The 56,683-nt window shown below is 61.7% G+C and carries 55 protein-coding genes (2 of these 55 running past the window's edge); 33 read left to right on the plus strand and 22 right to left on the minus strand.

Annotated elements, in window-relative coordinates; translation table 11 throughout:
- The 12 genes from QWE_RS04280 to glnT form a co-directional block, all read left to right on the plus strand.
- Positions 1-943, plus strand: the 3' portion of a protein-coding gene (locus QWE_RS04280) for an LLM class flavin-dependent oxidoreductase (RefSeq protein ID WP_006724857.1). The gene continues 215 nt to the left of window position 1, outside the view; only the last 943 of its 1,158 coding nucleotides appear in the window; its start codon lies beyond the left edge, outside the window; it ends in the stop codon at positions 941-943.
- Positions 943-1,836, plus strand: a complete 894-nt coding sequence (locus tag QWE_RS04285; RefSeq protein ID WP_006724858.1) for an aldo/keto reductase — start codon at positions 943-945, stop codon at positions 1,834-1,836. The genes QWE_RS04280 and QWE_RS04285 overlap by 1 nt, the downstream gene beginning before the upstream one ends.
- Positions 1,836-2,354: an NADH-dependent FMN reductase SmoA gene (smoA, locus tag QWE_RS04290; RefSeq protein WP_006724859.1), complete on the plus strand. Its 519-nt coding sequence runs from the start codon at positions 1,836-1,838 to the stop codon at positions 2,352-2,354. The genes QWE_RS04285 and smoA overlap by 1 nt, the downstream gene beginning before the upstream one ends.
- A 193-nt stretch (positions 2,355-2,547) precedes the next feature.
- The gene (locus tag QWE_RS04295) at positions 2,548-3,138 is read left to right on the plus strand and encodes a TRAP transporter small permease (RefSeq protein ID WP_006724860.1); all 591 of its coding nucleotides are present in this window, start codon (positions 2,548-2,550) and stop codon (positions 3,136-3,138) included.
- The gene (locus QWE_RS04300; protein ID WP_006724861.1) at positions 3,138-4,427 is read left to right on the plus strand and encodes a TRAP transporter large permease; all 1,290 of its coding nucleotides are present in this window, start codon (positions 3,138-3,140) and stop codon (positions 4,425-4,427) included. The genes QWE_RS04295 and QWE_RS04300 overlap by 1 nt, the downstream gene beginning before the upstream one ends.
- A gap of 23 nt (positions 4,428-4,450) precedes the next feature.
- Positions 4,451-5,506 carry a TRAP transporter substrate-binding protein gene (locus QWE_RS04305; protein WP_006724862.1) on the plus strand — a complete coding sequence of 352 codons (1,056 nt, stop codon included), beginning with the start codon at positions 4,451-4,453 and terminating at the stop codon, positions 5,504-5,506.
- Positions 5,507-5,607: 101 nt separating this feature from the next.
- Positions 5,608-6,654 (plus strand): YeiH family protein, encoded by a 1,047-nt coding sequence (locus tag QWE_RS04310; RefSeq protein WP_006724863.1) that lies wholly within the window; start codon positions 5,608-5,610, stop codon positions 6,652-6,654.
- Positions 6,655-6,735: 81 nt separating this feature from the next.
- Positions 6,736-7,395 carry a helix-turn-helix domain-containing protein gene (locus QWE_RS04315; protein ID WP_006724864.1) on the plus strand — a complete coding sequence of 220 codons (660 nt, stop codon included), beginning with the start codon at positions 6,736-6,738 and terminating at the stop codon, positions 7,393-7,395.
- Positions 7,396-7,484: 89 nt separating this feature from the next.
- Positions 7,485-8,390 (plus strand): class II glutamine amidotransferase, encoded by a 906-nt coding sequence (locus tag QWE_RS04320; RefSeq protein WP_006724865.1) that lies wholly within the window; start codon positions 7,485-7,487, stop codon positions 8,388-8,390.
- A 27-nt stretch (positions 8,391-8,417) separates the two neighbouring features.
- Positions 8,418-9,104 carry a GltB/FmdC/FwdC-like GXGXG domain-containing protein gene (locus QWE_RS04325; RefSeq protein ID WP_006724866.1) on the plus strand — a complete coding sequence of 229 codons (687 nt, stop codon included), beginning with the start codon at positions 8,418-8,420 and terminating at the stop codon, positions 9,102-9,104.
- A 14-nt stretch (positions 9,105-9,118) separates the two neighbouring features.
- Positions 9,119-10,447 (plus strand): FMN-binding glutamate synthase family protein, encoded by a 1,329-nt coding sequence (locus tag QWE_RS04330; RefSeq protein WP_006724867.1) that lies wholly within the window; start codon positions 9,119-9,121, stop codon positions 10,445-10,447.
- 86 nt (positions 10,448-10,533) lie between these two features.
- Positions 10,534-11,841 (plus strand): type III glutamate--ammonia ligase, encoded by a 1,308-nt coding sequence (gene glnT, locus QWE_RS04335; protein WP_006724868.1) that lies wholly within the window; start codon positions 10,534-10,536, stop codon positions 11,839-11,841.
- A gap of 14 nt (positions 11,842-11,855) precedes the next feature.
- Here glnT and QWE_RS04340 read toward each other — a convergent pair whose 3' ends face one another.
- The 6 genes from QWE_RS04340 to QWE_RS04365 form a co-directional block, all read right to left on the minus strand.
- A complete protein-coding gene (locus QWE_RS04340) occupies positions 11,856-12,935 on the minus strand; it encodes an ABC transporter ATP-binding protein (RefSeq protein ID WP_006724869.1) in 1,080 nt (359 codons plus the stop codon).
- Positions 12,932-13,759 (minus strand): carbohydrate ABC transporter permease, encoded by an 828-nt coding sequence (locus QWE_RS04345; protein WP_006724870.1) that lies wholly within the window; start codon positions 13,757-13,759, stop codon positions 12,932-12,934. The genes QWE_RS04340 and QWE_RS04345 overlap by 4 nt, the downstream gene beginning before the upstream one ends.
- Positions 13,756-14,658: a carbohydrate ABC transporter permease gene (locus tag QWE_RS04350; RefSeq protein ID WP_006724871.1), complete on the minus strand. Its 903-nt coding sequence runs from the start codon at positions 14,656-14,658 to the stop codon at positions 13,756-13,758. The genes QWE_RS04345 and QWE_RS04350 overlap by 4 nt, the downstream gene beginning before the upstream one ends.
- 139 nt (positions 14,659-14,797) lie before the next feature.
- A complete protein-coding gene (locus QWE_RS04355) occupies positions 14,798-16,030 on the minus strand; it encodes an ABC transporter substrate-binding protein (protein ID WP_006724872.1) in 1,233 nt (410 codons plus the stop codon).
- 63 nt (positions 16,031-16,093) lie between these two features.
- Positions 16,094-16,996 (minus strand): sugar phosphate isomerase/epimerase family protein, encoded by a 903-nt coding sequence (locus QWE_RS04360; protein WP_006724873.1) that lies wholly within the window; start codon positions 16,994-16,996, stop codon positions 16,094-16,096.
- 4 nt (positions 16,997-17,000) lie between these two features.
- Positions 17,001-18,044, minus strand: coding sequence for a Gfo/Idh/MocA family protein (locus QWE_RS04365; protein WP_006724874.1), 1,044 nt, complete (start codon positions 18,042-18,044; stop codon positions 17,001-17,003).
- A gap of 133 nt (positions 18,045-18,177) precedes the next feature.
- Between QWE_RS04365 and QWE_RS04370 the strand changes: the two genes are divergently transcribed.
- Positions 18,178-19,194: a LacI family DNA-binding transcriptional regulator gene (locus tag QWE_RS04370; RefSeq protein ID WP_006724875.1), complete on the plus strand. Its 1,017-nt coding sequence runs from the start codon at positions 18,178-18,180 to the stop codon at positions 19,192-19,194.
- Between the two features lie 13 nt (positions 19,195-19,207).
- Here QWE_RS04370 and QWE_RS04375 read toward each other — a convergent pair whose 3' ends face one another.
- Genes QWE_RS04375 through QWE_RS04385 form a run of 3 tightly spaced genes read right to left on the minus strand, consistent with a single transcriptional unit; the run spans position 19,208 to position 22,035 of the window.
- Entirely contained in the window at positions 19,208-20,191 is a 984-nt protein-coding gene (locus QWE_RS04375) for a PDR/VanB family oxidoreductase (protein ID WP_006724876.1), read from the minus strand.
- Positions 20,192-20,225: 34 nt separating this feature from the next.
- Positions 20,226-20,969 (minus strand): GntR family transcriptional regulator, encoded by a 744-nt coding sequence (locus QWE_RS04380; protein ID WP_040299445.1) that lies wholly within the window; start codon positions 20,967-20,969, stop codon positions 20,226-20,228.
- Positions 20,970-20,973: 4 nt separating this feature from the next.
- Entirely contained in the window at positions 20,974-22,035 is a 1,062-nt protein-coding gene (locus tag QWE_RS04385; RefSeq protein ID WP_006724878.1) for an aromatic ring-hydroxylating dioxygenase subunit alpha, read from the minus strand.
- A 244-nt stretch (positions 22,036-22,279) separates the two neighbouring features.
- On the opposite strand from QWE_RS04385, the gene QWE_RS04390 reads away from it, so the two are divergent.
- The 6 genes from QWE_RS04390 to QWE_RS04415 all read left to right on the plus strand — a co-directional run bounded on the left by QWE_RS04390 (position 22,280) and on the right by QWE_RS04415 (position 29,065).
- Positions 22,280-23,200 carry an ArsR/SmtB family transcription factor gene (locus QWE_RS04390; RefSeq protein ID WP_006724879.1) on the plus strand — a complete coding sequence of 307 codons (921 nt, stop codon included), beginning with the start codon at positions 22,280-22,282 and terminating at the stop codon, positions 23,198-23,200.
- 113 nt (positions 23,201-23,313) lie between these two features.
- Positions 23,314-24,822: an arabinosylfuranosidase ArfA gene (gene arfA, locus QWE_RS04395; RefSeq protein WP_006724880.1), complete on the plus strand. Its 1,509-nt coding sequence runs from the start codon at positions 23,314-23,316 to the stop codon at positions 24,820-24,822.
- A 26-nt stretch (positions 24,823-24,848) separates the two neighbouring features.
- Positions 24,849-25,946, plus strand: coding sequence for an ABC transporter ATP-binding protein (locus tag QWE_RS04400; protein ID WP_006724881.1), 1,098 nt, complete (start codon positions 24,849-24,851; stop codon positions 25,944-25,946).
- A gap of 1 nt (position 25,947) precedes the next feature.
- Complete coding sequence (locus tag QWE_RS04405) at positions 25,948-26,829, plus strand: carbohydrate ABC transporter permease (RefSeq protein WP_006724882.1); 882 nt, start codon at positions 25,948-25,950, stop codon at positions 26,827-26,829.
- Entirely contained in the window at positions 26,826-27,677 is an 852-nt protein-coding gene (locus QWE_RS04410) for a carbohydrate ABC transporter permease (RefSeq protein ID WP_006724883.1), read from the plus strand. The genes QWE_RS04405 and QWE_RS04410 overlap by 4 nt, the downstream gene beginning before the upstream one ends.
- Before the next feature lie 77 nt (positions 27,678-27,754).
- A complete protein-coding gene (locus QWE_RS04415; RefSeq protein WP_006724884.1) occupies positions 27,755-29,065 on the plus strand; it encodes an extracellular solute-binding protein in 1,311 nt (436 codons plus the stop codon).
- Positions 29,066-29,169: 104 nt separating this feature from the next.
- On the opposite strand, the gene QWE_RS04420 is transcribed toward QWE_RS04415, so the two are convergent.
- The 6 genes from QWE_RS04420 to QWE_RS04445 form a co-directional block, all read right to left on the minus strand.
- Positions 29,170-30,282, minus strand: a complete 1,113-nt coding sequence (locus QWE_RS04420) for an FAD-dependent oxidoreductase (protein ID WP_006724885.1) — start codon at positions 30,280-30,282, stop codon at positions 29,170-29,172.
- On the minus strand, positions 30,275-30,949 hold the full coding sequence (locus QWE_RS04425) for an ATP-binding cassette domain-containing protein (protein ID WP_006724886.1): 675 nt from the start codon (positions 30,947-30,949) through the stop codon (positions 30,275-30,277). Before QWE_RS04425 ends, QWE_RS04420 begins: the two co-directional genes overlap by 8 nt.
- A complete protein-coding gene (locus QWE_RS04430) occupies positions 30,949-32,634 on the minus strand; it encodes an ABC transporter permease (protein WP_040299449.1) in 1,686 nt (561 codons plus the stop codon). Before QWE_RS04430 ends, QWE_RS04425 begins: the two co-directional genes overlap by 1 nt.
- 42 nt (positions 32,635-32,676) lie before the next feature.
- On the minus strand, positions 32,677-33,897 hold the full coding sequence (locus QWE_RS04435; RefSeq protein ID WP_040299529.1) for an ABC transporter substrate-binding protein: 1,221 nt from the start codon (positions 33,895-33,897) through the stop codon (positions 32,677-32,679).
- Positions 33,898-33,995: 98 nt separating this feature from the next.
- On the minus strand, positions 33,996-34,241 hold the full coding sequence (locus QWE_RS25870) for a zf-HC2 domain-containing protein (RefSeq protein WP_006724889.1): 246 nt from the start codon (positions 34,239-34,241) through the stop codon (positions 33,996-33,998).
- 35 nt (positions 34,242-34,276) lie between these two features.
- On the minus strand, positions 34,277-35,071 hold the full coding sequence (locus QWE_RS04445) for a TVP38/TMEM64 family protein (RefSeq protein WP_006724890.1): 795 nt from the start codon (positions 35,069-35,071) through the stop codon (positions 34,277-34,279).
- Positions 35,072-35,225: 154 nt separating this feature from the next.
- Between QWE_RS04445 and QWE_RS04450 the strand changes: the two genes are divergently transcribed.
- Positions 35,226-35,834 (plus strand): RNA polymerase sigma factor, encoded by a 609-nt coding sequence (locus QWE_RS04450; protein ID WP_006724891.1) that lies wholly within the window; start codon positions 35,226-35,228, stop codon positions 35,832-35,834.
- A gap of 17 nt (positions 35,835-35,851) precedes the next feature.
- Here the strand turns inward: QWE_RS04450 and QWE_RS04455 are convergent, their stop codons facing one another.
- The 3 genes from QWE_RS04455 to QWE_RS04465 all read right to left on the minus strand — a co-directional run bounded on the left by QWE_RS04455 (position 35,852) and on the right by QWE_RS04465 (position 39,042).
- Entirely contained in the window at positions 35,852-36,469 is a 618-nt protein-coding gene (locus QWE_RS04455) for a CDP-alcohol phosphatidyltransferase family protein (protein WP_006724892.1), read from the minus strand.
- Entirely contained in the window at positions 36,466-37,977 is a 1,512-nt protein-coding gene (locus QWE_RS04460) for a dihydrolipoyl dehydrogenase family protein (RefSeq protein WP_100220842.1), read from the minus strand. The genes QWE_RS04455 and QWE_RS04460 overlap by 4 nt, the downstream gene beginning before the upstream one ends.
- An 87-nt stretch (positions 37,978-38,064) precedes the next feature.
- Complete coding sequence (locus QWE_RS04465) at positions 38,065-39,042, minus strand: LysR family transcriptional regulator (protein ID WP_006724894.1); 978 nt, start codon at positions 39,040-39,042, stop codon at positions 38,065-38,067.
- Between the two features lie 186 nt (positions 39,043-39,228).
- Between QWE_RS04465 and QWE_RS04470 the strand changes: the two genes are divergently transcribed.
- The 3 genes from QWE_RS04470 to QWE_RS04480 are packed head-to-tail and all read left to right on the plus strand — an operon-like array spanning position 39,229 to position 42,166.
- Positions 39,229-40,185, plus strand: a complete 957-nt coding sequence (locus QWE_RS04470; RefSeq protein ID WP_006724895.1) for a VOC family protein — start codon at positions 39,229-39,231, stop codon at positions 40,183-40,185.
- A 13-nt stretch (positions 40,186-40,198) separates the two neighbouring features.
- Complete coding sequence (locus tag QWE_RS04475) at positions 40,199-40,861, plus strand: alpha/beta hydrolase (RefSeq protein ID WP_040299452.1); 663 nt, start codon at positions 40,199-40,201, stop codon at positions 40,859-40,861.
- A 30-nt stretch (positions 40,862-40,891) separates the two neighbouring features.
- Complete coding sequence (locus QWE_RS04480; protein ID WP_006724897.1) at positions 40,892-42,166, plus strand: ABC transporter substrate-binding protein; 1,275 nt, start codon at positions 40,892-40,894, stop codon at positions 42,164-42,166.
- 36 nt (positions 42,167-42,202) lie between these two features.
- Here QWE_RS04480 and QWE_RS04485 read toward each other — a convergent pair whose 3' ends face one another.
- A complete protein-coding gene (locus QWE_RS04485) occupies positions 42,203-43,153 on the minus strand; it encodes a LysR family transcriptional regulator (protein WP_006724898.1) in 951 nt (316 codons plus the stop codon).
- 98 nt (positions 43,154-43,251) lie between these two features.
- Here QWE_RS04485 and QWE_RS04490 point away from each other — a divergent pair, with 98 nt between their 5' ends.
- From QWE_RS04490 to QWE_RS04530, 9 genes are all read left to right on the plus strand, one after another.
- The gene (locus QWE_RS04490; RefSeq protein ID WP_006724899.1) at positions 43,252-44,124 is read left to right on the plus strand and encodes a dioxygenase family protein; all 873 of its coding nucleotides are present in this window, start codon (positions 43,252-43,254) and stop codon (positions 44,122-44,124) included.
- Positions 44,121-45,176 (plus strand): maleylacetate reductase, encoded by a 1,056-nt coding sequence (locus QWE_RS04495; protein ID WP_006724900.1) that lies wholly within the window; start codon positions 44,121-44,123, stop codon positions 45,174-45,176. Before QWE_RS04490 ends, QWE_RS04495 begins: the two co-directional genes overlap by 4 nt.
- 61 nt (positions 45,177-45,237) lie before the next feature.
- A complete protein-coding gene (locus QWE_RS04500; protein ID WP_006724901.1) occupies positions 45,238-46,518 on the plus strand; it encodes an ABC transporter substrate-binding protein in 1,281 nt (426 codons plus the stop codon).
- Between the two features lie 68 nt (positions 46,519-46,586).
- The gene (locus QWE_RS04505; protein WP_006724902.1) at positions 46,587-47,306 is read left to right on the plus strand and encodes an ABC transporter ATP-binding protein; all 720 of its coding nucleotides are present in this window, start codon (positions 46,587-46,589) and stop codon (positions 47,304-47,306) included.
- Positions 47,307-47,309: 3 nt separating this feature from the next.
- Entirely contained in the window at positions 47,310-48,029 is a 720-nt protein-coding gene (locus tag QWE_RS04510; protein ID WP_006724903.1) for an ABC transporter ATP-binding protein, read from the plus strand.
- Positions 48,016-48,879 (plus strand): branched-chain amino acid ABC transporter permease, encoded by an 864-nt coding sequence (locus tag QWE_RS04515; RefSeq protein ID WP_006724904.1) that lies wholly within the window; start codon positions 48,016-48,018, stop codon positions 48,877-48,879. The genes QWE_RS04510 and QWE_RS04515 overlap by 14 nt, the downstream gene beginning before the upstream one ends.
- Before the next feature lie 7 nt (positions 48,880-48,886).
- A complete protein-coding gene (locus QWE_RS04520; RefSeq protein ID WP_006724905.1) occupies positions 48,887-50,002 on the plus strand; it encodes a branched-chain amino acid ABC transporter permease in 1,116 nt (371 codons plus the stop codon).
- Entirely contained in the window at positions 49,995-51,749 is a 1,755-nt protein-coding gene (locus QWE_RS04525; RefSeq protein ID WP_006724906.1) for an FAD-dependent oxidoreductase, read from the plus strand. The genes QWE_RS04520 and QWE_RS04525 overlap by 8 nt, the downstream gene beginning before the upstream one ends.
- A 9-nt stretch (positions 51,750-51,758) precedes the next feature.
- Positions 51,759-52,646 (plus strand): intradiol ring-cleavage dioxygenase, encoded by an 888-nt coding sequence (locus QWE_RS04530; protein WP_006724907.1) that lies wholly within the window; start codon positions 51,759-51,761, stop codon positions 52,644-52,646.
- Between the two features lie 123 nt (positions 52,647-52,769).
- On the opposite strand, the gene QWE_RS04535 is transcribed toward QWE_RS04530, so the two are convergent.
- From QWE_RS04535 to QWE_RS04545, 3 genes are all read right to left on the minus strand, one after another.
- On the minus strand, positions 52,770-54,227 hold the full coding sequence (locus QWE_RS04535) for an amidohydrolase family protein (RefSeq protein WP_006724908.1): 1,458 nt from the start codon (positions 54,225-54,227) through the stop codon (positions 52,770-52,772).
- A gap of 85 nt (positions 54,228-54,312) precedes the next feature.
- Positions 54,313-55,116: an IclR family transcriptional regulator domain-containing protein gene (locus QWE_RS04540; RefSeq protein ID WP_006724909.1), complete on the minus strand. Its 804-nt coding sequence runs from the start codon at positions 55,114-55,116 to the stop codon at positions 54,313-54,315.
- A gap of 21 nt (positions 55,117-55,137) precedes the next feature.
- Positions 55,138-55,995, minus strand: coding sequence for a dioxygenase family protein (locus tag QWE_RS04545; RefSeq protein ID WP_006724910.1), 858 nt, complete (start codon positions 55,993-55,995; stop codon positions 55,138-55,140).
- A gap of 109 nt (positions 55,996-56,104) precedes the next feature.
- On the opposite strand from QWE_RS04545, the gene QWE_RS04550 reads away from it, so the two are divergent.
- A protein-coding gene (locus QWE_RS04550; RefSeq protein ID WP_006724911.1) for a citryl-CoA lyase crosses the window boundary here: on the plus strand, positions 56,105-56,683 show its 5' portion. Its footprint extends 198 nt past the window's final position; only the first 579 of its 777 coding nucleotides appear in the window; its start codon is at positions 56,105-56,107; its stop codon lies off the right edge, out of view.

Here is a 56,683-nt window from a genome sequence, read left to right on the forward strand (position 1 = left end):
GAGCTTCGTGGCCGGCTGCGCGCCGATCACGTCTGATATCAACATGCTGGCCGCTATCCGCTGTGGCGAGATGCAGCCGATCATGCTGGCGCGCACGGTGGCGACCCTCGACCACATGCTGAAAGGCCGACTGACGCTGAACGTCATCAGCTCGGATTTTCCGGGCGAAGTTGCAGACAGTGCCTTCCGCTACAAGCGCAGCCATGAGGTGGTCGAGATCCTCCGCCAGGCCTGGACCCGCGACACGATCGATCACGAAGGCGAAGTCTACCAGTTCAAGGGCGTGTCCACCGAGCCCGCCCGCCCATACCAGCAGAACGGCGGCCCCCTCCTCTATTTCGGCGGTTACTCGCCGGACGCGCTGGAGCTTTGTGGCGCGCAATGCGACGTCTATCTGATGTGGCCGGAAAAGAAGGATCAGCTCGCCGAGCGGATGAAGGCTGTGCATGCGCGCGCCGAAGCCCATGGTCGCACCTTGGATTACGGCCTACGCGTCCACATGATCGTGCGCGACACCGAGAAGGAAGCCCGCGAATACGCCGAATACATCGTCTCGAAGCTCGATGACGAATACGGGAAGCTCATCCGCGATCGCGCCCATGACTCGATCTCACTGGGTGTCGCCCATCAGGCCCGTGCCCGAGAACTCGCCGACCAGTTCGGCTATATCGAACCGCATATGTGGACCGGCATCGGCCGGGCCCGCTCCGGATGTGGCGCAGCACTCGTAGGCTCCACCGACCGGATCCTCTCGGAACTGGAGGAATACAGAAAGATGGGCATCCGCGCCTTCATCCTGTCCGGTTATCCGCATATCGACGAGGCGGTGCATTTCGGCACCAAGGTACTGCCGGAATTGAAAACCGTATCGCTCCCCCATGCCTATGGCCGCGTTCCCGCGGAAACGCCCGCCACCCCTCTCGGAAATGGAGTTCGCCGCTAATGCAGCGCGTCAATCTTACCCCTGACCTCACCTTCAGCCGCCTCGTTTACGGCATGTGGCGCATCGGCGACGATGCCGACACCTCGCCCAAACATGTTCAGGCCAAGATCGAGGCCTGCCTTTCCCAGGGCATCACCACCATGGACCAGGCCGACATCTATGGCGGTTATACGGCGGAAGCCGTGCTCGGCAATGCTCTGAAAGCCTCCCCCGGCCTGCGCGACAAGCTCGAAATCGTCACCAAATGTGACATTGTCGCCCCGGCCGGTCGACATTCGGCAGCCCGCGTCAAACATTATGACACGTCGGCCGCTCACATCACCGCCTCGGTCGAAGCCTCGCTGACCGACATGGGCACCGATCATGTCGACCTGCTGCTGATCCACCGCCCCGATCCGCTGATCGATCCTGACGAAACAGGCCCTGCTCTCGATGCGCTGGTCACCTCCGGCAAGGTCCGCGCCGTCGGCGTTTCCAACTTCCGGCCCTGGGATTTCTCGCTGCTTCAGTCGTCGATGGAGAACAATCTCGTCACCAACCAGATCGAGATGAGCCTGCTGGCGACCGATACCTTCGTCAACGGCGACCTCGCTTATCTGCAGGAGCGCATGGTGTCGCCGATGGCCTGGTCGCCGCTCGGCGGCGGTCGTCTCATGGACGGATCGAAGCCGGAACTTCTGGCTGCCCTGAAGCGGATCGGCGCAGAACACGGCGTCGATGAAACGGCAGTCGCCGTCGCCTGGCTGCTGCGTCATCCCGCCGCCATCCTGCCGGTCATGGGCACCAACTCACTCGAGCGTATTGCGAAGATTGCTGACGCAACCAAGTTTGAGATGGATCGCCAGACATGGTTCGAGCTTTACACGCTTGCGATCGGACGGGAGGTTGCCTGATGATGGCTGCCAATGACATCCATGCGTTGGAGGCCGTCTTCGTGCCCGGCGCCGACAATCATCGAGATTTCCGCAATGCGCTTGGCAGTTTCACCACGGGTGTGACCGTGGTGACGGCGATGACCTCGGACGGACCAATCGGGATGACGGTGAACAGTTTTGCCTCGGTTTCGCTGGATCCACCTCTGGTGCTCTGGTCGCCGGCGAAGAGTTCATCGCGATACGGTGCATTTACGGGTGCGAGACATTTCGCGATCCACGTGCTCGGCGCGGATCAGGACCACCTGAGCGCCGCCTTCACCCGCGGCGGCAACGGCTTCGATGGGATCGATGTCAGGTTCAACGATGAAGGCGTTCCGGTTTTGCCCGGCACGCTGGCGCGTTTCGAATGCACCGAGCAGGCGCAGCATGACGCCGGGGATCATACGATCATCATCGGCAAGGTGTTAAGGGTTGCACATCGGCAGGGAGAACCGCTGTGCTTCTCAGGGGGACGGTTCGGACGCTTCGCCGTCTGAGTTGAGTTTGGGAGGAGGTCGTCGGCGGCACTTTGGACATGCCACGGCGAACGGTCAAAGACGATCAGCAACAGGTATGCGAGGAGGAATTTACCTCTCCTCGGACGGAAACTGGAACAGCCGTGTTTGCGCGGCGGGAATAAGTCTTCGATAGTTGCGCCGAATTGACCGATGACAAGAAACGGGTGGAGACATGAAGGCACTTTCGAACCTGACCAATCTGCTCGGCCGGCTGAATGCCGCCGTGCTGACGGTCGGACTATGGCTTGGCGCCGGCGCGCTTGGCATCATGCTCGTGTTCATCCTCGTTCAGGTCTTCTTTCGCTATGTTCTCGGCAATGCTCTGCCGTGGAGTGAGGAAGGGTCCCGTTTCCTGATGCTGTGGATGACGGGATTGATGGTGCCGACGGCATTCCGCCAGGGCGGCTTTGTCGCCATCACGATGATCCTCGACATCTTTCCGCGCCTGATCGGCGGCATCATCAACCTGCTTTTCCTCGGCTTGACCGCAGTCCTACTTTACGTCGCCATGCGCATCGGCTGGGCGGAAGTGACAGGGCTCGGCGGACGGTTTGCCATGCCGGCAATTGCGGTGCCGACGTCTCTTGACCTCAGCACCTGGATGAAGGTGCCGCGTGGCTGGATGATGGCATCGCTTGCGACGGGTGTGACCATGATGTTCGTGGTCAGCATCGAACTGATCCTGCGCAACCTGATCGAACTGACGGGACATCAGCAAAAACTCGAGCCGGTCGCCTCGCTCGCAGGACTGGGAGCCGAGTGATGCTGAGCCTCTTCCTCCCCCTTTTCATGATCCTTCTGCTGCTCGGCTTCCCGATCGTGTTCGGGCTGATCGCAGCACCCGCGATTCTGCTCTGGCTGAACGGTCAGGAACGCGACATCGTGCTGCTCTATCGCAATGTCTATAACGGGATGGACAGCTTCCCGCTGATGGCGATCCCCTTCTTCATGCTGGCCGGGGAACTGATGAACCGGGCCGGCATCACCATGCGCCTCGTAGAGTTCGCCCAGGCGGTCATCGGCCATCTGCGCGGAGGCCTCGCGCACGTCAACATTCTGTCCTCGATGCTGTTTGCCGGCCTGTCGGGCTCGGCCGTGGCGGACGTATCTGCCCTCGGCTCGATGCTGATCCCGGCGATGGAGAAGCAGGGCTACAGCCGAAAATTTGCGACCGCCGTTACGGCCGCATCCTCGATCATCGGCCCGATCATCCCACCATCAGGCATCATGATCATCTATGCCTATGTCATGGGTGAAAGCGTGGCTGCGCTTTTCCTGGCCGGCATCGTGCCAGGCGTGCTGATCGGCCTCAGCCTCATGGCGATCGTCTACCTGCTTGCCGATCGCGAGAACCTGCCGGCGGCAACCACCCGCGCAACCTGGTCCGAACGTGGGCGTGCAAGCCTCAATGCCTTCTGGCCGCTAATGACCCCAGTCATCATCATGGGTGGCATTCTCGGCGGTATCTTCACGCCGACGGAAGCCTCTGCCGTTGCTGTGGGCTATGCAATCTTCATCGGCCTTTTCGTGCTGCGCAGTCTGAAAGTCGGCGATATGCCGAGAATTCTGATGCGCGCCGCCATGACCTCGGCAGTCGTCCTGCTGCTCGTCGGCGCGGCCATGGCTTTCAAGACAGTCGCCAGCCTGTCGCACACGCCGGAGCTGCTCGCATCGATCATCCTCAGCCTCAGCGAAAATCCGCTGGTGCTGCTGCTGCTGATCAACCTGCTGCTCTTTGTGGTCGGCATGTTCCTGGATGCAGGGCCGGCGATCATCATTCTCGGCCCGATCCTCGGCCCCATTTTCACCCAGATGGGTGTGGATTCCGTCCACTTCGCCATCATCATGGCGGTCAATCTGACGGTCGGACTGCTGACCCCGCCCATGGGCCTGGTGCTCTTCGTCTCGTCGTCCGTCTCCGGCCTCAAGGTCGAGACGATCGCCAAGGCCACACTGCCGTTCTTGGCGGCGGAAATCGTCGTGATCTTTCTGATCACCTATTTCCCCGCTTTGACGCTCACGCTCCCGCGCCTTGCGGGCTTCGTCGACTAACTTGAGAAAAGGGAGGAACCAGAATGCTCAAGTCCATGTTGAAAACCTTAGCTTTGGCCAGCGCACTCACCATCACAGGTGTTGCGCAGGCAGCAGACATCACGCTGCGCGCCACCGCCAACTCCAACGAAAACGACGAGGATTATGACGGCCTCGTCGTCTTCAAGAACTATGTCGAAAACGCCTCGAACGGCGCGATCGCCGTCGAACTCTTCATCGGCACCCAGCTCTGCGCCACCGGTGAAGAATGCCTCCAGGGCGTCGCCGACGGCTCGCTCGACATCTACATCTCGACCTCCGGCGGCGCGGCCGGTCTCTTCCCCTATATCCAGGTTCTCGACCTGCCTTATCTGATGAGCGACGACCGCGTGGCAGAGACCGTGCTGACCGGCGACTTCACCCGCAAGCTGCGCGAGCGCGCGCTCGCCGATAGCGACAACAAGATCCGCCTGATGACCATCGGCAATACCGGCGGCTGGCGCAATTACGCCAACACCAAACAGGCGGTGAAGACGCCGGAGGACCTGAAGGGCCTCAAGATGCGCACCGTGCCGGCGGATCTGCCGCAGCAGGTTGCGACCGCCGTGGGGGCAGCCCCGACCCCGATCCCGTGGCCGGAACTCTTCACCTCGCTGCAGACGGGCGTCGTGGAAGGTACCGCAAACGGTATCACCGACATCATGTCAATGAAGTTCCCGGATGCCGGCCTGAAATACCTGACGCTGGATGGCCACAGCTACATGGGCGCCTTCTGGTGGATGTCGAACGACCGCTTCCAGGGCCTGACGCCGGATCAGAAGCAGATCGTCGTCGATGGCTTCGCCGCCCTCCAGCAGGCAACCTTCGCCTCGCCGAAGCGCAAGGAAATCGCCGCCTATCAGGACTTCGCCAAGGCCGGCGGCGAAATCTACGTGCCGACGCCTGCCGAAAAGGAAGCCTTCAAGAACGCCGTTTCGCCGGTGTTCGACTGGTTCAAGGCGAATGTCACCGGCGGTGCCGAAGTGTTCGACCAGTTCACGGCAGCGGTCGCCGATGCCCAGAAGACGGTTGATGCCGAGCGCGCAGCCGACCTGAACTGATGACATCAGGGATGCGCGGGAGGACCGCGCATCCCTTCATACTGCCCGCCCCCGCATCATTCGATGCCATACTGCACAGGGCGCTCTACCTGAGGTGATCCATGCCAGACCCGTCCACCGCCTCGCCCAACCATGAGCGGGACAGCCGCCCCTTTACCCTGCGCGAGCGCTGGCAAACCTTGTTCCCCGGTCTTTCTGTGACCGTGCTGATCGCTCTGGCATCCGCGTTCCTCTCGGAACACTATGGCGCTCCGGCCATGCTGCTGGCGATCCTGATTGGGCTTGCGCTGCATTTTCTGGTCGAGGATCCGAAGACCGCGGCCGGCCTCGACTTCGCCTCGCGCACGGTGCTGCGGCTCGGGATCGCGCTGCTTGGCCTGAGAGTCAGTGTCGCGATGTTTGCCGAACTGGGTGCTGCCGTGATCGCGATGATCGTTGGCGCCGTTCTGCTCACCATTGTCTTCGGCATCCTCGCCTCGCGCCTGTCGGGACAGGGCACGCAGTTCGGCGTGCTGACGGGCGGCGCGGTTGCTATCTGCGGCGCCTCGGCAGCGCTGGCGATCTCCGCCACGCTTGGAAACCGCAGCAAGGAAGCCGACCAGCAGATGGTCTTCACGGTCATCGGCGTCACCATGCTGTCGACGCTTGCCATGATCTTCTACCCGATCCTGGCAAGCCTTGCCGGCCTCGACGACCACCAGACCGGTATCTTCCTCGGCTCGACGATCCATGACGTCGCCCAGGTCGCTGGCGCAGGTTTCTCGGTCTCCGTTCCCGCCGGCGAGACGGCCGTTTTTGTTAAGCTCATCCGAGTGACCATGCTGGCTCCCGTCGTGCTGGTTGCCGCACTCGCCTTCCGCCGGACGGTCTCCGTCGACGTCAAGCGACCGCCCCTACTCCCTGGCTTCGTGGTCGCCTTCCTGTTGCTGGCTGCCTTGAACTCGCTCATCAACATCCCGCCCATGGTCGGCGACTGGGCGGGCATGATCTCGCGCTGGGCGCTGCTCGTGGCGATCGCCGCCGTCGGCGTGAAGACCTCATTGCCGGAAGTGTTCAAGATCGGCGGACGGGCCATCGGCCTGCTAATTGCCGACACTGTCTTCCTGGCGGCCATCGTGCTTGCCGTCCTGGTTTTCGTCGGGCTTTGACAGGATGCTCTCAGCCCATTGGGCAGCGACACAGAATCCGCTAGAGCATCGGGTGACGTCGGCAGCGTTTGAGGAGGATCCATGGCGAAGACAACCAAGACAGCGATGAGCACCCCGAAGCCGGCGCTGATGCAGGATCCCCATGCGGTTCGCGAACCGCGCGCCAACAATCTCGAAATGGCGATTGGCCATGAGGTCCGCACCTATCGCAAGAAGCTGGGCATAACGGTCGCCGATCTCGCTGCGGCCACCGGCATGTCGGTCGGCATGCTCTCGAAAATCGAGAACGGCAATATCTCGCCGTCGCTGACCACGCTTCAGGCGCTGTCGAAGGCGCTGGGCATGCCGATCACAGCCTTCTTCAAGGGCTTCGAGGAGCCGAAGTCGGCAAGCTTCGTTAAGGCAGGCGAAGGCGTCAACCTGGAGCGCCGTGGAACCCGCGCCGGACATCACTACAGCCTGCTGGGGCATATCGAGAACAACACCTCCGGCGTCGTCGTCGAGCCCTATCTGATCACGCTGAACGCGGAATCGGACGTCTTTCCGACCTTCCAACACGAGGGCATGGAGCTCCTCTATATGCTGGAGGGCGAAGTGGTCTATCGCCACGGGGACAGCCTGTACCGGATGCAGGCAGGCGATAGCCTGTTCTTTGACGCCGATGCACCGCACGGTCCGGAAGAACTCATAAGCCTGCCCGCGCGCTACCTCTCCATCATCTCCTATCCGCAACGCAGATAGTTACCCAACAGGAAAACTTTATTCCTTCCGATTGATTTTCGCGACCGCCGCTGCTAGCCCTTTCTCCGGAGACTTTGGAGGGCGTGGCCATGTGCGGCATTGTAGGTCTGTTTCTCAAAGACAAGGCGCTTGAGCCCCGGCTCGGCGATCTCCTCTCAGACATGCTGATCACCATGACCGACCGAGGACCGGACTCGGCCGGCATCGCGATTTATGGTGGCGTCGACGGCAAGACCGCCAAGGTCACCGTCCAGTCCGCCACTCCGGAAACTGATTTCGCGGGCCTCGCCGAAGATCTGGCCAAGGCAGACATTGCCGCGGAAATCGAATTGAAGAGCACCCATGCGGTCATTTCAATCGCCGCAAGCAAGCTGACCGAGATCCGGGCGGCACTCTCCGAAATCCGCCCCAATGTCCGCATCATGGGTTCGGGCGAGAGCGTCGAGATCTTCAAGGAAGTCGGTCTTCCCAAGGACGTCGTCCAGCGCTTCGGCGTCCGCGCCATGGGCGGCACCCACGGTATCGGCCATACCCGCATGGCGACCGAAAGCGCCGTTACCACGCTGGGCGCGCACCCCTTCTCGACCGGTGCCGATCAGTGCCTCGTGCACAATGGCTCGCTGTCGAACCACAACAATCTGCGCCGCGAACTGATCCGCGAAGGCATGTCCTTCGAGACCCAGAATGATAGCGAAGTGGCCGCCGCATATCTCACCGCAGAAATGGCGAAGGGAAAGGATTTGGGGCAAGCGCTGACCGGCGCGCTCGATGACCTCGACGGCTTCTTCACCTTCGTTGTCGGGACCAAGACCGGCTTCGGCGTGGTCCGCGACCCGATCGCCTGCAAGCCAGCCGTCATGGCCGAGACCGACCAGTATGTCGCCTTCGGCTCGGAGTACCGTGCTCTGGTCAATCTGCCTGGTATCGAGACTGCCCGCGTCTGGGAGCCGGAGCCGGCCACCGTCTATTTCTGGGACCACGAAAAGGCCGCCTGAACCGCGACACTCCGAGAAAGCTTGCCAATGCCAGTCTTCGACCTCTCCCATACCCCGCTTCGTGAACTGAACAGCGCGCTCCACACTCTCGGCGCAGGCTCAAACGACACCCTGTTTGAGGTCGTGAACCCGCGTGGCCATCATGCCGTCGCCGTCGGCATCGATGCGCCTGTCACCATCGAGGTGAAGGGGTCGGTCGGCTATTACTGCGCCGGCATGAACGACGGCGGGACCATTACAATCCAGGGCTCCGCCGGCCCGGGTGTGGCCGAAAACATGATGTCCGGCACGGTGGTGATCGAGGGTGACGCCTCGCAATATGCCGGTGCCACAGGTCGCGGTGGCCTGCTCGTCATCAAGGGCAATGCGGCCTCTCGCTGTGGTATCTCGATGAAGGGCATCGACATCGTCGTGCACGGCTCGATCGGCCACATGTCGGCCTTCATGGGGCAATCAGGCCACCTCGTCGTCTGCGGCGATGCGGGCGAAGCTTTGGGCGACAGCATCTATGAGGCGAAACTCTTCGTACGCGGATCGGTGAAGAGCCTCGGCGCCGATTGCATCGAAAAGAAAATGCGCCCCGAACATCTCGAAAAACTCGCAGAACTGCTGGCAAAGGCCGGCGTGACGCATGCGAAGCCCGAGGAGTTCAAGCGCTACGGTTCGGCCCGCAAGCTCTACAATTTCAACATCGACAATGCCGACGCGTATTGAGGCGAGGAACAGCCATGAGCTACCACAACCCCTTCACCCCGCCACGCAAGTCCGCCACTTTCGATGATCATACGCTCGCCGAAATCCGCCGCGCGGCCGCAACCGGCATCTACGACATCCGCGGCGGGGGCACAAAGCGCAAGGTCCCGCATTTCGACGACCTGCTCTTTCTCGGTGCATCCATTTCCCGCTATCCGCTCGAAGGCTACCGCGAGAAATGCGACACCTCGGTGGTCCTCGGCACGCGCTTTGCCAAGAAGCCGATCGAGCTGAAGATCCCGATCACCATTGCCGGCATGAGCTTCGGCGCCCTCTCGGGCAATGCCAAGGAAGCGCTCGGGCGTGGCGCGACGCTTGCTGGGACCTCGACGACGACGGGCGACGGCGGCATGACGGACGAGGAACGCGGACATTCCGAAAAGCTGGTGTACCAGTACCTCCCCTCCCGCTATGGCATGAATCCTAGGGATCTGCGCCGCGCCGATGCGATCGAGATCGTGGTCGGTCAGGGCGCAAAGCCCGGCGGCGGCGGCATGCTGCTCGGCCAGAAGATCTCCGATCGCGTCGCCCAGATGCGCAACCTGCCGATGGGCATCGACCAGCGCTCCGCTTGCCGCCATCCGGACTGGACGGGGCCTGATGATCTCGAGATCAAGATCCTCGAACTGCGTGAAATCACCGACTGGGAAAAGCCGATCTATGTGAAAGTCGGCGGCGCCCGCCCCTATTACGATACCGCGCTTGCCGTGAAGGCCGGCGCCGATGTCGTCGTGCTCGACGGCATGCAGGGCGGCACCGCGGCGACGCAGGACGTGTTCATCGAGAATGTCGGCATGCCGACGCTCGCCTGCATCCGCCCCGCCGTCCAGGCACTGCAGGACCTCGGCATGCATCGCAAGGTGCAGCTGATCATCTCCGGTGGTATCCGCTCCGGCGCCGATGTCGCCAAGGCTCTGGCGCTCGGCGCCGACGTCGTCTCGATCGGCACGGCCGCCCTCGTTGCGATCGGCGACAACGACCCGAAGTGGGAAGAGGACTACCAGAAGCTCGGCACCACCGCCGGCGCCTATGACGACTGGCATGAAGGCAAGGACCCGGCCGGCATCACCACGCAGGATCCCAAGCTTGCTGCCCGCCTCGATCCGGTCGCTGCCAGCCGCAGGCTCGCCAACTATCTGAAGGTCATGACACTGGAGGCGCAGACCATCGCGCGCGCCTGCGGCAAGAACAAGCTCACCAACCTGGAGCCGGAGGATCTCTGCGCATTGACAATGGAGGCCGCCGCCATGGCCCAGGTGCCACTCGCCGGCACGAGCTGGTACCCCGGCAAGGGAGGTTTTTAAGTAGCCTGATGGCCGCATCCTGATCCCACGGATGCGGCCATTCTTTTTCAAAACATGTGTCTCAATCCACAAAACAGGGGAACGACGTGACACAGGATCTGGCAGGCTTCGCCAAGGAGCGAGGCATCAAATACTTCATGATCAGCTTCACCGATCTCTTCGGCGCCCAGCGCGCCAAGTTGGTCCCGTCTCAGGCCATCGCCGACATGCAGAAGGAAGGTGCCGGCTTCGCGGGCTTTGCCGCCTGGCTCGACCTGACACCGGCCCATCCCGACCTTTTCGCCATCCCTGACGCCTCCTCAGTCATCCAGCTCCCGTGGAAGCCCGAGGTCGCCTGGGTCGCTGCCGACTGCATGATGGAAGACGAACCGGTCGCGCAGGCCCCTCGTGTCGTTCTGAAGAAACTGGTGGCAGAGGCCGCGGAGCATGGCCTGCGCGTCAAGACCGGCGTCGAAGCGGAATTCTTCCTTATCTCGGCTGACGGCGAGGCGATCTCTGACCAGTACGACACAGCCGAAAAGCCCTGCTACGACCAGCAGGCGCTGATGCGCCGCTACGACGTGATCGCCGAGATCTGCGACCACATGCTGGCACTCGGCTGGAAGCCCTACCAGAACGACCATGAGGACGCGAACGGCCAGTTCGAGATGAACTGGGAATTCGACGATGCCCTTGTTACCGCCGACAAACATTCCTTCTTCAAGTTCATGGTGAAGTCAGTCGCCGAAAAACACGGACTGCGCGCCACCTTCATGCCGAAACCCTTCAAGGGGCTCACCGGCAACGGCTGCCATGCGCATATCTCGGTCTGGGATATCGATGGCAAGGTCAACGCTTTTGCCGACAAGGACATGCCCTTCGGCCTCTCGACGAAGGGCAAGACCTTCCTCGGCGGCATCATGAAGCACGCCTCGGCACTCGCCGCGATCACCAACCCGACGGTCAATTCCTACAAGCGCATCAACGCCCCACGCACTGTCTCCGGCGCCACCTGGGCACCGAACACGGTCACCTGGACCGGCAACAACCGCACCCATATGGTCCGCGTGCCCGGCCCCGGCCGCTTCGAACTCCGCCTTCCCGATGGCGCCGTGAACCCCTACCTGTTGCAGGCGATCATCATCGCGGCAGGCTTGAGCGGCCTGAAGAGCAATGCCGAGCCCGGCCCGCATCACGACATCGACATGTACCGCGACGGCCACACAGTGAAGGATGCGCCCCGGCTGCCGCTGAACCTCCTCGACGCGCTGCGCGCCTTCGAACAGGATGAAGTCCTGAAAGCCGCTCTCGGATCGGATTTCTCAGACGCCTACATCAAGCTCAAGCACGATGAGTGGAACAGCTTTTGCGGGCACTTCACGGCCTGGGAACGCCAGATGACACTGGACATCTGACGCCTTCCGTTTGGTCAGCTCGCGATCTCGATCCGCTGTTCGCTGTCTGCATCGAAGAGATGCAGATGCGCCGGATCGAAGCCGAGCGATACCATCTCTCCATGTCGCAGAGACTGGCGCTCGGAGACGACCACATTGATCTCCGGCTGGCTGGCCGAGGTGATGTAGGTCATCGACCCCGTGCTCTCGACGACACCGACAGGCAGGCGGATTTTGGCCTCTGCGTCCGGGACAATTCGCAGATGCTCGGGCCGCAGCCCGACGGTGAGATTCGAGGCTGAAGGAACAGGTCTATCGAGGGAGATGGTTTGCGGGCTGCCGAGATCGAGCACCAGCGACTTGCCATCAGTGCCAACCGTTGCCGGAATGAAATTCATGGCGGGTGACCCGATGAAGCCTGCGACGAATTTGTTGACCGGTCGGTCGTAGAGCTCGAGCGGCGCGCCCTGCTGCTCGATCACGCCTTGCCGCATGACGACGACATGATCGGCCATGGTCATCGCCTCGATCTGGTCATGGGTGACATAGACGGAGGTGGCACCCAGCCGGTCATGCAACGACCGGATTTCCTTGCGCATGTGGACGCGGAGCGCAGCGTCGAGATTGGACAGCGGTTCGTCGAACAGGAAGGCCTTGGGATGCCGGATAATGGCCCGGCTCATCGCCACGCGCTGGCGCTGACCGCCGGAGAGTTCACGCGGGTAGCGGTGCAACAGATTGGACAAGCCCGTCGTCGCCGCCACCTCTTCCGCTGCCTTCTTCGCCTCTGCCTTCTTCACACCGCGAATACGCAGCGAATAAGTGAGGTTCTCTTCAACCGTCATGTGCGGATAGAGCGCATAGGACTGGAAGACCATGGCAAGGTCGCGCTTGCGCGGCGGCACCCCGTTCATGCGCTCGCCGGCAATGATCAGATCACCTGCCGAAATGCTTTCGAGCCCGGCCAGCGACCGCAGCAAGGTAGACTTGCCACAACCGGATGGCCCGACCAGCGCCACAAACGAGCCCTTCTTGATCTTAAGGTCGATGTCGCGCAGCGCGTGATAGGCGCCGTAGTATTTGTTGACGCGGGACAGTTCGATCTGATGGGTCATTTGAGAGCTCCAGACGTGAGCCCGGAGACGATCCGGCGCTGCAGAAGGACGAAGGCCGCCAGGATCGGCGTCACATAGATCGCGGCAAAAGCCATGATGTTGTTCCACTCGTTGGTGTTCGGCCCCATGAAGGAATTGAGCCCCACGCTCGCGGGCTGCAGGTCAGCGTTCTGGATCATCGACTTCGAATAGACGAATTCGCCGAAGGCCTGCATGAAGATCAGGATGGCTGCGACCAGTATGCCGTTGCGGGCAAGCGGCAGCACGATGTTGAAAAAGGCCCCGATCCGCGAATTGCCGTCGACGAGCGCTGCTTCCTCCAGCTCGATCGGCACGCTCATGAATGTGGCCCTGACGAGTACCACGAAGAACGGCATGCTCTTGGCGGCAATCGCGATGATGACCGACAGTCTGGGATAGTCGAGCATTCCGAGCTGCGAAAAACCGACAAAGATCGGCGTGATCATCAGCGAGGCCGGTAGGACCTGGAGCATCAGGATGAGGAAAAGCCCGACATCGATCCAGCGGTTGCGATAGCGAGCAAGCACATAGGCGCAGCCCGTGCCGAGCACCGTGATCAGCGCTACGGCGCCCACGGCGATGACCAGCGAATTCCACATGTAGCGGGCGAGATTGCGGCTCTCCCAGACATAGGCATAGGTCGACCATTGCGGATCGGACGGCCAAAAACTGGGCGGCGTGGCAAACATCGCCGAACCGCTTTTCAAGGTCGTGATATACATCCAGTAGAGCGGGAAGAGGTAAATGGCGGCGAGCACGAGCGCGATCGCCAGCATCAGCCGGTTTCGAGTGGTCTCGCTCATCCGCGCACCTCGTGTCGTGTTGACCGCACATAGACGACAGACGCGAACATCACGAAGACGATCATGATGACGGAGATCGTCGCCCCCTGCGCGAAGTCGTATTGCCGGAAAGACAGGTCCCAGGCCCAGTATTGCGCGACATTGGACGAGTTGTTCGGCCCACCCGATGTGATGGCGGCGAAGAGGTCGAACTGCTGCAGTGTAAAGATCAGTCCGAGCGAGATGATTGCCCCGATGGTCGAGCGCATCATCGGCAACGTGATCGTCCAGAACCGCTGCCAGACATTGGCACCATCCAACTCCGCAGCCTCGTAGAGATCTTTCGGGATACCGGAAAGACCGACGGAAAGCAGGATCATGTTGAAGGATGTCCCAAGCCAGATATTGGCGATGATCACCGCCCAGAGCGAGTAGTTCGGATCCGAGCGCCAGAAGATGTTTTGCGAGATGATGCCTGCTTCCCGCAGCACGTAGTTCAGGACGCCGAAATCACCCGACAATATCAAGTTCCAGATCGCCCCGACAACAAGACCGGGCATGACCCAGGACACGAGAAAGAGCCCCCGCAGCCAGGACGCGCCCGGAAAATTGGTCCAGAAGAAAAGAGCAAGTCCGAAGCCGATCACGAACTGCCCGGCGATCGAAGCCGCGACAAAGATCGCCGTATTGATGAGGATCGACCAGGTCTCGCGTTGCGCGAACAAGGAGACATAGTTCTTGAAGCCGACAAAGGGCCGGAAGAAGGTCCCGAGCGAGAACATGTCGACTTCCTGGAAACTCATCAGCACGTTGTAGAGCAACGGCAGGCCGGACAGAACGAAGAGAAAGGCGAGCGGCAGCGCCATGAGGCCGATGTCGAAACCGCGGCCATCAGTCAGGCTGGACAGTATCTTGCGCATGCTGGTCTCCGCATCGCGATTGGCACCTCCGGTCAGGCCGCCCCCGCAACTTGTCGGAACGAGGACGGCCGTCCGGGAGATAGGCTAGACAGGGATCCAACAACCTTGAGAGCAGGTCTTCGGACCCCTGCGGATAGGGTCAACCGGTGATGGCCACGATGGTTTCAGCCGCCTGATCAAGCGCTTCCTTAGGCGTCGACTGACCCGTAAGCGCCGCCTGGATGGCATCCTGGATCGCCTTGGAGATCTTCGGCCATTCGGGATGCGGCCCGCGTGGCTGGGCATATTGCAACTGCTCCTGGAAGACCTTGAGGGCCGCGTCCTTCCTCTCGTTGCCGGTCGCCGGCAGGGTTATGTCGGAACGGGCCGGCAGCTGGCCAAATTTCTCGAACATCTGGTCATCTTGCGATGCAAAGTATTCCAGGACCTTGAAGGCTTCTTCCGGCTGCTTTGTATTGGCGAAAATCGCCCAGTTGAAGTCACCCATGGCCGACGAGCGCTCGGCACCGGCTTCCGGCACGGGCAGAAGCGCCACGCGCCAGTCGAACTTGGCTTCATCGCTCATCCGGTTCAGCTCCCATGGCCCGGAGATCGCCATGGCCGCATTGCCAGAGTTAAAGGTGCCGGTAGAATCCCACTGTCCGCGCGTCAGGCTGTCCGGAGAGGCGAGCTTCTCGTCCATCAGGGTTTTCCATGTCTCGAGCGCCTTCACAGCGCCCTCTGCATTAATTGCCTGGTAGCCGCCACCGCCCATCTGCGCCCAGGGAAGAAACTGGAAGGTCCCTTCTTCGCTGGCCTTGGCCGAGAAAGCGAGGCCGTAGACGTTTTTCGCCGGATCGTTGAGCTTACGCGCGGCATCGAGCAGTTCCGCCCAGGTCTGCGGCGGCGTGTCCGGATCGAGGCCCTTCTCCTTGAACATGTCGGCATTGTAGTAGAGGGCGATTGTGTTGGTGGCCTTCGGGACACCGAAGAGCTTACCGTCCCAGGTCACCGAGTTGAGCGGACCGGCAAAGTAGTTTTCTGTCTTGATGGCTTCCGATTTCGCGATCCGGTCCGTCAGGTCGAGAAAGGCGCCACGTGAGGCAAACAAGGCATGCTCGGGATTGTCGATCGCTATGATGTCGGGCGCCTGGCCGGTCGAGTAGGCGCGCATCGCCTCGCTGACAACGTCGTCGAACTGGATCTGGCGGTATTCGACCGTAATGCCGTTGCCGAGCGCGTTGAAGTCCTTGATCAGGTTGGGTGCCGGCTGGATGTCGCGGTCGAGCGACCAGACGGTGATCTTGACGTCCTCTGCCTGGGCGGAAAGCCCGAACAGAGAGACACTGGCGAGCGCCAAGGCGCCGAAGGCGATATGCTTGCGAATACCCATGGTTTCCTCCTCTTGGGTTTCTGCATGGGCCTTGTCCTCCACAAGACCCATATTTCCGAAAGCTCAGACCGGATCGGTGACGAAGTCGCCGCCCCGGCAATTCTTGAGGTAATTCAGGCCATGCACCTGGCCGGTCATTTCCAGCGCATCGCGATAGACGGGGTCATGCCAGCCCTCGATATCGATCGAGCCGGACCAGCCGGCGAGCCGGAGCTCCGAGATCACATCGGTCCAGTTGGTGTCACCGAAGCCCGGCGTGCGCATGAAGACGAAGGGATGTTTTCCGAACACGCCATGTTCACGGATGACATCCCAGCGGATGGTCGCGTCCTTGCCATGGACGTGGAAGAACTTGTGCGCCCATTTGCGGATCTGCGGGATCGGGTCGATCAGATAGACCATCTGGTGGCAGGGCTCCCATTCGAGCCCGATGTGATCATCAGGCGTCTCGTTGAAGATCAGTTCCCAGGCATCCGGATTGTGGGCGATGTTCCAGTCGCCGGTCTGCCAGTTGCCATCCATGGCGCAGTTTTCAAAGGCGATCTTCACACCCTTGTCGGCAGCGCGCTTGGCAAGTTCGCTCCATATCTCGCGATATCGCGGCAAGCTGTCAGTAAGTGGCTTATTACGAACGCGCCCCGTGAAACCTGCGACACATGTGGCGCCGAAATGATGCGCATTGTCGATGCAGTCCTTCCAGCCCTGCAGCGTCTGCAGGTCCATATCGGTCTCTTCCAGCGGATTGCCGAACATGCCGAGCGTCGAGATAGTGATATCGCGGTCACCGATCGCCTCGACGCAGCGCTTGCCGAGATCGGCGAGATCCTGGCCGTTGGTCGTCTGCCAGAAGAAAGGCTCGAAGCTTTCGAAGCCCATATCGGCGATCTGGCCGATCCGCTCGGCCGCCTTGCCGCCGCTGGCGCTGACCATGGTTCCGATACGGATGGAATGTGCAAAATTGCTCACGGGCTCAGTATCCTTCGACTGAAATGCTGACGGGAAGTCCGGTTCGCGCGCTCTCGATTGCGCCGAGGACCATGGACAGGCTGTTGATATTGTCGTCGCTGGCGGTCTCCGGTTTGCGCCCGGACTTCACCGCGTCGATAAATTCGGCGAGCACGCTTCGATGTCCGTGGGTCTCGTCCTCATTGGGCGCCAAAGGCACCGGTAGCACCTGTTGGCCGCGCAATAGCCCCGGCTCATTGCCGGCGACCGCCGCCTCAAAGGTCTCCTCCCCGTCCCAGGTGATCATGCCCTTCGAGCCGACGAGCCTCCACGCGCTCTCCCAGCTGGTGCGCCGCCCTTCGGCGCACCAGGAGCCGCGATAGGTGAAGACGGCATCGCCCGAGAGCTTGAAAATCGCGTTCGCCGACGCGCCATGGGCATACCAGGAGCCGGAAGGATTGCTCTCCACGCAATAGACCGAGAGCGGCTGCTTTCCTGAAACGAAGCGGGCGGCATCGAAAGTGTGGATCGCCATGTCGAGCAGCAAGACATTGTCCATCTCTTCTCGAAAGCCACCAAAATGTGGACCGAGGAAGAAGTCGCAATGGATTCCGGAAAGCTCCCCGATCAAGCCATCCTCGACGGCGCGACGCAGGCGTCGGACACCGGAAATGAAACGGCGGTTCTGCACCACGGCATGCACGCGGCCAATCTCTGTAGCGAGCGCAAGCAGCGCCTTGGCCTCATCCATGGACGTGGCGAGCGGCTTTTCGGACAGCACATGGCAGCCGAGATTGAGCGCTGTGGAGACGACGTTGAAGCGCGCCGAAGGCACCACCACATCGAACACCATGGTCGCCCGCGTCGCCTCGATCACCGATGCGAGATCCGTACCGATAATCACACCTTCCAGTGCGAATTCAGCGGCGAGCGCCTTCGCCGTGGCAGGATCGATGTCGACGAGGCCGACAATCTCGACCTCTCGACCCAGATCGGAAGCAGACTGAAGCGCTCGAAGCCAGCCTTTGGCCATAGCTCCGCACCCGCACAAAACGGCTCTTGATGTCACTGATATCCTCCCAAAGGATGAGCGGAACTCCTCTTCCGCGCATCCCGTAAACGTTTACGACACTATGAACGAGACCTCGCATGTGTCAATAGTTTTTCGTAAACGATTACGGACCATCGCTTGGGGAGGGGAAATGACGGGCATTCGCGAGCTGGCCGAACATCTGGATATTTCGATCGGTACGGTTTCGCGTGCGCTGAATGGCAAGCCCGACGTCAATGATGAGACGCGCCGACGCGTGCTGGAAGCCGCCGAGAAGCTGGGTTACGTGGCAAACCAGGCCGGCCGATCGCTGCGCAAGGGTGCCACCGGCATCATCGGCTTCATGATGCAGACCGGCCATGACATTACAGGCCAGGGAGATACCTTCTTCATGCGCGTCTTCGACGGCATGCAGACGGTGCTTGCCCGCCACAAGCTCGACCTCGTCGCCCTGCTCTGCTCGTCGGAAGAAGATCCGGACGCTTATCTGAAGCGCATCGTCGCCCGCGGCTTCGCTGACGGCATCATCCTGTCGGCCACGCGCTACCAGGATCCCCGCTTCGAACTCCTGCACAAGACGAAGATCCCCTTCATCACCCTTGGCCGAAGCCAGACAGATGTCGGCCAGCCCTGGTACGATCTGGATTTCGAAGGCATGGCGGAAGACGCGATCGAACGCCTGGTGGCGCGCGGTCACACGCGGATCGCGATCAGCCGGCCGCATGGCGACATCAATCTCGGCCATGTCTTCGAGGACCACTGCCGCGTCGTGCTCGCCCGCCACGGACTGGAGCTAGACCCGGCGCATGTCTATCGCTCAGGCCCGAACGAGCCGGGTGGTTATCACGTCGCCCAGCAGGTGATGAAATCACGCGACCGCCCCTCAGCGATCATCCTCCTCAACGAGGCGACCGTCGTCGGCTTCTATCGCGGCCTGCAGGAGGTAGGATTGAAGCCCGGCAAGGATATCGCGGTCATCGGACAATACAGCCCGCAGGCACAGTTCCTGAACCCGGTTCTCACCTGCTTTCGCCCGGACTTGAGGGCGCTCGGCATCGCGCTCGCCGAAAGCCTGCTCGCCACCATGCCGGACTTCGCGCATCACTATCCGGATGCCGTTCGCAGGCGCCTGTGGCCGATGATCCTGATCGAGGGTGAGAGCGACTGATGCAACTGCGGGCTCAGGCCCGCAATGCCTCCTGCCGATAGCCGGTGTCGATCGTCACGCTTCCCCCAACGGCACGCGAGACACAGGCACACATCTTTTCGCCTTCGTGCCGCTCTTCCGGAGAGAAAAACACGTCACGATGATCGATCGGCGTAGATGCGTCGACGATGCTGACCGCGCACAATCCGCATTCACCGCGGCGACAGTCATAGACCATGTCGATCCCCGCCTCCATCAGCGCATCCAGCATGGTCTGATCCGCGCGCACCTCGACGGTTTGGCCGTATTGCGGAACCGTGACCGAGAACGGTTGCTCCGCAAAGCGCCCGCTGTCGCCGAAGACCTCGAAGCGCAGCCGGCTCATCGACCGACCATTCTCGCGCCAGGTATTGCGTGCGGCTTCCAGCAGACCGTGCGGACCGCAGATATAGGCCTCGCCATCGACAGGAAGCGCGGCAAATTCGGCGGTGAGATCGAAGGCCGCACCCTCATCCTGCACGAAGGCCTCGAGACCATCCCCCAGCAATGCCTGCAACTCATCGACAAAAGCCATCTGCGCCCGGCTTTTAGCACCATAGATCAGCCGCACGGAATGACCGCGCGCGACCAGCGCCTTCGCCATGCCATAGATCGGCGTAATCCCGATACCGCCGGCGATCAGGAGATAGTGTGACGCCCGCCAGGAGAGCTCGAAGCGGTTCTCCGGCTCGGTCATCTCGGTCTCGTCACCGACAGCCATGCTCCAGACAAAGGCTGAGCCACCCCGACTGTTGGGATGCAGCTTGACCGCGATCTTCAGCGTGCCTGGCGCGCTCGGCAGCACCGTATAGGTCCGGATCGCCGGCTCGCTCCGAATGACGACCTTGATATTGGTATGCGAGCCCGGGTCAAATGCCTGCCGCAACCCCTCGACCGCGAATGTCACGGCCCGGACATCCTCTGCCGGGGTTTCGATCGATACGACGCGCGCGGCACGCCATTCCAGCTTGGAACGCATGAAATCCTCCCAGATAAATTGACCCCAGATCCGATCAGCCCGCCATCAGGGCAAGCGCCAGAACCTTGCGGCGCAGATCGGGCTGCTCCTCCAGCACGAAATCGAGGTTTTGCCGGGCAAGCCGCGCATGCTCCCGAGCCAGCGCCTCGGCCCGCGCCCCCTCCCGCAATTCGATGGCCGACACGATTGCCTTGTGCTGCGCCTGTGCGACGACGAGCGTCCTGTAGAAGGCCGGCACATCGGACTCCGTGTTGACGAAGGCATTCGGACTCGCAAACGGCAGGCTCGTCATCCGCTCGATCTCCCGGCGCAGAACCTCGCTGCCGGCGAGATCCCAGAGCAGGCGATGAAACCTGCCGTTCAGAGCCTCGTAGCGCTCGAAATCCATGGCAGACGGCTCGGCCAACAAGACATCGTCGAGTTGGGCCACGACCTCGCGAATGGCTTTCATCCGGGCCGGCGTCGCACCGCGTTCGGCAGCAAGCCGCGCGGCGGTGCCTTCCAGCACACCCCGCAACTCGATGGCATCGATCACCTCCTGCCGGCTGAACGAACGCACAGCGTAACCGCCGGACGGAATGAGCGCGACCAGACCCTCCTGTTCGAGCCGCTGCAAGGCGGCCCGAAGCGGCGTGCGCGACACCGAAAGACGCTCGGCGAGAGCGACTTCCGACAGCCGCTCGCCCGGCTCGATCTCACCCGTCAGGATGAGGTCACGCAGACCGAGCAGCGCCTTGGCTGTCTGCTGTTTCGGCGCGCGTTCGTTATCAGCCGTCATGCCATCACTCCGCAGCGACCGCATGAGGCCCCGCCTGCGGCTTCGTCTCGGCATCGATCATCCGGTCGATCAGCTTGCGCGCCCACATCGATCCGGCATCGATGTTGAGGTTGTAGAACTGGTGATCGGGATTGGCATCGATCGCCCGCTGCTGGGCTTCGAGCACCTCTTCGTCCTCACGGAAGACACCGGCGACGCCCTCGCGCAGCTCGTGTGTGCGCGCCTGATTGCCGAGGTCGTAGTTGCGGGCAAAGGCCCAGAAGTAGAGACAGGTCTTGTCCGTTGACGGCGTGATCGTGTTCAGAACATAGCCGTTAACACCCTTGGAACGATCGCCCTGCTTGGCACCCGTACCCGCTTCGGCCACGCCGACGTCGATGGTGACAGTGCACGGTGCTTCGAAGCGGATGATCTGCCAGCGATCGACCTTGCCCGGACGACCAAACTGCTTGCGCCAGAAGGGCGGCGGGTCGATGTCTTCCATCCAGCGAGTTATGTAAGCGAAACGATCCGAATGGCTAGATTCAAACGGCGCCTCGGCAACGGCGCGATTGCCGATCGACGAGCCATGGACGAAGGTTTCGTGCGTCAGATCCATCAGATTGTCGACAACAAGACGATAATCGCACTTCACCTCGATAAGCTTGCCATCGGCAGCCCAGTCGGGATCCTGGTTCCAGTGCATGTCGGGGACGAGTGCGGGATCGGCCAGCGCCGGATCGCCCGGCCAGATCCAGATGAAGCGATGCTTCTCGGCGATCGGATAGGACTTCACACAGGCCGACGGATTGATCGTGTCCTGCGACGGCATGTATACACAGCGCCCTGTCTCGTCGAATTCGAGACCGTGATAGCCACAGATGACATTGTCACCCTCGAGCCGCCCGAGCGACAGCGGCACGAGCCTGTGCCAACAGGCATCGGCGAGCGCGACAGGCGTACCATTTTCCTTGCGGTACAGGACAACCGGCTTGTTGCAGATCGTCCGCGGCAAAAGCTGACGCTTCAATTCGACGTCATAGGCCGCAGCATACCAGGCATTCAGCGGAAAGGTGGGTTTAGACATGACAGCTCCTCCTCTATCGAGCATTAGAGAGCCACACTGTATACATGATGTCAATAACAGCGAGCGAACCACACTGAAATCGCCACCAGTCCCGCCAAAATGGAGCGGGATGTATACACCAATCTCACGGACGACCTTGCTGCAGACCCCGGAGTGTCCGCGCCTCGACCACCTGCCGAACTCTTCCCAGACTTGTTTTCATCAGAATTTCTGATACGCATTGAGAAATGCAGGGAGACCAAACTTGAGCAGCCGCTTTCTCATGATCACGCCGGAAGACGGCAAGGATGTCCTCAAGAGCCTCGCCGCGCCGGCGCGGTTGGCGATCCTGGAACTGCTGCATGCCAGAGGCCCTCTGAACGTCAACGAGATTGCCGAAGTGCTGGAACTGCCGCAATCGACCACATCCACACACCTCAACCAGATGGAGGATGCCGGGCTGATCCGCACCGAGGTTCAGAAGGCACGCAAGGGCAGCCAGAAGATCTGCCATGCCGTTCACGACGAGATCGTCCTCACCTTCACGCGCCCGAATGAAGCGACGGACGAGGCAATCGAGGTCTCCATGCCGGTCGGCCTTTACAGCGGCTACGACATCTACGCCCCCTGCGGCATGTGCGGCCCAGACGCCATTATCGGCTACCTCGATAGCCCCGACACCTTCCTGTCTCCGGACCGCATGAAGGCTGGCCTGCTCTGGTTTACGCGCGGCTATGTCGACTATCAGTTTCCCAACAATGCCAGGATCAAGGGCGCACCCATCCGGGAACTTGAGCTGCTCATGGAGCTCTCCTCGGAGGTACCCGGCACCTCCGAAAACTGGCCGTCCGACATCACCGTCTCGATCAATGGCAAGGCAGTCGCGATCTGGACCTCACCCGGCGACTTCGGCGATCGGCGGGGCAAGTTCACACCGGATTGGTGGAAACTGCGCGGCAGCCAATATGGCGTTTTGAAAAGCTTCCGGGTGACGGACAACGGCACCTTCATCGATGGCATGCGGGTCTCGGAGACGACACTCGGCGACCTCGAATTGCTCGACCACCGATCGATCCGCGTCCGGATCGAAGTGCCGGAAACAGCTGAACATCCAGGCGGAATCAATATCTTCGGCCGCGGATTTGGCAATTACGACCAGGACATCGTCCTGCGCATCAAAACCTGATCACAATTGATTTTCCCGTCGATTTTGCCGGATTGACCTCCGGTCGATCCCGTGTATCATATCCTCAATTATGATAGATATCCGAAAAACGGATATATTTGGAGGAAATGCACATGCGGGCTGTCGGCACCGTTCACCGCGATTACAAGATCAGCACGATCGATCCACGTCTATATGGCTCCTTCGTCGAGCATCTCGGTCGCGCGGTCTACACCGGCATCTATGAGCCCGATCACCCGACCGCCGACGAAAACGGTATGCGTCAGGACGTGATCGATCTGGTGCGTGAACTGGATGTGCCCGTCGTACGCTATCCCGGCGGCAACTTCGTCTCGGCCTACAACTGGGAAGACGGCATCGGACCGAAGGAAGAGCGCCCTGTTCGCCTCGACCTCGCCTGGCACACTTCGGAATCCAACCAGGTTGGCATTCACGAATTTGCCGACTGGGCCAAGGCCGCCAATACCGAGATGATGCTCGCCGTCAATCTCGGCTCGCGTGGCCTCGACGAAGCCCGTGCCTTCCTCGAATACGTCAATCACCCCGGCGGCAGCTACTGGTCGGATCTGCGCCGCAAGAACGGTCGCGAAGAGCCATGGAACGTCAAGCTGTGGTGCCTCGGCAACGAGATGGACGGCCCCTGGCAGATCGGTCAGAAGACCGCCGAGGAATATGGTCGGGTCGCCTTCGAGACGGCCAAAGCCATGCGCGCATTCGACAAGTCGATCGAGCTTGTGGTCTGCGGTTCCTCTTCCCCGAAGATGCCGACCTATCCAGCCTGGGAGGCGACCGTCCTCGACTATACCTATGACAGCGTCGACTACATCAGCCTCCACATGTATTTCGAGAACCACGCTGGCGACACCGCCGCCTATCTGGCGCAGAACGCCCGCCTCGACGATTACATCGAAACCATCGCTTCGGTGATCAAGGTGACCAAGGCGAAGAAGCGCTCGAAGAAGGATGTCTATATCAGCTTCGACGAGTGGAACGTTTGGTATCATTCCAACGAGGCTGACCGGAAGGTGCTCGAGGGCCGTGATGGCTGGCCGCATGCACCGGAGCTGCTGGAAGACATCTACAATTTCGAAGACGTTTTGCAGGTCGGCTGCATCCTCAACACCTTCATTCGTCGCGCAGACGTGGTGAAGGTCGGCTGCCTCGCCCAGCTGGTCAACGTTATCGCCCCGATCATGACCGTGCCCGGTGGCCCGGCCTGGCGCCAGACGACCTACTACCCCTACCTGTTTGCCTCGCGCTACGGACGCGGCACCTCCTACCAGCTGTCGATCGACTGCCCTGCTTATTCGACCGACTTCGCCGAGGCCGTTCCCTATCTCGACGTCTCGGCAGTGGAGAGCGACACCGACGGCGCGCTGACCCTCTTCATCGTCAACCGCCACGAGACCGACGCCATCGCTCTCGATGTCGCGCTCGAAGGCTTCGGCGACCGGAAGGTGATCATGGACAAGGTGATCGCAGGCCACGCGCTGAAGGCGGTGAACGGTCCGGACCAGCAACCCGTGGCGCCTGTGGACGGCAGCGGGGTCACCATTGAAAGCGGACGCCTCACGGGAGAGATCGCGCCGCTCAGCTACCGGATGATCCGGCTGGGCCAGTAACCAATCGACGACGGGGAGGAGAAACCATGTCGGCTTCGATTGAAATTGACAACGTCACCAAGCGCTACGGCGCACTGACCGTGCTCGAGGACATTTCGCTGTCCATCGAGGCCGGTGAATTCGTGGTCTTCCTAGGCCCTTCGGGTTGCGGCAAGTCGACCCTGCTCCGCATGATCGCGGGCCTGGAAGACGTCACAGGCGGCACCATCTCGGTGGCTGGACAGCGCGTCGACACCCGGCCGCCAGGCAAACGCGGGGTCGCCATGGTCTTCCAGTCTTATGCGCTCTACCCGCATATGACCGTGAAGCAGAACATGTCCTTCGGGCTCGAAAACATCGGCATGGCCAAGGGCGAGATCGAAAGCCGCGTGCTCGCCGCCGCCGAGACGCTTGAAATCGGCCACCTGCTCGACCGAAAGCCACAAAAGCTCTCGGGCGGCCAGCGCCAACGCGTCGCCATCGGCCGCGCCATCGTCAAGGAACCCAAGGCATTCCTGTTCGACGAGCCATTGTCGAACCTCGACGCTGCCTTGCGTGGCCGCACTCGTCTTGAGCTTGCGCAACTCCACCACCGCCTCGGCTCGACGATGATCTTCGTCACCCACGACCAGGTGGAAGCGATGACGCTTGCCGACCGGATCGTCATCATGAACGCCCGCAAGATCGAACAGATCGGCACGCCGATGGATGTCTATCAGCGTCCGGCGAGCAAGTTCGTTGCGAGCTTCATCGGCTCTCCTGCCATGAACTTCCTGCCCGTTACCGCCTGGCAGAAAAGCGCGACGGGCCTTGCCGTGAGCACGGCGGGCCTTGGAACGGTGGAAACAGGCTTCCACATGCCCCTTGGCTCCAGTTCAGAGGGCGCCACGCTCGGCATTCGTGCCGAGGATATCCGCGTGGTGACCGACGGGACCGCCGGTGAACCGCTGACGGCCGAGGTGGTCGAGCGTCTTGGCGATCGAACCCTTGTCTATGGCGTCCTCGACGATGGCAGCAAGCTTGTTGTGGAAGCAGACGGCCGCTCCCTGATCAAGGCCGGAGACCGGGTCATGGTCTCGGCCGATCCGAATGCCTTCCACCTCTTCGGCGCCGACGGCAGCGCCTATCGCCGGGAAGGGGAGTGACATGGCCGAGAGCTATCGCCGCAGTCAGTGGAGCCATGGGCTCTTCATCCTGCCTTACCTGCTGGTCTTCCTCGCCCTTCTCGTTTTTCCCCTCTTCTGGGGCATGTGGCTCAGCCTGCACAAGGTCGATCTGTTCGGTCCGGGGCGCTTCGTCGGGCTGACCAATTACTTCCGGGTCGCCGGCGACGCCGTCTTCCTGCAGGCCCTGCGCAATACCATCGTCTTCGTGCTGGTCAGCGTGCCGACACTCGTTGCCCTCGGCCTGTTTCTGGCGCTCGCGCTCAACAGGACGACGCGCACCACCAGTTTCTTCAGAGGTCTCTTCTTCTCCTCCTCGGTGCTATCGGTCACGATCGTGACCCTGATCTGGCGCTTCGTCTTCATCCCCGGAGATGGCTTGCTGTCCGTACTCTTCACGGAGGCGGGCATCGACCAGATCAACTTCATCTCGACGAGGGGCTGGTCGCTGTTTGCCGTCGGTGTCGCGACCGTCTGGTGGTGCGTCGGCCTGCCGATGATGCTTTTTCTGGCAGCACTGCAGCAGGTCCCGAAGGATCTCTATGAAGCAGCCGCCCTCGACAATGCCGGACCCTGGCGGGTCCTGACACGGATCACCCTGCCGTCGATCGCACGCACCATCATGCTGGTCACGATCATCCAGATCGTCTTCCAGTTCCAGCTTTTCGGACAGGCGCAGCTGATGACCAATGGCGGCCCGAACGGATCCTCTCGTCCGCTGGTCATGTATATCTACGAGGTCGGTTTCGTCCGCTGGGATGTCGGTCGTGCGGCAGCAGCGTCGCAATACCTCTTCCTGATCATCCTCGTGGCCGCGATGGCGCAATACATCGTGTCCTCGCGCAAGACGGAGGACGGCGCATGACCGCCCGAGACGACACATACAAGCCGGAAGTGCTGACGACCTACCGGCCGTTGCTTTGGGGCGCAGCCCTCCTGTCGGTCGTCATGATGGCGCCGGTGGCCTGGCTGATCGGCCTGTCGATCAAGAGCAACCAGGAACTGATGGTCGGCACGGACTCGGTTTTCCGTGCGCCCTACACGGTCGCCAACTACCTGAATATCTGGCATTCCTCGCAGGTCTTCGGCTGGTTCTTCAACAGCCTCGTCGTGGCCAGCGGTCAGACCCTGCTGGTTCTGGTGCTGTCGTCGCTTGCTGGCTACGGATTTGCACGGCTCGAATTCCCCTTCCGGCGGACGCTGTTCATCATCGTCCTCTTCGGCCTCGCAGTGCCCGAACAGGCGGTCATCATCGCCCGCCACCAGATGTTCAACTGGTTCGGCCTGCACAACACCTATATCGGCCTGATGCTGCCGGGCCTGTCGGGCGCATTCGGTGTCTTCCTGATGACGCAGTTCTTCCGGGCGATCCCCAAGGAGATCGACGAGGCGGCCTTGCTCGACAATGCCTCGCAATGGCGGATCTTCTGGAAGGTCATGCTGCCGCAGACCCTGCCTGCACAGGCCACGCTCGGCATATTCACCTTCCTCGGCGGCTGGAACGACTATTGGTGGCCCCTGATCTCCGCGACCAAGAAGGAAATGTACACCCTGACGGTCGGGCTTGCTTCATCGCAATCCAACTTTGCCCAGAGCGAGGGCCTGGGCTTTCTCGCGGCCCAGGCGGTCTTCGCCAGCGTTCCGGCTCTGATCGTCTACGTGATCTTCCAGAAACACATCGTCACGGCCGTCTCCGGCGGTGCGGTGAAGTGAAGCCTACCCGGCCGGAGAGGAGCCGGCCGGCTTTAGTCCAACAGGGCCAAGAGCCCGACACAAGGGAGTGAGACACGATGAAAAAGATTCTGATGACCACCGTCGCGATCGCTGCGCTGGGCTACGGCGCCTCGGCGCAGGCGCAGACGACGATCGAGCTGCAACGCTTCTTCGGCGCCTGCGAGGCGGAATACGGCAACGTAACCGACGTATCGGCCGCTGTCGGCGAATGCGGTATCATCACCGCGCTCGTCAACAAGTTCGAAGCCGATAATCCGGATATTGACGTCAACATCACCACGGTCGAATGGCCGGGCTACGACCAGCTGAACGCACAGCTCGCATCCGGTGCAGCACCCGACGTCGTCTCCATGCATTACTCGGCAATCTCCGACTACCAGAGCCGCGGCCTGATCGAGCCAATCGACGAAGTCCTGGCCGCTCAGGGCGTGTCGCCGGAGAACTTCACCGATGCCGGCCGCAACGGCGTCACCAAGGACGGCCAGCTGTTCGGCCTGCCCTTCGACAACTGGACCATGCTCTTCCACGTCAACCTGAACCTGATGAAGGAAGCAGGCCTCGTCAATGCAGACGGCACCCCGATGCTGCCGACATCGGCGGAAGAGCTGATTTCGCAGGGCAAGCAGTTCACCGAGAAAACCGGCAAGCCCTATCTCATCCAGATCATGGCCAACGAGACGGCCTCCTATGCCCGCATTCTCTACACCCTGCTGCAGCAGCAGAACTCCGACTTCTTCTCCGATCCGACTGCCATCAAGCTGAACACACCGGAAGCCAAGGCCGCCGTCGAGCTGATGAAGGCGACCAAGGATGAAGGCATCTCCACCACCGGTCTCGACTATGCGGCCGCCGTCTCCGGCTTCGCCAACGGGGCGGGCGGGATCGCCGTCAACGGCACTTGGCTGATCGGCGATTATGTTGCCCAATCCGAGAAGGAAGGCACGGCGCTCTCGAACGGTTACACAGTCTATCCCGTTCCGCAGCTCTTCCCGGCACAAGACAGCACCTATGCAGACGGCCACAGCTGGGTGATGCCGAAAAAGGACCGCACACCAGAGCAGGTGGACGCGATCGGCAAGCTCTTCAAGTTCCTGTCGGACAACGACTTCCAGTGGGCCCGCACCGGCCACCTGCCGGCTTCCAAGGCAGTCTTCGACATGGACGAGTTCAAGTCCCTGCCCCATCGCGAGAACATCGCGAAGATTGCTGACACCGGCCGGTCGCTGCCCGCTGAAGTTCAGCGCCAGTTCCCGATCCAGGACATCATTGGCGAGGAAATCGGCGCTGCCGTCAACGGCGACAAGTCGGTCGACGAAGCGCTCGCTTCGGCAGAAAGCCGTGTCAACGAACTGCTCGGCGACCTCTGATCCCAGCCCGACTCCCCAAGGCCTCCCTGGCCTGCCTCGCGCACTTCGGTGTGCGGGGCTTTTTTGACGATCAGAACAGCCCACCTGCAGCTGACGGAGCGCGATTACATATCCTGTTTGTAGCGATGCATGAAACCTCGGTCGATCCGGTCCTTCCAGCGGGCAACCCAGCGCCCCACAACGGCCAATCCCCATTTGTCGGCAATGGCCCGGCCGTTCGGCAGCGATATCAGCACCAACCAGGACCGCTGCGGGCGATAGGCTTGAAGCACCTCCCCCTTCAGACTGCGATGGATGTTGTCCGCGAGGACTGGGCCCTGACGGACCGCAAAGACACCCGCCTTGGGACGTGGGTCAGCCAGAGATGCCGCGTCACCGGCGGCGAAGATATCCGGGTGCGATAGGGAGCGAAGGCTTTCGTCGACACGGATGAAACCTCCTGCATCGAGCAGAAGCCCGCTCTCGCGCAGGAACTCTTGTGAACCGCTCGAGGTCGTCCAGATGACTTCGTGAGCGACAAGCCTCCGGCCATCCCGCGCGACGACTTCGCCGTCTTGAAAACCGACCACGTCAAAAGCCGGATGATGCGCGATCCCTGCCGCCCGAAGTTCCTTTTCCACCAGTCGCCGTGCTCGAACACTACGCTCCGGCACCGGCCCCGCAGACCGTCCGATCAGCGCGATCTGCACATCCCGACCGACAAATCTCTGCTTCAGGGCAAAGGCCACCTCAACCCCCGCCACCCCCTGCCCCACGACTGCGAGCCTCACGCGCTCGCCCGCAGCGATGAGAGCATCGAGCCGTCCGAGGCGATTGGTGAAGCTTGAGATCGGCTTGACGGAAATGCCGGCTGATATCCCCAGCGGCAGCGACGGCGTGGATCCGATATCGACCGAAAGGAGGCGATAGCCGATAGAGCTGCCCTCTGCGAGGCGCACGATCCGTTCTTCGGGATCGATATGCGTGGCCGACGTTTCGAGAAAGGTGACGCCGAAGCGCAAGCACAAAGCAGCAAGATCGATATGAAAATCGTCAAAGCTGTAGACGCCAGCAATGTAGCCCGGGAGCATGCCGGAATAAGGCGCATACCGGCCGGGGGAGACGAGTGTCATTCTCGCCCCGAGACCCGAATGACCGAGCCGCCGGATCACTTCGACATGCGCATGGCCACCGCCGAGCAGCACGATCTCCGAGTGGATACCGTCGTCGTCATCCATGATCGCTCTCCTGATCGCCGAGCCGATGCACCGGTCCGCCCGCCGCCTCCGCATCGGCCTCGTCATGCGTGACGAGAATGACAGGCAGACCGGCGCTTCGGGCGCGGGCAAAGACGAGTGCGCGCATCTGGTGGCGGAGAGCCATGTCGAGTTTCGAGAAGGGCTCGTCGAGCAACAGCAGGCGGGGCTGCGAGACCAGCACACGGGCGAGCGCCACGCGCGCCTTCTGGCCACCTGAAAGCGTCGCCGGATCGCGATCCTCGAAGCCTGCGAGCTCCATTTCGCGGAGGATGTCGGCCGCCATGCGCCGTCTGACCTTCCGGTCCGAAACCTCCCCCGGAATGGCGAAGGCAACATTGGCGCCGACGGACATATGCGGAAAGAGCAGCGGATCCTGGAAGAGGATACCAGCCCGTCGCTGCTCCGGCGCGAGCGCCAGGAGATCGACACCACCAACGGAGACCGCACCCTCCGCATGAAAGGCAGGCTCGAGAAAACCGCCGATGAAGGAAAGCAGCGTCGATTTCCCCGACCCCGAAGGGCCCATGACCGTGAAGACCGAGCCGGAAGGCACCTCTGCATCGAGCGCTATCAAAAGATTGTCTTTAAGGCGGATCACGATGTCGGAGAGGCGAAGGCCTGTGTCGGCCTGACTTTGCGGCATCATCACACCCTCATCTCACGGCGATTGCGATGAAGAACAGCCGGCAAGAATGCGGCAAGCGCGAAGGCGAGGAAGGGGAGAAGGGTCTGCAACAGGGCGTAAACTCCGATAACGCGGCGGTTGTTTCCGGATGCGAGTGCAACAGCCTCCGTGGTGATGGTGGTCAGCCGTCCCTCCCCGATCAGAAGCGTCGGCAGATATTGCCCAACCGAGACCGCAAAGCCGACGGCAAGCGCGGTCAGGATGGGGCGGATCAGCATCGGCAGGCGGATCGATATCAACACCGAGAGACGTGAGCGGCCGAGCGCGGTGGCGATGATTTCATAACGGCGATCGAGCGCCCGCCACGGATCGGCAAGGGACAGGAATACGTAAGGCAGAACGAACACAAGATGCACCAGGATGAGGGCGGCGAGCCGATTGTCGCTGCCGCTACCGACGAAGAGCAGCTGAAGGCCGAAGACGAAGGCGATCTGGGGCACGATGAGCGGCAGATAGAGGAGCAGCAGGCTCCTGTCCCCGCCCCGTCGTCCCGTCTGCATTTCGCGTTCGAGGCAGCCGACCGTCAGCACGACCGCAATCAGCGTCGAGACAAGCCCCGCGATCAGCGTCGTTACCAGGGGGTCACCGATGCGCGGAAGCGTGATCATCCAACTGCGCAGGGTGAAATCTCGCGGCAGGAGATCTGGAAACTGCCAGAGGCCGGCAAGCGACCACAGCCCAAGAAGGAAAAGACCCGCAAACACACTTGCGCCGATGATGGTAACCGCGATCATCGCAAGCCTGCGAACTGTCAGGTCATGCAAAAAACGATAGCCCCGATCGCTGAGAGCTCTCCGCACCATGGCGCTGACCTTTTCCAGACCGAACCATGCAAGCAGTGCGGTCAGCGTAACGCCGAGCTGCAAGACGGCACCGGCCGACGCGAGGAACCGCACGGAAAGGTCAGGATCGTTCATCCACTGGACGAGACGCGTGGCAAGCGTGCCGGGCAGATTGGGACCGAGGATAACCGCGACATCCACGACCGAGGACGAGTAGGCAATCACGGCATAAACAGCGAAACGAATTTGCCGATAAAGTGCCGGCCAGAGCAGATAAACGAAGCCCGCAATCCGCCCATAGCCGAAAGAGGCCGCAAGCCTTCGGGCGGGCGCTAGGTCGACCTGCGGCAGAGCCGCCAAGGTCACCAGGAACAGGAAGGGCGTTTCCTTGATCACGAGGCCGGCGATCATGGCAAGCCCCCAAGGATCATGCGGAATGAGAATGTCGGGCGGACGCTCTATCCCGAAAAGCGATGCCACGAGCCGAATGAGAAAGCCGGAGGGCGCGATAAGGAAGGCGAGCCCGAAGGCAGCCGCAGCATGCGGCACCGCGAGAAGCGGTGAGATAAGGTGCTGGATGCGCGCAAGAACGGGTGTCCCGGCGAAGCCCGCGACAAACAACAGGGTTATACCGAGCGAGAGGATGGTGGCGACAAGTCCGGTGACCAAACTGAGAACGGCAGCGGGGACAAGCCCCGGCGTTGCAAAGAGGGCTCGGAAAGGATTGAGGCTGAGCGCCACACCGCCGAGCGCCGGCAGATAGCCGAAGGCCGGCAGGAGTGTGCCGAGAAGGCCGAAGGCGATCGGCAGTAGCAACAGGCCGAGCGTGACGGCGACCGCGCTTCGGGGAAGAAACGCGGCCACTCGATCGACCAAACTGCGAGCCTTCAGTCTTCCCTGCACGGCTCAGTTGCCGCTGGCATAGCGTCGACGCCACTCGACTTCGATCCGCTCCATCCAGCTGGCATGCGGCTCGGCGATCACGGGTCCGAGTTTGTCCGGCGAGAGCGTCGCGACGCCGAGATCGAGTGCGGCGAAGGCAGAACGATCGGCATCCGGTAGCTTCGCCATCGAAAGGACGGTCGGGTCACCCCAATAGGTCGGATCCTGCTTGCGCAGCTGCGCCTCCGGCGAAATCAGGAAATTCGCCGTCAGCAGCGCGCCTTCCTTGGCATTCGCATTGTAGGGAATCGCGACGAAATGGGTATTGCCGAGCGTGCCACCGGAGAAGGTGAAGGATCGCACCGTGTCGGGAAGCTCTCCCGCCTTGATGCCGGCCGAGGCTTCCGACGGATTGAAGGCGAAGATGATGTCAAGTTCGCCATCGGCGAGCTTCTGCTTCATGTCCGGATAGTTTTGCGGAAAGGCCTTGCCCGACCGCCATGCAACATCATGAAGCTGGTCAAGATAGGCAAACAGCGGCTCGACATCACTTTCGAAGCTTGCCTCGTTCACCGGCGCTGCAAGCTTGCCCGGATCGTCGATCACTTCACTCAGCACCTGCTTGAGGAAGGAAGACCCGATGAAGTCAGGCGGAGCAGGGTAGGAGAAGCGCCCGGGGTTGGCCTTCGCCCAGTCGAGCAGCTGTGCTGCATTGTCAGGCAGGCTCGAGGCCTCGGTCCGGGCGCTGTCATAGAAGAAGACCATCTTCGCGCCGCCCCAGGGGCTTTCCAACCCCTCCGTCGGCTCGGTGAAGTCGGAGAGGATCGTCGGCTGATTTTCGACATCGACATAACGCCAGTTCGGCAAGGACGTCGCCCAGCCCGGCGTCAGAAGCAGCTCCTGCTGCTTCATCGAAACGAAGTTCTCGCCGTTGATCCAGATGAGATCGACGGAACCGCCAGCGTCCTTGCCGGCGGCTTTTTCGGCGATCACCTTGGCGACGGCATTCGCGGTGTCATCAAGCTTCACCTGAACGACGGTCACGCCATAGCGTGACTGCATCTCAGCGCCGACCCATTCGAGATAGGCGTTGATGTTCTCCGATCCGCCCCAGGCATTGAAATAAACCGTCTGGCCGGAGGCAGCCTTTTCGATGGCAGCCCAGTCGGACGGATCCGCGCCTGCAGCAAACACCGGAAGGCTGCTGGCGGCCGCGATGAAGCCTGCGGCGAAAATCCCTGTCATCAAGCGCATGATGTGCCCTTCTCCGTCAATTTGACGATCTCATATGTCAGCATTTCAGCTTTATTTCTTAGAACTACGCTCTCGATGTCCGACGGATTTCATGATGGCCGTCCAGACTGGATCCGGCGTTTGGCCAGCGCGGCCTGGATCTCGGCACTCGGCAGCGGATCCTCAGCAGCCCCAGCCAATACGGCAAGATCGCGGGTTATCCGCATTTGCTCGACGAAAGCCCGGCATCCGCGACACATCGCCAGATGCAGCCGGATATTTAGTCGTGGCCACAAGCCCAGCTCGCCATCGATCAAAAGGCTCGCCCGCTCCGCGACTTCGCTGCATCGAAACATGGCTTACGATTCCCCCAACCCTGTGATCTCACTGTTCATCGCGAAGCACCTCGCTTGCGGATCTGCCGCACCACGGTCGGGATCAGCGCGACGAGCGCCAGCGCGAAAAAGGCGAGCGTGATCTCGGGCGTTACGAGATCCGAGATCCTCGCTTCCTGGCCACTCTGCTGTGCGGCCACAAGCACGCTGTCGACGCCCTGCCCGAGATAGGCATAGGCAAAGGTGCCGGGCAGGATGCCGAAGAACGTCGCCGCAATGAAACGGCCAAGGCTGATGTCGAACAGAGCTGCGGCAATATTCACCACGAAGAACGGAAAGACCGGCGCCAACCGGATAACGAACAGATAGCCGAAAGCGTTTTCGCGGAAGCCGTCGGCAAGCTTCTTCACGACACCATCGACGCGATGGCGAAGGAAACTGCCGAAGGCCGATCGCGTCGCAAGAAACAGGATGGATGCGCCGATCGTAGCACCGACAGTCACGAGCGCGCCGCCGATCATCCAGCCGAACAGAAAGCCGCCGAAGATGGTCAACACCGAAGCGGCCGGGAAGGAGAAGGCAACAGCGGCGATGTAAAGACCGAGGAACAGCATTGCCGACCAGAGAAAATTGCTATCGACATAGGCCCTCAGGTCCTGCCTTTGCTCAGCAAGAAACTCCAAGCTCAGATAGTTCTGCAGGCCAAAGGCATAACCAAGAGCAAGGCCAGCGAGGACGACGACCACCGGCGCAAACCGCCAGATCGCGCTTCGGCGGGTTGTGATGGTTGAGGCGGTATCGTTGGCATCCGGCGAAAGATGGCCGGGATGAGACCCGTTGCGATCAGTCATGGACATCTCCCGAAAAGCACTCGGCGCGCTGTAAGACAGCATCTCCAGCCACGACAGACACGGCATGGTCACTATGACTTGATGGGGGCGAATGCGGCTGGACTTTAAAGATGATTGTTTCGCTAATGACCGCCGGATTGATGTGAGGGGCGGCGTGGCGCAGGTCGAAGGGGATGATCAGGCTCTGGTTTTGCGCCTGGTGGATGGCGATGCTGCGGCTTTCGATGTTCTCTATCGGCGCCACAATGCAGCAATGATCCGTTTCTGCACCGGTATTGTTCAGCACCGGCACCTCGCCGAGGAGGTCGTTCAGGACACCTGGATCGCCGTGCTCGGTCGCATCGATCTGTTCGAGGGACGCAGTTCGCTTGCAAGCTGGATCTACACCATACTCATCAACAAGGCGCGCAGCCGCGCCAGACGCGAAGGACGCACAGTCTTCATTGACGATCACGCCAGTGGCGACAGCCTGGCGGACGCTTTTGACGGTCGTGGCCACTGGCGCCAGATCCCGGAACTCTGGGAGAACCTGACCCCGGAACGTCACATCGAGGGTCGAAGTGTACTGCAGCACGTCGAAGAGGTGATCGACACTCTGCCGCCGACGCAACGGGCGGTGCTCATTCTTCGTGGCCAGCAAGAGCTGGACCCCAGCGAGGTCTGCGCATTGCTCCACATCAGCGAAGGCAATATGCGCGTGCTCCTGCATCGCGCCCGGCTGGCGGTTCGCAACGCACTCGACCGCTTGAATGCGGCCGGCTGAAACGGCGTGTCGAGCCTTCATCGTGACCCCTCCGAAAAGGCGACCCATCCCTGACGCCAGCGGATGACGGTGGTCAGCGCACAAAGCGCGGCAAAGCCATAGGCGATCAGTGCAAAGCTCTCGGGGAAAAGGCACATGGCGACGAAGACGGCGATCGTCTCGAAACCCTCCGCCAGACCGCCGGCATAATAGATGCCCTTAGTCGGAAATTCCGGCGCCTTGCGGCCAAGCTTTGCTGCGACCGCCGAAAAGGCAAGGAAGGAAGATCCCGTGCCGACAAAGGAGACGATGAGGATGGCCGCCGGTAGAGCGTTCACCTCAGGCGAGGCGATCGCAAAGCCAAGCGGGATCAAGGCGTAGAAGACCATGTCGAAAGCGATATCGAGATAGGCACCGCGATCCGTCGGCCCCTGAATACGGGCGACCGCGCCGTCGAGGCCATCAAAGCCGCGATTGGCGAGGATCAACAGAAGTGCTGCCAGCCAATATCCGAAGCAGAGTGCCACGAAGGCCCCAAGCCCGGCGATAAAACCGACAACGCTGATCTGATCCGCCCGCACACCACGCCTGCCAAGAAACTCGGCGATTGGCTGGAGCGCCGCCTTTTGCAGGGGCAGGATCTTCGCATCGATCATCCACGCCTCCAGGTCTGGAAACGCTCGAGCAGCGAAAGCAGAAAACCGTTGATATGCGCCCGCCGCCACTGCCCGGCCACCATCTTGTTCGCTTCGGCCAGTGTCGGATAGATGTGGATCGTGCCGAGGATCTTTCCGAGCCCATGGCCATGCTTCATGGCGAAGACGAATTCCGCGAGCAGATCACCCGCATGTTCGCCGACGATGGTGACGCCCAGGATCTTGTCCTTGCCCGGCACGGTCAGCACCTTGACGAAGCCATGTGCGGAGCCGTCGGCAATCGCCCGATCGAGATCATCGATACCGAAGCGCGTCACCTCGTAGGGGATCTTCTTTTCCTTCGCCTCGGCCTCGGACAAGCCCACCCGCGCCACTTCCGGGTCCGTGAATGTTGCCCAAGGGATGACCGAATAATCGGCCTTGAAGCGCTTGAGGTCACCAAACAGCGCATTGATCGCGGCAAACCAGGCCTGATGCCCGGCAACATGCGTAAATTGATAAGGGCCGGCCACGTCACCGGCGGCGAGGATATTCGGGTAGAGCGTCTGAAGATACTCGTTGGTCTCCACGACACGGTCGACCTTGATGCCGAGTTCCTCGAGCCCGAAGCCCTTCAGGCGCGGCGCACGCCCGACGGCAACGATGATCTCGTCAAAGCCGATACGGTCTCGGCCACCTGCATGCTCCACCTCGATCCACTTCTCGTCGCCATCCGTGCCGCAGGCCACGGCTTTGTGCCCAGTCAGTACCTGCACACCATCGGCCTTCAGCGACGCCTCGACAAAGCCGGCTGCGTCCGGATCCTCGCGCATCATCACACGCGGGGCCATCTCGATCTGAGCGACCTGCGAGCCTAGCCGGGCGAAACTCTGTGCCAGTTCACAACCGATCGGCCCACCGCCGAGAACGACGAGACGACGCGGCACCTCCGGTCGATCGCGCAACCGCTCCCACAGGGTGTCGGAGGTGAGATAACCGACTTCAGCCAGGCCCGGGATCGGAGGCACGAAGGGTTGCGCGCCGGTTGCGATGATGATCGCACGTGTCGTCAGCCGCTGCGTGCCGCCGCTACTCAGCGCAATCTCCACCGTCCACGGATCGATCAGCTTCGCATAGCCCTGGAGAACCTCGACGCCGAGACCCGTGTAGCGTTCGACGCTGTCATGCGGCTCGATCTCGGCAATGACCTTGTGAATCCGTTCCATCACGGCCGAGAAGGGAACCTTGGGCTCGACGGCTTCGAGGCCGTACCGATCCGCATGGCGCATCTGATGCGCCACCTTGGCGCTCTTGATCAGAGCCTTGGACGGAACACAGCCAAAGTTCAGGCAATCGCCACCCATCTTGTTGGCTTCAACGAGCGTCACCTTCGCCTTGGCGGCGGCGGCGATATAGGCAGAGACGAGCCCGGCAGACCCTGCACCGATCACGACAAGGTTGCGATCGAAGCGCTTAGGCTTTGTCCAGCCAGCAGCTACGGCGCCCGGCATTTGGTCTGTGCTTGTCATTGACGGTTCCGCTGACGCGTTGAGGGTCACACAGGTTAGACGGTGCAGGATCCGTTTCGTTACAGCCTCCGGATCATTTTTTTGATCTCAGCGATCACGTTCGGGCAGGAACGGCCCCTCACCCCAGACGATCGATCTCTCGTGACGCTCGATGACCTTCTTCAGGTCGGTGAATTCCCGGACGATATGATCCTGAAACTTGCGGCAGGCCGGGTTCGGATAGGTCTTGCGCTTGGTGATGATGCCGAGTGTCCGCTCGGGCTGCGGGATATCGACGGGCACGATGGAGATCTTGTTCTCACCCTTGAAGGAAAAGACCACCGAATGCGGAAGGATCGCCAGCGCGTCGGTCGAGGCGATGTAGTTGACGACGGAGAGAAGCGAGCCGCCGGAATAGCGGACCTGTAGCTCGCTGATCCCGAGCATGATCAGAATATTGTGCAGGTCGAGAACCAGCGGTGAACCGGGAAGGGGCGCGACCCAGGGATAGGTCATGATGTCTTCGATGCTGAGCCGCCGTTTGCGCAGCAATGGATGACCCACGGCACAGGTCAGCACATTACGCCCCGGCAGGATAGACTGGAACTCGAAATCGCTCTTCAGGTCCGCGCTTCCGATCGGCGTGATCGCCATATCGATCTGGCTGGAATCGAGCTCGGTCAGCAGATCCGGCAGGTTGCCGTAGGACTGCTCGACGAGAATATCGCGTTCGCGAAGCTGGAAGCTCGCGATCATCTGCGAGATCACGGCATCCATGAAGAACGGCACGCCACCCACCTTGATCCGGCCTGCCGTGCCGGACTGAAAGCTTCTGACGATCTCGACCGCCTTGCGCGATGCGGCCAGGATGGAACGGCCCTGGATGGCCAGTTGCTGACCGAGCGGCGTGAGTTGCAGCGGCCGCTTGCCGGGCGTGAAGAGTGGCTCGCCCACCCTGCGCTCCAGCATGGACAGGGTTCGCGAGACGGCCGGCTGGGTCATGCCGAGCATGGCAGCACCCTCCGTGACACCACCGGTTTCGGCGACGGCAGCAAGCTGGACGAGATGGCGCTCATCGATCTTCATAGCAATCTGCTATATCGAGCATAAGCAATTTTATCAACAGACGGCCTTGAGCCCTCTATAGTCTGACAATTGGAGCAGATCCGCTCCGACACGAGGAGAACGGGTGCGGCATGGTCAGCCGCTGGAGGGCCCGTATGTCGGGATCGGCGCGATCCGTGCATTTGCAATTTCTGGAGGAGAAGAAGCATGTCGTTCATCTCGGGTTATCATCACCTCACGCTGAGCACCGACGGTGCGCAAGAGGACTACGATTTCTACACGAAGACATTGGGCCTGCATTCCATCAAGCGCACAGTGCTCTTCGATGGCACGATCCCGGTCTACCATCTCTACTACGGCGCCAAGAGCGGCGATCCCTCGACCATCGTTACCACCTTCCCCTTCAAGAAGCCCGGCATCTATGGCAAGCGCGGCACCAACCAGTCGAAGATCATCCAGTTGGCGATCCCCGTTGGTTCGGCCGATTTCTGGGTCGACAGGCTGAACGAGCGCGCGATCCCGGCCACCAAGACCAGCCGGTTCGGTATCACCCGCGTCGCGCTCGCCCATCCCTGCGGCATCGACCACGAACTGGTCGAGAGCCCGGCAGACAAGCGCCCGCCGATTGCCAATCAAGCTGAGGGCATAGGCGAGGCACAGGGCATCCGCGGCATTTATGGCGCCGCGATCGCCGTCTTCGACCGCACCTCGATGGACGATTTCCTGACGGTTGGCATGGGCATGAAGAAGGAAGCCGACAGCGACGAGGGGTTGATGTTCTCAGTGCCGAACAATGGTGGCCCGTCGAGCATGGTCGAGGTGCTGCACCAGCCGAGCGGACCGCAGGGCACCTGGACGCTCTCGGGTGGCACCATTCATCACCTCGCGCTCAACACGGTCAACGAGGAAAACCAGCTGAAGCTGAAGGCGCATATCGAGGGCCTTGGCTTCACTGACGTCTCCGACCAGAAGGACCGCAACTACTTCAAGTCCTGCTATGTGCGTTCGCCGGGCGGCGCACTCTTCGAGATCGCCTGGTCGGTCGAAGGCGGTTGGGCGAAGGACGAGCCGGCCGACGCCATCGGCTCGACGCTGGTCTTCCCGCCATGGTTCGAGGATCGCCGAGAGGAACTGATCGCTGGCCTCGAACCTGCCAACTTCTGATCCGGAGGCGATCATGGCCATTCACGGCGAGCCGTTATCCGCAGGAGCTGCACCCGCGGAGGCCGAGGTACTCTGCATATTCGTTCACGGGCGAACCCAATCGCCCGAGGACATGATGGAGCAGGTGATCGGCAAGCTCTCGGTGCGCGGGGTGGCCTTTTGCCTGCCCCGAGCGAGCGGCAACAGCTGGTATGCGGCACGTGCGACCGACGCGCTGACAGACCCGACACGCACCGAGTTGACGGCCTCACTCGACTATATCAACGGGCTAGTGGGGGGCCTGCGACAGGCGGGCGGCGCGGACAAGCCGCTTCTCATCGGCGGTTTCAGCCAGGGCGCCTGCCTGTCGCTCGAATATGCCATGGCCTTCGGCCCCTGGAACGGTGCCATGGTTAACCTGACCGGCTGCCGCGTCGGTCAGGCAAGCGACTCGCGTCCCGAAAACGACCTCGACGGGCTGCCAGTCTATCTGACCGGTTCGGACCAGGACCCATGGATCCCGGTTTCGGCCTTCGCCGAAGCTTCGGAAGCGCTTGGGAGGGCGCGCGCGAGGCTAAGGTGTGAGCTCTTTCCCGGACGCGCCCATCAGGCGTCCGAAATGGAGGTGGCCGCACTGGATGCGATGCTTCGGGATTTTGTGGAGGGAAGCCGGCCGTTCCGCCGCGTCGCGGCGTAGTTTCACAGACACCACTGGGAGGAGGACAGCATGATTACGCGCAGAAAACTGCTGAAGGCGGGGGCTGCTACCGGTCTCGCATACGGCTTTGGGGGCCTCGCCGCGCCGGCGATCGCCCAAGGGGCCAAGATCAAGCTCGGTTATGTCAGCCCGCAGACCGGGCCGCTGGCAAGCTTCGGCGAGAGTGATGCCTACAACATCGCTTCCTTCCTCGCGACCGAGGCGGGCAAGAACTTCGAGATCATCGTCAAGGACAGCCAGTCGAACCCGAACCGGGCCGCAGACGTGGCGAAAGAATTGATCCTGTCGGACGAGATCAACCTGATGCTGGTCGCCTCGACCCCGGAAAATACCAATCCCGTGGCGACAACCTGCGAAGCCGAAGGCATACCCTGCATTTCCACCAAGGCGCCATGGCAGCCCTGGTTCATCGGCCAGCAAGGCAATCCCGGCGATCCGCAGAGCTGGAAACCGTTCGACTTCGCTTACCATTACTTCTGGGGTCTCGAAGACGTCGTCGCCGTCTTCACCAACATGTGGGCCCAGCTTGATACCAACAAAAAGGTCGGCGGCCTCTTCCCCAATGATGCCGACGGCAATGCCTGGGGCGATCCGAATGTTGGGCTGAAGCCCGGTCTGGCACAAGCCGGTTTCGAACTGCTCGATCCCGGTCGCTACCAGAACCTGACCGACGACTTCACCGCGCAAGTCAACGCCTTCAAGGATGGCCAGTGTGACATCATCACCGGCGTCGTCATTCCGCCCGACTTCACCACCTTCTGGAACCAGGCCAAGCAGCAGGGCTTCAATCCGAAGGCTGTCACCGTCGCGAAGGCGATCCTCTTCCCGCAATCGGTCGAGACGCTGGGCCCAGCCGGCCACAACCTCTCCTCGGAGGTCTGGTGGTCGGCGCAGCATCCGTTCAAGTCATCACTGACGGGCCAGAGTGCAGGCGAACTTGCAGCCGACTTCACCGACAAGACCGGCCGCCCCTGGACGCAGCCGATCGGCTTCATCCACTCGCTGTTCGAGATGGCAACCAATGTCATGGGACGCGTCGACGACGTGACCGATGCCGAAGCCGTGGCAGCGGCAATCGCCTCCTCCAAGGTCGACACGATCGTCGGCCGTGTCGAATGGAACGGACAGGGCGTGCCGCCATTTGCGGCGAAGAACGTCACCAAGACGCCGCTTGTCGGCGGCCAGTGGCGGCGCAAGGATGATGGCACGTTCGACCTCGTCATCGTCGACAACAAGACGGCACCGAACATCCCGACCGCCGGCACAATGGAAGCGCTCGCCTAAGGACACGACAGATGCGGGCCCATCTTCGCGGGCCCGTTAACTGCCCCAAACCACGGCTTCCTCGTGCCGTTTGATCAGGTGCTTCAGGTTGTCGAAACCTGAGCGGATGAAGGCTGAAAACTGCTCGACCGCCGGAGACCGCGGTGCATCGACACGCCTGAGGATGGCAAGTGCGCGCTCCGGATGTGGAATGTTGATCGGCAGGGCCGTGATCGTCTTTTCCTTGCGCTGCGCAAAAACCACGCTATGCGGCATCACGGTCAGCGCGTCCGCCGCTTTCAGATAATTGACCACACTCGCAAGCGATCCGCCCGAATAGCGGATGCGGATTTCCGTCGCCCCGAAAGAGAGGAGCAATGCTCTGAGGTCGGCCGAAAGCGGGCTGCCCGGCGGCGGCGCCACCCAGGCATATTCGAGAAGATGGGCCGGCTGCAGGCGACGCTTCAGGAGCAGTGGATGCGTGACCCGGCAGGCAATGACATTGCGGCCAGGCAGGATCTGCTGGAAGGCAAGGCCCGAGCCCTCATCCAGAATATCGATCGGGCAGATCGCCAGATCGATCTGATCGGACTTCAGAGCGGCACGCAGGTCCGGAAAATAGCCATAGGACTGGTCGATCCGCACATCCGGATGCGTCACCTGGAACTCGGCGCACATCCCGGCGATCAGCGAGTCCATGAAGAACGGGCTGCCGCCAACCCGCACCACGCCGCTTTTGCCGACCCGGAAACTTTCCATCAGATCGGAAGCCTTGCGCGAGGCAGCCAGCATGGCAAGCCCATGTTCGGCGAGCGCAATCCCGAGCGGCGTTGGCTGCATTGGGCGCCTACCCTTGATGAAGAGCGGTTCGCCAATTCTCTTTTCCAGCATCGACAAAGTGCGCGACACAGCCGGCTGCGCCAGCCCCAGCAAAGCTGCGCCTTCTGTCACGCCGCCCGTCTTTACCACGGCAGCCAGTTGGATCAGGTGTCGCTCATCGAACTTCATACCCGATTGTTATATTGCCCCTCAAACAAATCATCAATCATGCATCGCGGCCCTGCTAGCTTCCAATCGACCAGCAATACGGATTTGGGAGGAGATGCATGTCGCGGGCCGCAGACCTCATCGCCTTCAATGAAGCGACCTCGGCCGAGGCCTTCGCGAGCCGCTTCGGCAACCCGGATGATGCGACCGCTCGCCTGCTGTCTTCAGTGGTCGGCCATGTGCACGAACTCATCAAGGAGTTCCGCCCGACCCAGGAGCAGTGGCGCAAGGTGATCGATTTCCTCACCGAAGTCGGCCACGCTTCGGATGAGCGCCGCCAGGAATGGGTTCTGTTTTCGGATCTCGTCGGCGCTTCGGCGCTTGTGGAAGAGATCAACTCGCGTCGCCCCGCGGGCGCCACGCCGAATACGATCCGCGGTCCCTTCTTCCGAACCGACACGCCGGAGCGTCCGCTCGGCAGTTCGATTTCCCTCGATGGCATCGGTGAGCCACTTCTCGTCGAAGGCCGCGTCGAAGATCTTGACGGTCTGCCGATCCCGACCGCAGAGATCATCACCTGGCAGGCCAATGCCGAGGGCTACTACGAAAACCAGCAGCCTGACCTGCAACCGGAATTCAACCTGAGAGGCCTGTTCCGCGCGGATCAGGACGGACGCTTTCACTACCGTACAGTCAGGCCCGCGGGTTATGGCGTACCCGGAGATGGTCCGGTCGGGCGGCTACTTGCCCAGGCAGGCTATCCATTGCATCGCCCTGCCCATCTGCATTTCATGGTCCGGGCACCGGGTTTCGAGACGGTCACCACGCACATCTTCGATGCGAGCGATCCGAGGCTCGGGGAGGATGCGCTTTTCGGCGTCCGACCGGAACTGGTGCAGAGCTTCGAGCAAACGGCGGTGGACGGCCAGGCGCGATACAGCCTCAAGGTCAGGTTCGTGATGGTCCGCGCGCGGCCCGGGAGGGCGAGATGAAGACCTTTACCTATACCGGAAACCCTGCCCGCATTCTCTTCGGCTCAGGCCGCAGCGCAGACGTGAGGGAAGCCGTCGAAGCCCTCGGCTGCCGCCGCGCCCTTGTACTCGCAACACCACATCAGAAGGCGGATGCCGAGGCCCTGTCCGACCGGCTGAGTGCCCTTTCCGTCGGAGTCTTCGCCGGCGCCGTCATGCACACGCCCGTGGACGTGACGGAAACGGCGCTGAAGATCGTTCAGGACACGGAAGCCGACTGTGTTGTCTCGCTCGGCGGCGGCTCGACCACCGGTCTCGGCAAGGCAATCGCCTATCGCACCGATCTGCTGCAAGTGGTCATCCCCACGACCTATGCCGGCTCAGAAGTCACCCCGATCCTCGGCCAGACCGAAGGCGGTCGAAAGACAACGGTCCGGAACGCCAGCATCCTGCCGGAACTGGTGATCTATGATCCGGATCTCACCCTTCGCCTGCCCGTCGGCATGAGCGTCACGAGTGGCCTGAACGCCATGGCCCATGCAGTCGAGGGTCTCTATGCGAGGGATCGCAACCCCGTCTCGACACTGATGGCGCTCGACGGATTGCGCGCCTTCAGGGATAGCCTTCCCGTTCTGGTGAAGACCCCTGAAGACACCGATGCCCGGGCGGAAGCACTCTACGGCGCCTGGCTTTGCGGCACCGTGCTCGGCACCGTCGGCATGGCCCTGCACCACAAGATCTGCCACACGCTGGGTGGCTCATTCGACACGCCGCATGCCGAAACCCATGCGGTTATGCTGCCGCACACGGCCGCCTTCAACGCCGAGGCTGCGCAAGCGGAACTCTCAGGCGCAGCCGAACTCTTCGGCGGCTCGATCGGGGGTGGCCTCTGGGATTTCGCCAAGTCGATCGGTGCACCGCTATCGCTCAAGGATTTCGGGCTTGTTGAAGCCGATCTTGATCGCGCTGCCGATATCGCCACCGAGAACCCCTACTGGAACCCGCGCCCGATCGACCGGGCGTCGATCCGCACACTTCTGCAAAAAGCCTGGGAGGGCGTCAGGCCCGACTGACCGACAAGACATCTCGCGCTTGGCGCACTCTTTGGGAGGAGAGACGATGATGGGAGGAAATATGTTCACGAGACGCAAATTCCTGCAGACCACGGCAGCCGGCAGCGCCGTCCTGGCAACCTCGGGCCTTGCGGCGCCGGCGATCGCGCAGTCAGCGGCGGTCAAGCTCGGGTATGTCAGCCCGCAGACCGGACCGCTCGCGGGCTTTGGTGAGGCCGACAAGTTCGTCATCGACGGCTTCCTGACAACGACCAAGAAGATGGGTCTGAACTACGAGGTCATCGTCAAGGACAGCCAGTCCAATCCGAACCGTGCGGCGGAAGTTGCGAAGGAACTGATCGTCGACGACGAGATCAACCTGATGCTCGTTTCCTCGACGCCGGAAACCACCAATCCGGTCTCCACCACCTGCGAAGCCGAGCAAGTCCCCTGCCTCTCGACGGTTGCGCCCTGGCAGCCCTGGTTCATCGGCCAGCAGGGCAATCCGGGCGATCCTGCCAGCTGGAAGCCCTTCAACTACGCCTACCACTTCTTCTGGGGCCTCGAGGACATCATCGCGGTCTTCACCGGCATGTGGGGTCAGATCGAGACCAACAGACAAGTCGGTGGTCTCTTCCCGAACGACGGCGACGGCAATGCCTGGGGCGACAAGGTCGTCGGCTTCCCGCCGGTGCTCGAGAAGCTCGGCTATGGCCTCACCGACACCGGCCGCTACCAGAACCTGACGGATGATTTCTCCGCCCAGATCAACGCCTTCAAGCAGGCCGAGACCGAGATCCTCACCGGCGTCATGATCCCGCCTGACCTCACCACCTTCTGGAACCAGGCCAAGCAGCAGGGCCTCAAACCCAAGATCGCCTCGATCGGCAAGGCGCTGCTTTTCCCGCAGACGGTAGAAGCCCTGGGCGATGCCGGCCACAACCTCTCGACCGAGGTCTGGTGGACGCCGTCTCATCCGTTCAAGTCCTCGCTGACAGGCGAGACCGCTGCCGATGTGGCAACTGCCTTCACCACCGCGACCGGCCGCCCGTGGACACAGCCGATCGGCTTTGCCCATGCGCTCTTCGAATTAGCCGTCGACGTCATGAAGCGCGCGGAAGACGTGACGGATGGCGATGCGGTAGCCAAGGCCATCGGCGAAACCAAGCTCGACACACTGGTCGGCCCAATCGCCTGGAACAACGCCAACCTGCCGCCCTTCGCCCAGAAGAACGTCGCCAAGACCCCGCTCGTCGGTGGCCAGTGGCGGCTCAAATCCGGCGGCGGTTACGACCTCGTTGTCGTCGAGAACGGCCAGGCAACGAACATCCCGCTTGGCGGCAAGATGGAAGCGCTTAGCTGAACCCTGTGAACCCATGGCAGCGGTGCCCCGATCGTTCGGGCCGCCGTCAGCCTGACGGAGGAGTGTCCATGCCGATCTTGGAATTGAATGGTGTGTCGAAGTCCTTCGGGGCACTCGTGGTCGCCGAAGACATCTCCTTTTCCGTCGAAGCCGGCGAGGCGCTCGGCGTCATAGGACCGAACGGGGCTGGCAAGTCGACACTGTTCAACCTGATCACCGGCAACCTTTCCGTCGCCAAGGGCACTGTTCATTTCGATGGCCGTGACGTGACCAATGTCCCGCCGATGCAGCGATGTTTTGCCGGCATGGGCCGCACCTTCCAGATCCCGCAGCCCTTCGAGCGGCTGACGGTCTATGAGAACCTGCTCGTCGCCGGCGCCTTCGGTAGCGAAAGCAGCGAGGCCGAGATGTCCGAGTTCTGTGCCGAGATCCTGGTCGAGACGGGCCTGATCGCCAAGGCCAACCGCCCGGCGGGCAGCCTCACTCTGCTCGAGCGCAAACGGCTGGAACTTGCCCGGGCCCTTGCCACCAGGCCCAAGCTTTTGTTGCTCGACGAGATCGCCGGCGGGCTGACCGAAGGCGAGTGCCGGCAATTGGTCGCGACGATCAAGCGCGTCCACCAGCGCGGCATGGCAATTATCTGGATCGAGCACGTGTTGCACGCCTTGAACGCCGTCGCGGAAAAGATCCTGGTCCTGAATTTCGGGCGGATGATTGGCCATGGCGATCCGCAGACCATCATGAATTCGCGCGAAGTGCGCGAAATCTATCTGGGCATGGAGGTCTGACAGATGAGCCTCATCGAAACGAAGAACCTCACCGCCTTCTACGGCGACTTCCAGGCCCTGTTCGGCGTCGATCTCGTCCTCAATCCCGGCGAGACGATCGCCGTCATCGGCGCGAACGGCGCCGGCAAATCGACGCTGATGCGCTCGATATCGGGTGTGCTGCGCAATGATCCCGCTGCGGTCCTGCATCGGGGCCAGGCGATCGGCGCGCTGGCATCACCCGATGTCATGGCCCGCGGCATTGCGCTGGTCCCCGAGGGGCGCCGGCTGTTTCCCTCGCTGACGGTCGAGGAGAACCTACTTGTCGGTCGCCATGGGCGAAAGGTTGACGGGCCCTGGTCGCTCGAAACGGTCTATGACCTCTTCCCAATCCTGAAAGAGCGTCGCCGCAATCCCTCGACGGCGCTATCCGGCGGCCAGCAGCAGATGGTCGCGATCGGTCGCGCGCTGATGTCCAATCCGGAAGTGCTGCTCTGCGACGAACTCAGCCTCGGCCTCGCACCCGTCGTCATCAAGGACATCTACGCCGCCTTCCCGCGCATCCGGGAAACGGGGGCCGCCATCGTCATCGTCGAGCAGGACATCGCCCAGGCGCTCAAGGTCGCAGACCGCGTCTATTGCATTATGGAAGGCCGGGTCACGCTCGAAGGGCGCCCTGGAGATCTCGACCGCGCCGACATCCACGCAGCCTATTTCGGAGCGGAGCCCCATGAACTGGCTTGATACCATTCTCCAGGGCATCCTGCTCGGCGGGCTCTACGCCCTCTTCGCGGCAGGCCTGTCGCTCGTTTTCGGCATCATGCGGCTGGTCAATCTCGCCCATGGCGACCTGATCGTCTTTTCGGCCTTCCTGATCCTGCTGCTCGTCTCGACGCTCGGTCTCAATCCCTTCGTCGCAGCACTGATCGCTGGCCCGCTGATGTTCGGGATCGGCTATCTGCTCCAGTATCACCTGCTCAACCGGACGCTCGGCAAGGACATCCTGCCGCCGCTGCTCGTTACCTTCGGCCTGTCGATCGTCATCCAGAACGGCCTGCTCGAAGCCTTCACCGCCGACAGCCAGCGCATCCCCGCAGGTGCGCTCGAACAGGCTTCACTATCGCTCGGCGGCATCAATGCCGGTGTGATGCCGCTCCTGACCTTCGCCTCAGCCATCCTGGTCGTCGTCGGGCTGAACCAGCTGATCTACAAGACCGCGCTGGGCCGTGCCTTCCGAGCGACCTCCGACGATGTCGTGACAGCAGGCCTGATGGGCATCCGTCCGAATCAGATCTTCGCCATCGCAACCGGCCTTGCCATGGTGATTGTCACCATCGCTGCGCTTTATCTTGGCACCCGCGCCAATTTCGATCCGACCGCAGGGCCGGCCCGCCTGATCTACGCCTTCGAAGCCGTCATCATCGGCGGCCTCGGCTCACTCTGGGGCACGCTTGCCGGCGGCATTATCTTGGGCGTCGCACAAACGCTGGGAGCGGCCATCAATCCGGAATGGCAGATACTCTCGGGCCACATCGCCTTCCTGCTGGTCCTGCTGTTCCGTCCGCGGGGCCTGTTCCCCCGCGCTGTCGATTGAGGTGACGATGAACGCCAACAGAGAAACCCTGTCTGATGTCATGCGCCCGACACCTTCCTGGCGGGTCGAAACCCGCACGCGCCTCTCCACGCTGTTTTCGATCGCAGCCATCTTCTTCGTGCTGCTTCTGGCGGCAGCCCCCTTCGTGGTCTCGCGCGGCGTGGTGCAGGATCTGTTCTTCATCCTCACCATGCTGGCGCTCGCCCAAAGCTGGAACCTTTTAGCGGGTTATGCGGGGCTGATCTCCGTCGGCCAGCAGCTTTTCGTCGGCTGCGGTGCCTATGCCCTCTTCGGCTTCGTCATCCTGCTCGGTGTCGATCCCATTCTCGCAATCCCGCTCGCCGGACTCTTCGCGGTCCTCATCTCCATCCCGACGGCCTTCTTCGCCTTCCGCCTCTACGGCCCCTATTTTGCCATCGGCACCTGGGTCATCGCCGAGGTCGGCCGCCTGCTCTTTGCCCAGTGGAAGGCCCTCGGCGGCGGCACCGGCACCTCATTGCCACGCGACGCGACGCGCGAAATGTTCGGCGTCTCGTTCCTCGAAGACTGGTTCGGCATGCGGACCGCAGCCGCCGCCGACACCATCGCCTTCTGGCTGGCGCTGATCGTGCTCGTGCTGACCATCTGGTTCGTATACCGCCTGCTGCGCTCCAAGCAAGGCCTAGGCCTTGCCGCCGTGCGCGACAACGAGACCGCCGCCCGGGCACTCGGGGTGGACGCCCAGAAGCTGAAGCTGGTGATCTACCTCTCCACCGCCTTCATCACCGGCGTCGTTGGCGCGCTCATCTATCTGCAGAAGGCCCGCATCTCCCCGGACGCCGCCTTCTCCCTCACCGACTGGACGGCCTATGTGATCTTCATCGTCGTGATCGGCGGGATCGGCACCATCGAGGGCCCGATCCTCGGCGTGCTCATCTTCTTCCTCATGCAGAACGCGCTCTCGAGCTACGGGTCCTGGTACCTACTGCTGCTCGGCGCGCTCGCCATCGTCACCATGCTTTTTGCGCCGCGCGGGATCTGGGGCCTGATCACCGACCGTACCGGCATCGAACTCTTTCCGGTCCGCCGCACCTTGAGAGGCGGATCATCAGAACAAACGACAAAGGGAGGGCCAAATGGCTGATATTACAACCGACGTCCTGATCATCGGCACCGGGCCGGCCGGCTCGGCAACCGCAGCCTTGCTGGCAAGCTACGGCCTCGAGCCCCTGGTCATCAACCGCTACCGCTGGCTCGCCAACACGCCGCGTGCCCACATCACCAACCAGCGCACCATGGAGGTTCTGCGCGATCTTGGCCGCGACGTCGAGGACGAGGCCTATATGTTCGCGACCGAACAGGACCTGATGGGCCAGAACGTCTTCTGCACGGCCGTCGCCGGTGAAGAAATCGGTCGCATGCAGAGCTGGGGCAACCATCCGCTGTCGCGCGCCGAACATCTCCTCTCCTCGCCCGGTCGGATGAACGACCTGCCGCAGACCTATATGGAGCCCCTGCTCTTCAAGACGGCCTGTTCGCGAGGTGCGCAGTCGCGCATGTCGACCGAATATGTGAGCCATGTGCAGGATGCCGAGGGTGTCACAACCACCTGCCTCGACCGCCTGACCGGCAAGCAATTCACGGTGCGTTCGAAATTCCTGGTCGGCGCCGATGGCGGCAATTCCAAGGTTGCCGAGAATGCAGGCCTCTCCTTCGAAGGCAAGATGGGCGTGGCCGGCTCGATGAACATCCTCTTCGAATGCGACCTCTCGCGCTATGTCGCTCACCGCCCCTCGGTGCTCTACTGGGTGCTTCAGCCGGGCGCCGACGTCGGCGGCATCGGCATGGGCCTCGTCCGCATGGTCCGCCCGTGGAACGAGTGGCTGATCGTCTGGGGCTACGACATCAACCATCCAGCTCCCGCCGTCGACGATGCCTTCGCCACCAAGGTCGTGCGCGATCTCGTCGGCGTCCAGGACCTCCAGCCGAAGATCAAATCGGTCTCCACCTGGACCGTCAACAACATGTACGCGACCACCATGTCGAACGGCCGGGTCTTCTGCATGGGCGACGCCACCCACCGCCATCCGCCGTCGAACGGGTTGGGATCCAACACCTCGATCCAGGACGCCTTCAACCTCGCCTGGAAGCTCGCCGCCGTCATCCGCGGCCAGGCCGGCATGGGCCTGCTCGACAGCTATCAGGCAGAACGCGCGCCGGTCGCCAAGCAGATCGTCACCCGCGCCAACAAGTCGATCGAGGAATTCGGCCCGATCTTCAAGGCGCTCGGCCTGCTCGATTCCGTCGACCCGGTGAAGATGCAGGAAAACATGGACGCCCGCTGCAACGACACCGATGAAGCGGAAAAGCAGCGTGAGGCGATCCGCCAGGCGATCGCCCACAAGGTCTACGAATTCGACGCCCATGGCGTGGAGATGAACCAGCGCTACAAGTCGGGCGCTGTTGTCACCGACGGCCAGCCCGAACCGGGCTTCGCAAAAGACGCCGAGCTGCACTACCAGCCGACCACTTGGCCCGGCGCCCGCCTGCCGCATGTCTGGCTTTTCGGTCCCGAAGGAGAGAAGGTTTCGAGCCTCGACCTGACCGGTCATGGCGTCTTCACCGTTCTGACCGGCATTGGCGGCGATGGCTGGGTGGCAGCCGCGAAATCCCTGTCGAAGGAGTTCGGTCTGCCGATCACGGTCCACAAGATCGGCTCTCGCCAGACCTGGCAGGACTTCTCCGGCGACTGGGCGCGGGCCCGCGAGATCCGCGATTCCGGCGCACTCCTCGTTCGCCCCGACCACCACGTCGCCTGGCGGGCGGAAGCGGCCGTTGCAGATCCCGAAGGCGAGCTGCGGCGCGTCCTGAAAACCATTCTGGACCGGTGAGGATCAATCATGGACGCGCATGAAAAGGGCTATTTCACCGAAGAGACCTCCGTCGAGGTCGTGACCGGCCGAAACGCCAACGCCAAGGACGAGCGGCTGAAGCAGGTGATGGAAGTCATCACCCGCAAGCTGCACGAGGCGGTCAAGGAACTGGAGCCGACGCAGGACGAATGGATGGAGGCGATCCTCTTCCTGACCCGCACTGGGCAGATGTGCAACGAATGGCGGCAGGAGTTCATCCTGCTGTCAGACGTGCTCGGCGTCTCGATGCTGGTCGATGCGGTCAACAACCGCAAACCCTCGGGTGCCTCGGAAAGCACGGTGCTCGGCCCCTTCCATGTGGCCGACGCTCCCGAACTGCCAATGGGCGCCAATATCTGCCTGGACTCGAAAGGCGAGGACATGGTGATCGAGGGCCGGATTCTCGACACCGATGGCAAGCCGATCGCCGATGCCGTGATCGATGTCTGGCAGGCCAATGACGAGGGCTTCTACGACGTCCAGCAGAAAGGCATCCAGCCCGACTTCAACCTGCGCGGTGTCTTCCGCACGGGGCCGGACGGTTACTACTGGTTCCGGGCGGTAAAGCCGAAATTCTATCCGATCCCCGATGACGGCCCGGTCGGCCAGCTGCTCGGCAAGCTCGGCCGCCATCCCTATCGGCCGGCCCATCTGCATTACATCATCAAGGCGGAAGGCTACGAGACGCTCGTCACCCACATTTTCGATCCTGATGATCAATACATCCATTCGGATGCTGTCTTCGGCGTCAAGGAAAGCCTGCTGGCGAAATTCGACCGCCGAAAAGATCCGCAGCGTGCCGCCGAATACGGTTTCAGCGAAGAATTCTGGGAAGTGAAACACAACTTCGTGCTGGTGCAAAAGAACCAAGCCTGACTGCGGCTCAATCGAGCCCTTGGACCCGCAGCTGAGCTCCGGGTCGCATCTTCTTTTCCTCACCGCCGACGGGCCATCCATATCGAATGCGCCCGTCAGCTTCTTTTCGCTCCAGCTTCCGCGCTACTGGCGAAACAGATCCTGCTCCACGCCCGCCTTCTCGAAGAGATAGTCGCGGCTCGCCTCCAGCTCCCGCCGCAGCTTTGCGATATCGTGACCGATCAGGCTTCCCTGCCACTTCTTGACCTGCCCCGCACAGAAGACCGTCGAGACATTGCTGCGCTCCATCAGCGTGACGACGGCGCCGGGCACATGGTTCAGGGGCGCTACATTGAGCGCAGTTGCATCAAGTAGAATGACATCGGCATCCTTGCCGGGCGTGAGACTTCCGGTCTTGTGCTCAAGCTTCAGGCCCCGCGCCCCCTCAATGGTCGCGAACCGGATCACGTCCATGGCCGAGAGCAATTTGGGATAGTCTTCGCCGCGCAGCGCCTTCTCATTGGCAATCATCCGCTGCAGGGTAATCGTCGAGCGCATCTGCGTGAACATGTCTGCGGTCATCGTGCATTCGACATCGGTGGAAAGCGATGGCTGCAGACCGAGGTCGAGGGCTTTCTGAAGCGGCGGTTCACCGTGACGCATCTGCATCTCGATCGGCACGGAGAGCGAGATATGCGCGCCGGCATCCGCCGCCCGCTGCCAGGCCATGTCGCTCATGCCTGTCATATGGATGAAGATATTGTCCGGGCCGAACTTGCCGGCCATGGCCAGGCCGTCGAATGTCGGCTGCATGCCGAAGGTTCCGACAACATGCAGCGCGATCGGCAAACCGAGCTCGCGGCCCGTCGCCCACGCCTCTTCATGGAAAGGCAGATAGATCTCGCCACCCATCACCATGGTCAGCAATTGATCATCGCTGGCGAAGTGTTCGGCCCTGATCCGCCGCGCGTCGCCCGGATACTTGGCGAGATCGCCCCAGCCCTCGAAATAGCCGAAGACAGCCCGACGACCCGCATCCCTCAGGGCGGCGATGGCGGAGTCCGAATGCTCCGGCGAGTGATGGATCTGGCTCACGTCCATCACGGTCGTCACGCCGGCATCGATCTGCGCGATACTGCCAAAGAGTTCGGAGATGTAGACATCCTCGGGGCGATAGAGGACCGAAAACTTCTGCAGCATCCACTCATAATAATTGGCGGTGCTTTCCGGACGCCCGTCATTCACCAGAATGGCATCGGACAAGAGACTGCGCAAAGCGGTCTCGAACTGATGATGATGGGTGTCGATGAAACCCGGCATGACGATCATGCCACTGGCATCGATCACCGCCGCATCCGCAGGGTCGAGGTGGGCGCCGACGGCGAGGATCTTCGCCCCCTCGATCAACACATCGCCGATGGTGTAATTGCCGACGGTCGGATCCATGGACAGGACGGCGCCGCCCTTGATCAAGGTCTTGCGACCGGGCTGGCCCAGTCCGGCCGGCAGCGGCAGCGTGCCGCTGGAGCGACCAAGGTGCGGAACGGATCCACCGCCGGAATCTGCAGGGGATCTCAGTCTGACGTCACAAAATTTACACATGCCCACCTCCCAGTTTTCGCAATACGAAATTTAATTCGCAATCTAGTCCGGGCACGCAAAAGCCTGCGCAGGCCCGTTGGCACCCTTATCCGTTCAATGCGGCCGAGAGCGCCGGCGTTCGGGCCGCAGCCGCGCTGATCCGGCCAGCAGCAACCCGAAGATCACCCAGTCGGTCCGTCACCATCTGGTCCGGGCCGATTAGCCCTGAATAGCCCGAGGAGTTGACCGCAGCCGTCACCCTGCCCTCCGCATTGCGGATCGGCACTGCGAGAGCAGTAATCCCGTAGTCGAGCTGATCGACAGTCGTCGCATATCCGCGCTCGCCAGCCTCCTCGATCAGCCCGCGCAGAATGTTCTTGTCTGTGACCGTGCGGGAAGTGAGCGCCTTCGGCTCCACCCTCGCGAAGTAACGCTCGAGCTCGGACTTCGGAAGACCGGCCAACAAGACGCGCCCCAGCGACGTCGCATGGGCGGGATAGCGCGCGCCGACCACGGCTGTCGCCCTTCTCGCGCGCTGGGTGGAATGGTGTGCGATATAGATGACGTCGTGCCCATCGAGCATGGCGACGGAGGCGGCATCACCATGGGTTTCTACGATCTGCCTAAGTTCCGGCAACAGGATCTCGTCGATACGGGCGGCAAAGTAGAAGCCGGAGCCGAGCGTCATAACCTTGGGCTTCAGGAAAAAGCGCTTGCCCGCCGAGCCGACGTAACCGAGCGCCGAAAGCGTGATCAGACTGCGGCGAGCAGCGGCCGGTGAAAGTCCGACGCGCCGCGCGATCTCGCTCAGGGTCATGTCGGGATGGGCGGCATCGAAACATTCGATGACGGCGATCCCCTTTGCCAACGCTTCAACGAACTCCGTCGATCGCTTCGGATCCTCAACCATGTCCACCCTGTCCAGCAAAGTTCAGCCCTCGGGTGCAAGCACGAAGTCGAACCTGCACTTCGCATCCGGACGTTTCTCGAGGGCAAACGGGAATTCCTCGAATTTCTTGACAGGTTCCAGTTTTGCGATCAACGATTTTCGCACTCCGAAAACCGCGTCATTGTCGATGTATTCGGTGTTCTCGAAGAACAGTTCCGTGGTGATCGCCCGCATTTTTTCGGCACGGACGATGAAGTGCAGATGCGCGGCCCGCCAGGCATGGCGGTTGCCGGCACGAAGCAGACGTCCGACCGGACCGTCATAGGGAACGGTGTAGGGCTTCGGCAGGACCGTGGTGTAGTAGTAGCGGCCTTCCGCATCAGCGGTGATCTTGCCACGCAGGTCGTATTTGTCCTGCCCATGCTCCTGAATGGGATAGGTGCCGCTGCCATCCGCCTGCCAAGTGTCGACGACCGCTCCTGGCAACGGGTTTCCAAGGGTATCGCGCACAATGCCATGCACCAGGAGCGTCGTGCCGTCACGCCCACGTGCAAGATCGCCGCCCAAATCGAGTTCCGGCGCGTCATCCAAATAGAAGGGGCCGAGATTAGACCCCTCGGTCGCACCGCCCCGGGTGTTGATCATGTCGACCAGCGCGGACAGGCCGACGACGTCGGACAGCAGAATAAACTCGTGCCGTTCCGGGGTGGAGATCTTCCCGCAATCATAGAGGAACATCAGCATGCCCATCCATTCTTCATGGGTCATGTTCACTTCACGCGTATAGTCGTGGAGGTGATCGATGAACGTCTCAAGCAGGAACTTGAACCGACTGCCCTCCTCGGTCTGGAAACTTTCCTTCACCGCCTCGGTAATCGTGAACTGATTGATCTGAGCCATCGACATCCTCCACTCGACTACCCGTCTCCCGCCGGGTTGACGCAAAGCTAGAACAGGTTCTATTATTCGGCAAGTGAATTTATTTTCGCTGTGCGAAAAGGAACTGTGAATGAGAATTGGCAAGCAGGACCACGCTTTCACCGCGATCGCCACATCGGATGCAACATCCATCACGGTCAGAGGCCATGATCTGTGTGACGACCTGATAGGCAAGATCGATTTCACCGATTATTTCTGGCTGCTGGTCTGCGGGAAACGGCCGGACAAACGACAGACCACGGCCCTCAACGCCTGCTTGGTCGCGATTGCCGAGCATGGACTGGTTCCATCGGTGCAGGCGGCCCGCATGACGCTGGCAGCAGCCCCGGAGGCCTGGCAGGGCGCCATGGCCGCAGGTCTTCTCGGCATGGGCACCGTTGTTGCCGGTTCTTCGGAGGTCGCGGGGCGATATCTCGCAGAACTGGTCGCCGCTGGCGGAAACGAGGCGGCGGTCCGCCACTCGCTTGATGTTTTCCTGAAGGAGCGCCGGAAGGTTCCGGGACTTGGCCATCCCCAGCACGCAGGCGGAGATCCCCGCGCAGATCGGCTACTGGCGGTCGCCGACGAACTGCAGATTTCCGGGCCGCATATCGCAACCTTAAGACTGCTGGGCAAGCTTGCCCCCGGCATCATGAACCGGCCCTTGCCG

Source organism: Agrobacterium albertimagni AOL15, assembly GCF_000300855.1.
GTDB lineage: Bacteria > Pseudomonadota > Alphaproteobacteria > Rhizobiales > Rhizobiaceae > Allorhizobium > Allorhizobium albertimagni.

Excerpts from the sequence above, each read along its gene's own strand:
- QWE_RS04350 (WP_006724871.1), bottom strand. The coding sequence starts at position 14,658 with ATGCGCAAGATACTGTCCAGCCTGACTGATGGCCGCGGTTTCGACATC.
- QWE_RS04500 (WP_006724901.1), top strand. The coding sequence starts at position 45,238 with ATGTTCACGAGACGCAAATTCCTGCAGACCACGGCAGCCGGCAGCGCC.
- QWE_RS04345 (WP_006724870.1), bottom strand. The coding sequence starts at position 13,759 with ATGAGCGAGACCACTCGAAACCGGCTGATGCTGGCGATCGCGCTCGTG.
- QWE_RS04445 (WP_006724890.1), bottom strand. The coding sequence starts at position 35,071 with ATGACTGATCGCAACGGGTCTCATCCCGGCCATCTTTCGCCGGATGCC.
- QWE_RS04310 (WP_006724863.1), top strand. The coding sequence starts at position 5,608 with ATGCCAGACCCGTCCACCGCCTCGCCCAACCATGAGCGGGACAGCCGC.
- QWE_RS04505 (WP_006724902.1), top strand. The coding sequence starts at position 46,587 with ATGCCGATCTTGGAATTGAATGGTGTGTCGAAGTCCTTCGGGGCACTC.
- QWE_RS04340 (WP_006724869.1), bottom strand. The coding sequence starts at position 12,935 with ATGACCCATCAGATCGAACTGTCCCGCGTCAACAAATACTACGGCGCC.
- QWE_RS04410 (WP_006724883.1), top strand. The coding sequence starts at position 26,826 with ATGACCGCCCGAGACGACACATACAAGCCGGAAGTGCTGACGACCTAC.
- QWE_RS04510 (WP_006724903.1), top strand. The coding sequence starts at position 47,310 with ATGAGCCTCATCGAAACGAAGAACCTCACCGCCTTCTACGGCGACTTC.
- QWE_RS04300 (WP_006724861.1), top strand. The coding sequence starts at position 3,138 with ATGCTGAGCCTCTTCCTCCCCCTTTTCATGATCCTTCTGCTGCTCGGC.
- QWE_RS04515 (WP_006724904.1), top strand. The coding sequence starts at position 48,016 with ATGAACTGGCTTGATACCATTCTCCAGGGCATCCTGCTCGGCGGGCTC.
- QWE_RS04385 (WP_006724878.1), bottom strand. The coding sequence starts at position 22,035 with ATGTCTAAACCCACCTTTCCGCTGAATGCCTGGTATGCTGCGGCCTAT.
- QWE_RS04285 (WP_006724858.1), top strand. The coding sequence starts at position 943 with ATGCAGCGCGTCAATCTTACCCCTGACCTCACCTTCAGCCGCCTCGTT.
- QWE_RS04370 (WP_006724875.1), top strand. The coding sequence starts at position 18,178 with ATGACGGGCATTCGCGAGCTGGCCGAACATCTGGATATTTCGATCGGT.
- QWE_RS04415 (WP_006724884.1), top strand. The coding sequence starts at position 27,755 with ATGAAAAAGATTCTGATGACCACCGTCGCGATCGCTGCGCTGGGCTAC.
- QWE_RS04330 (WP_006724867.1), top strand. The coding sequence starts at position 9,119 with ATGAGCTACCACAACCCCTTCACCCCGCCACGCAAGTCCGCCACTTTC.
- QWE_RS04405 (WP_006724882.1), top strand. The coding sequence starts at position 25,948 with ATGGCCGAGAGCTATCGCCGCAGTCAGTGGAGCCATGGGCTCTTCATC.
- QWE_RS04375 (WP_006724876.1), bottom strand. The coding sequence starts at position 20,191 with ATGCGTTCCAAGCTGGAATGGCGTGCCGCGCGCGTCGTATCGATCGAA.
- smoA (WP_006724859.1), top strand. The coding sequence starts at position 1,836 with ATGATGGCTGCCAATGACATCCATGCGTTGGAGGCCGTCTTCGTGCCC.
- QWE_RS04305 (WP_006724862.1), top strand. The coding sequence starts at position 4,451 with ATGCTCAAGTCCATGTTGAAAACCTTAGCTTTGGCCAGCGCACTCACC.
- QWE_RS04465 (WP_006724894.1), bottom strand. The coding sequence starts at position 39,042 with ATGAAGATCGATGAGCGCCATCTCGTCCAGCTTGCTGCCGTCGCCGAA.
- QWE_RS04480 (WP_006724897.1), top strand. The coding sequence starts at position 40,892 with ATGATTACGCGCAGAAAACTGCTGAAGGCGGGGGCTGCTACCGGTCTC.
- QWE_RS04425 (WP_006724886.1), bottom strand. The coding sequence starts at position 30,949 with ATGATGCCGCAAAGTCAGGCCGACACAGGCCTTCGCCTCTCCGACATC.
- QWE_RS04470 (WP_006724895.1), top strand. The coding sequence starts at position 39,229 with ATGTCGTTCATCTCGGGTTATCATCACCTCACGCTGAGCACCGACGGT.
- QWE_RS04435 (WP_040299529.1), bottom strand. The coding sequence starts at position 33,897 with ATGACAGGGATTTTCGCCGCAGGCTTCATCGCGGCCGCCAGCAGCCTT.
- QWE_RS04545 (WP_006724910.1), bottom strand. The coding sequence starts at position 55,995 with ATGGCTCAGATCAATCAGTTCACGATTACCGAGGCGGTGAAGGAAAGT.
- QWE_RS04315 (WP_006724864.1), top strand. The coding sequence starts at position 6,736 with ATGGCGAAGACAACCAAGACAGCGATGAGCACCCCGAAGCCGGCGCTG.
- QWE_RS04520 (WP_006724905.1), top strand. The coding sequence starts at position 48,887 with ATGAACGCCAACAGAGAAACCCTGTCTGATGTCATGCGCCCGACACCT.
- QWE_RS04475 (WP_040299452.1), top strand. The coding sequence starts at position 40,199 with ATGGCCATTCACGGCGAGCCGTTATCCGCAGGAGCTGCACCCGCGGAG.
- QWE_RS04495 (WP_006724900.1), top strand. The coding sequence starts at position 44,121 with ATGAAGACCTTTACCTATACCGGAAACCCTGCCCGCATTCTCTTCGGC.
- QWE_RS04325 (WP_006724866.1), top strand. The coding sequence starts at position 8,418 with ATGCCAGTCTTCGACCTCTCCCATACCCCGCTTCGTGAACTGAACAGC.
- QWE_RS25870 (WP_006724889.1), bottom strand. The coding sequence starts at position 34,241 with ATGTTTCGATGCAGCGAAGTCGCGGAGCGGGCGAGCCTTTTGATCGAT.
- arfA (WP_006724880.1), top strand. The coding sequence starts at position 23,314 with ATGCGGGCTGTCGGCACCGTTCACCGCGATTACAAGATCAGCACGATC.
- QWE_RS04355 (WP_006724872.1), bottom strand. The coding sequence starts at position 16,030 with ATGGGTATTCGCAAGCATATCGCCTTCGGCGCCTTGGCGCTCGCCAGT.
- QWE_RS04455 (WP_006724892.1), bottom strand. The coding sequence starts at position 36,469 with ATGATCGATGCGAAGATCCTGCCCCTGCAAAAGGCGGCGCTCCAGCCA.
- QWE_RS04420 (WP_006724885.1), bottom strand. The coding sequence starts at position 30,282 with ATGGATGACGACGACGGTATCCACTCGGAGATCGTGCTGCTCGGCGGT.
- QWE_RS04535 (WP_006724908.1), bottom strand. The coding sequence starts at position 54,227 with ATGTGTAAATTTTGTGACGTCAGACTGAGATCCCCTGCAGATTCCGGC.
- QWE_RS04380 (WP_040299445.1), bottom strand. The coding sequence starts at position 20,969 with ATGACGGCTGATAACGAACGCGCGCCGAAACAGCAGACAGCCAAGGCG.
- QWE_RS04530 (WP_006724907.1), top strand. The coding sequence starts at position 51,759 with ATGGACGCGCATGAAAAGGGCTATTTCACCGAAGAGACCTCCGTCGAG.
- QWE_RS04525 (WP_006724906.1), top strand. The coding sequence starts at position 49,995 with ATGGCTGATATTACAACCGACGTCCTGATCATCGGCACCGGGCCGGCC.
- QWE_RS04295 (WP_006724860.1), top strand. The coding sequence starts at position 2,548 with ATGAAGGCACTTTCGAACCTGACCAATCTGCTCGGCCGGCTGAATGCC.
- QWE_RS04485 (WP_006724898.1), bottom strand. The coding sequence starts at position 43,153 with ATGAAGTTCGATGAGCGACACCTGATCCAACTGGCTGCCGTGGTAAAG.
- QWE_RS04490 (WP_006724899.1), top strand. The coding sequence starts at position 43,252 with ATGTCGCGGGCCGCAGACCTCATCGCCTTCAATGAAGCGACCTCGGCC.
- QWE_RS04320 (WP_006724865.1), top strand. The coding sequence starts at position 7,485 with ATGTGCGGCATTGTAGGTCTGTTTCTCAAAGACAAGGCGCTTGAGCCC.
- QWE_RS04540 (WP_006724909.1), bottom strand. The coding sequence starts at position 55,116 with ATGGTTGAGGATCCGAAGCGATCGACGGAGTTCGTTGAAGCGTTGGCA.
- QWE_RS04460 (WP_100220842.1), bottom strand. The coding sequence starts at position 37,977 with ATGACAAGCACAGACCAAATGCCGGGCGCCGTAGCTGCTGGCTGGACA.
- QWE_RS04400 (WP_006724881.1), top strand. The coding sequence starts at position 24,849 with ATGTCGGCTTCGATTGAAATTGACAACGTCACCAAGCGCTACGGCGCA.